This window comes from Phocicoccus pinnipedialis (assembly GCF_903994035.1).
In the GTDB taxonomy this organism is placed as follows: Bacteria; Bacillota; Bacilli; order Staphylococcales; family Salinicoccaceae; genus Phocicoccus; species Phocicoccus pinnipedialis.
Map to the genome: position 1 here is coordinate 115343 of NZ_CAJEWB010000010.1, position 57671 is coordinate 173013.

At 37.1% G+C, this 57671-nt stretch carries 50 protein-coding genes, 1 tRNA gene, 1 riboswitch and 1 other annotated feature (2 of these 53 running past the window's edge); of the genes, 43 read left to right on the forward strand and 8 right to left on the reverse strand.

Annotation, left to right across the window (positions count from 1 at the left end; all coding sequences use genetic code 11):
• The 21 genes from H9D55_RS04830 to H9D55_RS04930 form a co-directional block, all read left to right on the forward strand.
• Window positions 1–871 carry the 3' portion of a M42 family metallopeptidase gene (locus tag H9D55_RS04830; RefSeq protein ID WP_186077370.1) on the forward strand. The gene continues 203 nt to the left of window position 1, outside the view, so 871 of the gene's 1074 nt are visible here — the last part of the coding sequence; its start codon lies off the left edge, out of view; the stop codon is at window positions 869–871.
• Window positions 865–1590: a TrmH family RNA methyltransferase gene (locus H9D55_RS04835; RefSeq protein WP_186077371.1), complete on the forward strand. Its 726-nt coding sequence runs from the start codon at window positions 865–867 to the stop codon at window positions 1588–1590. Before H9D55_RS04830 ends, H9D55_RS04835 begins: the two co-directional genes overlap by 7 nt.
• Before the next feature lie 280 nt (window positions 1591–1870).
• Window positions 1871–2932, forward strand: coding sequence for a phenylalanine--tRNA ligase subunit alpha (gene pheS / locus H9D55_RS04840; RefSeq protein ID WP_186077372.1), 1062 nt, complete (start codon window positions 1871–1873; stop codon window positions 2930–2932).
• Entirely contained in the window at window positions 2919–5321 is a 2403-nt protein-coding gene (gene pheT, locus H9D55_RS04845) for a phenylalanine--tRNA ligase subunit beta (RefSeq protein WP_186077374.1), read from the forward strand. The genes pheS and pheT overlap by 14 nt, the downstream gene beginning before the upstream one ends.
• A gap of 162 nt (window positions 5322–5483) precedes the next feature.
• Window positions 5484–6011, forward strand: coding sequence for a CvpA family protein (locus H9D55_RS04850; protein ID WP_186077376.1), 528 nt, complete (start codon window positions 5484–5486; stop codon window positions 6009–6011).
• Window positions 6012–6058: 47 nt separating this feature from the next.
• Window positions 6059–7756 (forward strand): DNA polymerase/3'-5' exonuclease PolX, encoded by a 1698-nt coding sequence (gene polX, locus H9D55_RS04855; RefSeq protein ID WP_186078179.1) that lies wholly within the window; start codon window positions 6059–6061, stop codon window positions 7754–7756.
• A gap of 5 nt (window positions 7757–7761) precedes the next feature.
• Entirely contained in the window at window positions 7762–10089 is a 2328-nt protein-coding gene (locus H9D55_RS04860) for an endonuclease MutS2 (protein WP_186077378.1), read from the forward strand.
• A gap of 177 nt (window positions 10090–10266) precedes the next feature.
• Window positions 10267–10581 carry a thioredoxin gene (gene trxA, locus H9D55_RS04865; protein WP_186077380.1) on the forward strand — a complete coding sequence of 105 codons (315 nt, stop codon included), beginning with the start codon at window positions 10267–10269 and terminating at the stop codon, window positions 10579–10581.
• A gap of 52 nt (window positions 10582–10633) precedes the next feature.
• Window positions 10634–12406: an excinuclease ABC subunit UvrC gene (uvrC, locus tag H9D55_RS04870; protein ID WP_186077382.1), complete on the forward strand. Its 1773-nt coding sequence runs from the start codon at window positions 10634–10636 to the stop codon at window positions 12404–12406.
• A gap of 95 nt (window positions 12407–12501) precedes the next feature.
• Window positions 12502–13113, forward strand: a complete 612-nt coding sequence (locus H9D55_RS04875) for a succinate dehydrogenase cytochrome b558 subunit (RefSeq protein ID WP_186077385.1) — start codon at window positions 12502–12504, stop codon at window positions 13111–13113.
• 14 nt (window positions 13114–13127) lie between these two features.
• The gene (gene sdhA / locus H9D55_RS04880; protein WP_186077387.1) at window positions 13128–14873 is read left to right on the forward strand and encodes a succinate dehydrogenase flavoprotein subunit; all 1746 of its coding nucleotides are present in this window, start codon (window positions 13128–13130) and stop codon (window positions 14871–14873) included.
• Between the two features lie 22 nt (window positions 14874–14895).
• The gene (gene sdhB, locus H9D55_RS04885; RefSeq protein WP_186077389.1) at window positions 14896–15657 is read left to right on the forward strand and encodes a succinate dehydrogenase iron-sulfur subunit; all 762 of its coding nucleotides are present in this window, start codon (window positions 14896–14898) and stop codon (window positions 15655–15657) included.
• 107 nt (window positions 15658–15764) lie between these two features.
• Entirely contained in the window at window positions 15765–16208 is a 444-nt protein-coding gene (locus H9D55_RS04890; RefSeq protein ID WP_186077391.1) for a MarR family winged helix-turn-helix transcriptional regulator, read from the forward strand.
• The gene (gene racE, locus H9D55_RS04895; RefSeq protein ID WP_186077393.1) at window positions 16201–16995 is read left to right on the forward strand and encodes a glutamate racemase; all 795 of its coding nucleotides are present in this window, start codon (window positions 16201–16203) and stop codon (window positions 16993–16995) included. The genes H9D55_RS04890 and racE overlap by 8 nt, the downstream gene beginning before the upstream one ends.
• An 8-nt stretch (window positions 16996–17003) precedes the next feature.
• Entirely contained in the window at window positions 17004–17594 is a 591-nt protein-coding gene (gene rdgB, locus H9D55_RS04900) for an RdgB/HAM1 family non-canonical purine NTP pyrophosphatase (protein ID WP_186077395.1), read from the forward strand.
• An 8-nt stretch (window positions 17595–17602) separates the two neighbouring features.
• Window positions 17603–18085: a YfcE family phosphodiesterase gene (locus H9D55_RS04905; protein ID WP_186077397.1), complete on the forward strand. Its 483-nt coding sequence runs from the start codon at window positions 17603–17605 to the stop codon at window positions 18083–18085.
• A complete protein-coding gene (locus H9D55_RS04910; RefSeq protein WP_208454734.1) occupies window positions 18085–18639 on the forward strand; it encodes a GNAT family N-acetyltransferase in 555 nt (184 codons plus the stop codon). The genes H9D55_RS04905 and H9D55_RS04910 overlap by 1 nt, the downstream gene beginning before the upstream one ends.
• A gap of 102 nt (window positions 18640–18741) precedes the next feature.
• A tRNA-Arg gene (locus tag H9D55_RS04915) sits at window positions 18742–18815 on the forward strand.
• Window positions 18816–19124: 309 nt separating this feature from the next.
• On the forward strand, window positions 19125–19754 hold the full coding sequence (locus tag H9D55_RS04920) for a nucleoside/nucleotide kinase family protein (RefSeq protein ID WP_186077399.1): 630 nt from the start codon (window positions 19125–19127) through the stop codon (window positions 19752–19754).
• A 144-nt stretch (window positions 19755–19898) separates the two neighbouring features.
• Window positions 19899–20765, forward strand: a complete 867-nt coding sequence (locus tag H9D55_RS04925; RefSeq protein ID WP_186077400.1) for an ABC transporter ATP-binding protein — start codon at window positions 19899–19901, stop codon at window positions 20763–20765.
• Entirely contained in the window at window positions 20766–21545 is a 780-nt protein-coding gene (locus H9D55_RS04930; RefSeq protein WP_186077401.1) for a hypothetical protein, read from the forward strand.
• Between the two features lie 40 nt (window positions 21546–21585).
• Here the strand turns inward: H9D55_RS04930 and H9D55_RS04935 are convergent, their stop codons facing one another.
• On the reverse strand, window positions 21586–22053 hold the full coding sequence (locus H9D55_RS04935) for a QueT transporter family protein (protein WP_235963114.1): 468 nt from the start codon (window positions 22051–22053) through the stop codon (window positions 21586–21588).
• A 5-nt stretch (window positions 22054–22058) separates the two neighbouring features.
• Window positions 22059–22103: riboswitch (PreQ1 riboswitch) on the reverse strand.
• 112 nt (window positions 22104–22215) lie between these two features.
• Here H9D55_RS04935 and H9D55_RS04940 point away from each other — a divergent pair.
• The 13 genes from H9D55_RS04940 to H9D55_RS05000 all read left to right on the forward strand — a co-directional run bounded on the left by H9D55_RS04940 (window position 22216) and on the right by H9D55_RS05000 (window position 38047).
• Window positions 22216–22827, forward strand: coding sequence for an NUDIX domain-containing protein (locus H9D55_RS04940; RefSeq protein WP_186077402.1), 612 nt, complete (start codon window positions 22216–22218; stop codon window positions 22825–22827).
• Window positions 22820–23797 (forward strand): hypothetical protein, encoded by a 978-nt coding sequence (locus H9D55_RS04945; protein WP_186077403.1) that lies wholly within the window; start codon window positions 22820–22822, stop codon window positions 23795–23797. Before H9D55_RS04940 ends, H9D55_RS04945 begins: the two co-directional genes overlap by 8 nt.
• A gap of 89 nt (window positions 23798–23886) precedes the next feature.
• Window positions 23887–25176 carry a trigger factor gene (tig, locus tag H9D55_RS04950; protein ID WP_186077405.1) on the forward strand — a complete coding sequence of 430 codons (1290 nt, stop codon included), beginning with the start codon at window positions 23887–23889 and terminating at the stop codon, window positions 25174–25176.
• A 130-nt stretch (window positions 25177–25306) separates the two neighbouring features.
• On the forward strand, window positions 25307–26566 hold the full coding sequence (clpX, locus tag H9D55_RS04955; protein ID WP_186077406.1) for an ATP-dependent Clp protease ATP-binding subunit ClpX: 1260 nt from the start codon (window positions 25307–25309) through the stop codon (window positions 26564–26566).
• Window positions 26567–26616: 50 nt separating this feature from the next.
• Complete coding sequence (gene yihA, locus H9D55_RS04960) at window positions 26617–27204, forward strand: ribosome biogenesis GTP-binding protein YihA/YsxC (protein ID WP_186077408.1); 588 nt, start codon at window positions 26617–26619, stop codon at window positions 27202–27204.
• Between the two features lie 94 nt (window positions 27205–27298).
• A complete protein-coding gene (hemA, locus tag H9D55_RS04965; RefSeq protein ID WP_186077410.1) occupies window positions 27299–28642 on the forward strand; it encodes a glutamyl-tRNA reductase in 1344 nt (447 codons plus the stop codon).
• A 60-nt stretch (window positions 28643–28702) separates the two neighbouring features.
• Window positions 28703–29626 carry a hydroxymethylbilane synthase gene (hemC, locus tag H9D55_RS04970; RefSeq protein ID WP_186077412.1) on the forward strand — a complete coding sequence of 308 codons (924 nt, stop codon included), beginning with the start codon at window positions 28703–28705 and terminating at the stop codon, window positions 29624–29626.
• On the forward strand, window positions 29613–30308 hold the full coding sequence (locus tag H9D55_RS04975; protein WP_186077414.1) for a uroporphyrinogen-III synthase: 696 nt from the start codon (window positions 29613–29615) through the stop codon (window positions 30306–30308). The genes hemC and H9D55_RS04975 overlap by 14 nt, the downstream gene beginning before the upstream one ends.
• Window positions 30305–31288, forward strand: coding sequence for a porphobilinogen synthase (hemB, locus tag H9D55_RS04980; RefSeq protein ID WP_186077416.1), 984 nt, complete (start codon window positions 30305–30307; stop codon window positions 31286–31288). The genes H9D55_RS04975 and hemB overlap by 4 nt, the downstream gene beginning before the upstream one ends.
• Entirely contained in the window at window positions 31288–32577 is a 1290-nt protein-coding gene (hemL, locus tag H9D55_RS04985) for a glutamate-1-semialdehyde 2,1-aminomutase (RefSeq protein WP_186077418.1), read from the forward strand. Before hemB ends, hemL begins: the two co-directional genes overlap by 1 nt.
• Window positions 32578–32806: 229 nt before the next feature.
• On the forward strand, window positions 32807–33859 hold the full coding sequence (locus H9D55_RS04990; RefSeq protein WP_186077420.1) for an AbrB family transcriptional regulator: 1053 nt from the start codon (window positions 32807–32809) through the stop codon (window positions 33857–33859).
• A 39-nt stretch (window positions 33860–33898) separates the two neighbouring features.
• Window positions 33899–34105: a binding site (T-box leader), on the forward strand.
• A 45-nt stretch (window positions 34106–34150) separates the two neighbouring features.
• A complete protein-coding gene (locus tag H9D55_RS04995) occupies window positions 34151–36781 on the forward strand; it encodes a valine--tRNA ligase (RefSeq protein WP_235963115.1) in 2631 nt (876 codons plus the stop codon).
• Window positions 36782–38047 (forward strand): bifunctional folylpolyglutamate synthase/dihydrofolate synthase, encoded by a 1266-nt coding sequence (locus H9D55_RS05000; protein WP_186077422.1) that lies wholly within the window; start codon window positions 36782–36784, stop codon window positions 38045–38047.
• 33 nt (window positions 38048–38080) lie between these two features.
• Here H9D55_RS05000 and mscL read toward each other — a convergent pair whose 3' ends face one another.
• Complete coding sequence (gene mscL, locus H9D55_RS05005) at window positions 38081–38458, reverse strand: large conductance mechanosensitive channel protein MscL (protein WP_186077424.1); 378 nt, start codon at window positions 38456–38458, stop codon at window positions 38081–38083.
• A gap of 225 nt (window positions 38459–38683) precedes the next feature.
• On the opposite strand from mscL, the gene acnA reads away from it, so the two are divergent.
• On the forward strand, window positions 38684–41377 hold the full coding sequence (gene acnA, locus H9D55_RS05010; protein ID WP_186077426.1) for an aconitate hydratase AcnA: 2694 nt from the start codon (window positions 38684–38686) through the stop codon (window positions 41375–41377).
• A 214-nt stretch (window positions 41378–41591) separates the two neighbouring features.
• Here the strand turns inward: acnA and plsY are convergent, their stop codons facing one another.
• Complete coding sequence (gene plsY / locus H9D55_RS05015; protein ID WP_235963116.1) at window positions 41592–42200, reverse strand: glycerol-3-phosphate 1-O-acyltransferase PlsY; 609 nt, start codon at window positions 42198–42200, stop codon at window positions 41592–41594.
• A gap of 144 nt (window positions 42201–42344) precedes the next feature.
• Here plsY and parE point away from each other — a divergent pair, with 144 nt between their 5' ends.
• Window positions 42345–44369 (forward strand): DNA topoisomerase IV subunit B, encoded by a 2025-nt coding sequence (gene parE / locus H9D55_RS05020; RefSeq protein ID WP_186077430.1) that lies wholly within the window; start codon window positions 42345–42347, stop codon window positions 44367–44369.
• Window positions 44362–46782 carry a DNA topoisomerase IV subunit A gene (parC, locus tag H9D55_RS05025; protein ID WP_186078185.1) on the forward strand — a complete coding sequence of 807 codons (2421 nt, stop codon included), beginning with the start codon at window positions 44362–44364 and terminating at the stop codon, window positions 46780–46782. The genes parE and parC overlap by 8 nt, the downstream gene beginning before the upstream one ends.
• A gap of 46 nt (window positions 46783–46828) precedes the next feature.
• Here parC and H9D55_RS05030 read toward each other — a convergent pair whose 3' ends face one another.
• The gene (locus H9D55_RS05030) at window positions 46829–47806 is read right to left on the reverse strand and encodes a DUF1002 domain-containing protein (protein ID WP_186077431.1); all 978 of its coding nucleotides are present in this window, start codon (window positions 47804–47806) and stop codon (window positions 46829–46831) included.
• Window positions 47807–47951: 145 nt separating this feature from the next.
• On the opposite strand from H9D55_RS05030, the gene H9D55_RS05035 reads away from it, so the two are divergent.
• The 4 genes from H9D55_RS05035 (at window position 47952) to H9D55_RS05050 (ending at window position 53173) form a co-directional block, all read left to right on the forward strand.
• Window positions 47952–49214 carry a Y-family DNA polymerase gene (locus H9D55_RS05035; RefSeq protein ID WP_186077433.1) on the forward strand — a complete coding sequence of 421 codons (1263 nt, stop codon included), beginning with the start codon at window positions 47952–47954 and terminating at the stop codon, window positions 49212–49214.
• A gap of 122 nt (window positions 49215–49336) precedes the next feature.
• Window positions 49337–50575, forward strand: a complete 1239-nt coding sequence (locus tag H9D55_RS05040; protein ID WP_186077435.1) for an aminoacyltransferase — start codon at window positions 49337–49339, stop codon at window positions 50573–50575.
• Window positions 50576–50590: 15 nt separating this feature from the next.
• Window positions 50591–51868, forward strand: a complete 1278-nt coding sequence (locus H9D55_RS05045; protein ID WP_186077436.1) for an aminoacyltransferase — start codon at window positions 50591–50593, stop codon at window positions 51866–51868.
• Between the two features lie 57 nt (window positions 51869–51925).
• A complete protein-coding gene (locus tag H9D55_RS05050) occupies window positions 51926–53173 on the forward strand; it encodes a peptidoglycan bridge formation glycyltransferase FemA/FemB family protein (RefSeq protein WP_186077438.1) in 1248 nt (415 codons plus the stop codon).
• A gap of 175 nt (window positions 53174–53348) precedes the next feature.
• Here H9D55_RS05050 and rarD read toward each other — a convergent pair whose 3' ends face one another.
• The 3 genes from rarD to H9D55_RS05065 all read right to left on the reverse strand — a co-directional run bounded on the left by rarD (window position 53349) and on the right by H9D55_RS05065 (window position 55092).
• Window positions 53349–54254 (reverse strand): EamA family transporter RarD, encoded by a 906-nt coding sequence (rarD, locus tag H9D55_RS05055; protein ID WP_186077440.1) that lies wholly within the window; start codon window positions 54252–54254, stop codon window positions 53349–53351.
• A 65-nt stretch (window positions 54255–54319) separates the two neighbouring features.
• Window positions 54320–54496, reverse strand: coding sequence for a hypothetical protein (locus H9D55_RS05060; RefSeq protein ID WP_186077441.1), 177 nt, complete (start codon window positions 54494–54496; stop codon window positions 54320–54322).
• A 35-nt stretch (window positions 54497–54531) separates the two neighbouring features.
• Window positions 54532–55092: a DNA-3-methyladenine glycosylase I gene (locus H9D55_RS05065; protein WP_186077442.1), complete on the reverse strand. Its 561-nt coding sequence runs from the start codon at window positions 55090–55092 to the stop codon at window positions 54532–54534.
• Window positions 55093–55214: 122 nt separating this feature from the next.
• Here H9D55_RS05065 and pepF point away from each other — a divergent pair, with 122 nt between their 5' ends.
• Window positions 55215–57017, forward strand: a complete 1803-nt coding sequence (gene pepF, locus H9D55_RS05070) for an oligoendopeptidase F (protein WP_186077443.1) — start codon at window positions 55215–55217, stop codon at window positions 57015–57017.
• 53 nt (window positions 57018–57070) lie between these two features.
• A complete protein-coding gene (locus H9D55_RS05075) occupies window positions 57071–57514 on the forward strand; it encodes an SACOL1771 family peroxiredoxin (RefSeq protein ID WP_377275239.1) in 444 nt (147 codons plus the stop codon).
• 56 nt (window positions 57515–57570) lie between these two features.
• On the opposite strand, the gene H9D55_RS05080 is transcribed toward H9D55_RS05075, so the two are convergent.
• Window positions 57571–57671: the end of an ABC transporter ATP-binding protein gene (locus tag H9D55_RS05080; RefSeq protein WP_186077445.1), read on the reverse strand. Its footprint extends 1726 nt past the window's final position; 101 of the gene's 1827 nt are visible here — the last part of the coding sequence; its start codon lies off the right edge, out of view; its stop codon occupies window positions 57571–57573.

The window sequence follows — 57671 nt, forward strand, 5'->3', positions numbered from 1 at the left end:
AATCGGCTTTATGATCACTGAAATTGATGAAAAAGGGTACTTAAAATTCACTCCAATCGGTGGATGGTGGAACCAAGTGTTACTTTCACAGCGTATGACTGTTGTGACTGAAAAAGGTAACTTAGTGGGTGTTGTGGGTTCAAAACCACCACACGTGTTAAGTCCAGAAGAGAGAAAAAAACCAGTTGACCTTAAAGACATGTTCATCGATATCGGTGTTGCAAGCAAAGAAGAAGCTGAAGCGGTTGGCGTTCAACTTGGTGACATCATTGTGCCATACACTGAATTCACACAAATGGCGAACAAAGATTATCTACTTGCGAAAGCTTTCGACAACCGCTATGGTTGTGCACTTGCTGTCGAAGTATTAGAAAAACTTAAAGATGTAGATACAAACATCAACGTAGTATCCGGAGCAACTGTTCAAGAAGAAGTGGGACTTCGTGGCGCAAAAACTGCTGCTTACAAAGTGAAGCCGGACCTTGCAATCGCAGTGGACGTTGGTCTTGCAACGGATTCACCTGGAATGGATTCAAGAAATGGTAAAGGGAACTTAGGAGAAGGTCCATTATTACTCTTACTCGACGGATCTAACATCGGTCACGTGGGTTTCAGACGTCATATCCAAAAGGTTGCTAAGGATAAAAATATTAATGTGCAACTTCAGGCAATCCCAGGAGGCGGTACGGATGCGGGTAGCTTCCATACAAGTCACGAAGGGGTACCTTCAGTGGCAATCGGCGTACCACTTCGTTATATGCATTCAAATGTTTCTATCATGCATAGACAAGATTTTAAAGATGCAGTAGATTTAGTCGTAGAAATCATCAAATCTTTAGATGACGAGACAGTTGATTCAATCAAATGGTAATCACTTCGAAAGATAATGCGCGTATTAAAGAAGTGCGCAAACTTCAAAAGAAAAAAACGAGAGACAAAGAACGGCAGTTTTTAATTGAAGGGGAGCATTTAATAGACGTTGCAATTGAAAACAACGCAGATATTAAAGAAGTCTTCATCCTTGAAAACAAAACGTTCGATCTGAACATAGATTCTTTAAAAGTCACTATTGTAAATGATGTTGTCATGAAGTCGATCTCCACACTTGTGACACCACCAGGCATACTCGCTATAGTGGGAGAATCTGAGTGTATTGAAAACAGTCAGCGTGTGTTGATTATTGATAGTGTACAAGATCCAGGTAACTTAGGTACGTTGATTCGTACAGCTGACGCGTTCAATTTTAAGCAAATTGTGATGAGTCATGACACAGTAGATGCTTATAATGAAAAAGTACTTAGAAGCGCTCAAGGGTCTCACTTCCACGTGTCATTAATACGTACAGATTTAAACGAGTTTTTAGATGGTTTTGAAGGTGTCGTCCTAACGACTTCACTTGAAGGCAGTACAGATTTCACGATTGATGAATCAAACAATGTTGCCCTTATTCTCGGGAACGAAGGTCGAGGCGTCAGTACTGAGTTAATTGAAAGAAGTGACAAACTATTTAAGATTGATATGACGGGTCATGCTGAAAGTTTAAATGTAGCAGTTGCTGGTGGAATCTTGATGCATCAGTTCAGAATTTGAAAAATTAAGAGAATCAATGTATAATTTATATATTAATAAAACATATATATTTCAGATGAAATAGGCATAAATGACAAGGCTTGTTATACAGAGAGAAGTGGATGGGTGAGAACACTTCAAATGAGCGTCAGGGTTCACCTAATGATGAAATAGAGCGTCATTCACTTACGGATGATAAGTGCCTGGAATAGCCAGGAATTTAGGTGGTACCACGGAACTCCGTCCTATAGTATGGACGGGGTTCTTTTTGTTTTATTTTAAAAAATTATGAGGTGAAATCATGGTAAATTTCGAAGAGATTAAACAGTCATTTCTAAGTGCTTTAGACGCAGCAACAGATATGAAACAACTTCAAGATGTACGCGTTAAGTTCTTAGGAAAAAAAGGACACGTTTCTACACTCATGCAACATATGAGAGAAATTCCAAATGAAGAAAAAAAAGCATATGGTCAAAAAGTTAACGCACTACGTACAGAGGTTACTGAGCAGTTAGAAACAGCAATCAAAGAACTAGAAGAAAGACTACTTCAAGAAAAACTAGAAAAAGAAACCCTCGATGTTTCCTTACCAGGACGTATGTTTACTCAAGGGGGGCTTCACCCAATCGATCGCATCATCACAGATATTGAAGATTTCTTCTTAGGTCTTGGATACGAAGTGAGAGAAGGGTATGAAGTTGAGACAGACTACTTCAACTTTGAAGCATTAAACTTACCAAAAACTCACCCAGCACGTGACATGCAAGACAGTTTCTATATCTCTGATGAGACATTACTCAGAACACATACGTCCCCTGTTCAAGCGCGTGTACTAAACCAAGCGGATGGTAAAGGACCAATTAAGATTATCTGTCCAGGTAAAGTGTACCGTCGTGATAGTGACGATGCGACACATTCACATCAATTTACACAAATTGAAGGTCTGGTTGTCGATAAAAACATCCATCTCTCAGACTTAAAGGGAACCTTAGAACTCCTCGCTAAAGCGCTTTTCGGTGATGAACGTGAAATTCGTTTACGTCCAAGCTATTTCCCATTCACTGAACCAAGTGTCGAAGTAGACGTGTCTTGCTTCAAGTGCGGGGGAGCAGGCTGTAACGTGTGTAAACAATCCGGTTGGATAGAAATTTTAGGTGCCGGAATGGTACATCCGAATGTACTTGAAATGGCAGGATTCGATTCAAAAGAATACTCAGGCTTCGCATTTGGTCTTGGGCCAGACCGTATCGCAATGCTGACTTACGGTATTGAAGACATCAGACATTTATATACAAATGATTTACGTTTCTTAGAGCAATTTAAATATTCAGAAGATAGAGGTGTCGTACATGAGAGTCTCTAAAGAGTGGTTAGAAACATTTATTTCAGTTGACGCAGATACTGAAACCCTTGCTGAAACAATTACAAGAGGTGGTATCGAGGTAGATGACATTATCGACTACACAAAAGATATCAAAAATCTTGTTATTGGGTATGTGGCGCATGTTAAGCAACACCCTGAAGCAAATAAACTTAAGCTATGCCAAGTGAATACAGGGGACGAAACAGTACAAATCGTATGTGGTGCACCAAATGTGAAAGCAGATAGCTACGTAATCGTTTCCAAAGTAGGAGGCAGGCTCCCAGGCGGCATCAAGATTAAAAAAGCCAAGCTACGTGGGGAAGAATCATACGGCATGATCTGTAGTCTAGAAGAGATTGGTATTTCTGAAGATTTTATTCCAGAAGAATTTAAAGATGGGATCTTTATTTTTAACGAAGAACAAACGCCAGGAACGAATGCACTAGAAGCATTATATCTCGACGACCAAGTGTTAGAGTTCGACCTAACACCAAACCGTAAGGACGCACTATCAATGATCGGTACAGCATACGAAGTACGCGCATTATTTGGTGGTGAAGTAATTGAACCAAAACGCGATATGACAGAAACAGATGATATTTCAGGTATCTCGGTTAAAAACGAAGACAGTGAAGCAGTGCCGTTTTATGCTTTACGTAAAGTAAACAATGTAAAGATTATGCCATCACCCGTATGGATGCAACATCGTCTATTAAAAGCAGGTATCCGTCCAATTAATAACGTCGTAGATATTTCTAACTACGTGTTACTCGAATTTGGCCAGCCGCTTCATATCTTTGATTACGACAACCTCGGTTCGAAGGAAATCGTTACACGCCGTGCAAAGAAAGATGAAAAGATGACTACTCTAGATGGTAAAGAACGCACGTTATTAGAGTCTGATATTGTAATTACAAACGGTAAAGAACCTGTAGCATTAGCAGGGGTCATGGGTGGAGATTTCTCTGAAGTTACTGACAATACAACAAACGTGGTAATCGAGTCTGCATTATTTGAACCTGTGTCAATTCGTAAGACATCTGGTCGTTTGAACTTAAGAAGTGAAGCATCCAGTCGTTTTGAAAAGGGTGTATCACATGAGTTTGTATTAAAAGCACTTGACCGAACTGCTTATTTACTCGAAACACTTGCAGGTGGAACAGTCGAAAAAGGCATCGTTTCTGACGGTGCACTTGACTTAACGCCAACAGAAATCGACACTTCAGTAAGCTTCATCAATAACCGTTTAGGATTAGACTTAAATGCGGATGAAATCACAGAAACGCTAGATAAACTTGGTATTGATGTAAAACTTGACGGAGACAACATCCATGCAATTATCCCGTCACGTCGTGATGATCTTAAGATTCCTGAAGACATCACGGAAGAAGTTGCGCGAATTTACGGTTATGATAACTTGCCATCGACATTACCTGTGTATTCAGAAATTACGCCAGGTCGTTTAACAGATAACCAAGTAAAGACTAGGGTCATCAAAAAGCAACTATCATCACTTGGACTTTCAGGCGCAATCAACTATGCACTTACTGAGGAATCACGCGTAAAAGAATTTACGAATGCGTCTGAAGGACTGAAGCTCAAAATGCCGATGAGTGAGATTCACTCAACGCTAAGAACGAGTCTTATCCCTCACTTAGTTGATAATGTTACTTATAACATGAACAGACAACGTAAATCAGTGTCACTATATGAAATGGGTAAAGTGTTCGAGACTCATGGACAAGATAAACTACCAACAGAAATTACGAAGCTCGCTGCTGTAATTTCTGGACCTCAATATCATGTGGAATGGTTAGGCGCATCACTATCTCCTGATTTCTATACATTAAAAGGTATTTTAGAGAGTGTGTTTACAAGACTTTCTCTTAAGCCGCATGTGACTTATGAACGTACAACGGAATATGCCGAACTTCATCCTGGACGTACGGCACATGTGTTATTAAAAGGTAAAGTCATCGGTTTAATTGGTGAACTACATCCGAAGTATGCGAAGGATCATGACTTAAACCAAACAACTGTATTTGAAGTTAACTTAGATGAGATGTACAAAGAAACGGAAGGTACGATTCGCTATGAACAGTTACCTAAGTATCCACAAATCACTCGTGATATTGCATTAGAAGTGAATAGCGAAGTGACAGTTCAAGACATCATCGACCTAATTTATAAACAGAACGTGAAACACCTAATCAATGTTGAACCATTTGATGTATATGAAGGAGAACACATTGAAGCGGGTAAAAAGTCTGTTGCACTGCATCTTACTTACTTGAATAAAGAAGAAACGCTCACTGATGAAATAGTTGAAACACTACATGCACCAATTGTTGATGCGCTTCTAGCAGAAGGGTTTAAAATCAGAGCGTAGACTAAAGCCGTCCTTACATTATAAGGACGGTATTTTTATCTGAATAATAATTGCACTTACTTGTTAATAAAAACCGTTATCGCTATAATAAATAGCATATCAAGTTAAGTTCCAGAGTATAATAAAGTAATACTAGAACAGATTGAGAAAAAGGGTTAGCATATGACATTACTTATATTACTATTAATAATGATTGGCATGATTGTTGGATTCAGACGTGGTGGATTATTATCAATAATCCACTTATTTGGTACAATCTCTGCAATTATAATTGCTCGAATCAATTATAAGGCGCTTGGTAACAGGCTGGATCTCATCATGCCTTATCCATCAAGCGCTATAGAAATGGATAGCGCAATTTTAAAACAAATTGCGAACCTAGAAGAAGCTTATTACTATATGGCTGCATTCTTCTTTATATTCGTGATTGCTAAACTTGTTATTCAACTATTCATTAGTACGTTTGACTACTTGCAACAGGTTCAATTTCACTTTATTGCATCATCAGTAGCAGGCGTTATATTTGGTTTGATTGAAATGATTTTTGTTCTTGTTGTTGTATTAGCATTTGCTGCGACAATTCCAATGGATGCACTTCAAAATGCGATTAATGGGTCTGGTTTGGCAAAATTTATTTTAAATCACACACTAATATTATCTGAACGCATGATGAGTTGGATGCAAATATAGGACCTTATCTTTGGGTCCTATTTTTTATGGAGGTACGTATGTCAGAAATTACTAAAAAAGATATTATTCATATGTTAGAAGAAATCGCGATATACTTAGAGTTAAACCTTGAGAACAATTTTAGAGTATCCGCGTATAGAAGAGCAGCGAACGCGCTCGAATCTGATAACAGAAGTCTAAGTGAGATGGACTCATTTAAAGGTATTAAAGGTATAGGTAAAGGTACTGAAGCGTTAATTAATACGTACCTTGAGACAGGAAAGTCTGAACTTTTAGAAGAATTAAAAGCACACACGCCAGGTGGACTTGTCCAAATGACAAAGATTCCAGGGCTAGGAGCGAAGCGTGTTGCGAAGATTTATGAAGCAACAGGTATCGTGACGATTGATGAATTGAAATCACTATGTGAAAATAATGAACTTCAAAAATTACCAGGGTTTGGTAAAAAGACAGAAGAGAATATTTTAAATGGTATTACAGAATTGTTAACGAAACCAGATCGTTATCCAATCGATCAGATTCTGAAATTTAGACGGCTTGTTGAAGATAAAATTAATGAATTCGAATTTGTTGAAAAATACGACGTTGCGGGAAGTGCAAGACGTTTTAAAGAGACAAGTGGAGATTTAGACTATATCGTGAAAACGAGTGATGTGTCTGCCTTTATCAGCAACATGAAAGAGAGCAACTTCTTCAAGTCTGTAATCGCTGAAGGCGAGAAGAAGTTTTCAATTGTAATTAAAGATGATTTTAATGAAATCAATACAGACTTTAGATTTATTCAAGGAGATGAGTACTACTCGACGTTACAACACTTCACAGGATCTAAAGACCACAATGTACGAATGAGGCAGATTGCAAAGACGCGCGGTGAGAGTATCAGTGAGTATGGTGTAAAATGTGAAGACGGTCGTATACTAACTTTTGATAGCGAAGCAGCATTTTACAAATATTTTGATGTACCATTTATTCCACCTTCGATGCGTGAGACCGGCCAAGAAATCGATATGGATATTTCTAACATTGTGACTCTTGACGATATTAGAGGAGATATTCATATGCACACAACGTATAGTGACGGTGCAATGAATATTGAAGAGATGGTCGAAGCATGTATTGAACGGGGTTATGAGTACATGGTCATCACGGATCACTCTAAAAGTCTTGTAGTAGCAAATGGTCTAAATGAAACACGTCTTTATAAACAGATTGAAGAAATCAAAAAGCTAAATGATAAATACACGGAGATCGATATTTACGCAGGAACTGAGATGGATATCCTTGCAGATGGGACTCTCGACTTTAGTGACGATACGCTACAAGCGCTTGATTATGTGATTGCTGCGATTCATTCAAGTTTCAGTCAGAGTGAAGCGGAAATTATGGAGCGACTAAAGAATGCGTGTTACAATCCATATGTTAGACACATTGCACATCCAACAGGAAGAATCATTGGCGCAAGAAATGGATATCGTGTAAATATGGATGAGCTCATTATGATGGCTAAAGAAACGCACACTGTTCTTGAAGTTAATGCAAATCCAAAGAGACTTGATTTATCTGCAGATGTCATTAAACATAAAGATTTAATGTTGACTGTGAATACAGATGCGCACCATACGCGTCATCTTGATTTTATGAAATATGGAATCGCAACGCTCCAAAAAGGTCTGATTAGAAAAGACCAAGTGGTGAATACAATGAGCCGCGAAGCATTTAAACAATTTATAAAAAATGGTAAGTGATAATAATGAATGAAAGAACATTAAGAGCATTAGAATTTAATGAGATACTGACACGCTTAAAAGAATATGCGATCAGTGATAAGACAAAACAACAGATTAATATAGAAATGTTCCAGACACTTGAAGCGGATGTTATTAAAACATTAAATGAAGTGGATGATGCACTAACTATGTTGAGATACCGTCCAGTGGAAATGGCCGGCATTCAAGATATTACAGCTTACGTGAAACGTGCCAAAATTGGTAGTGTTTTAACAGTAAATGAACTACTTGCAATTAAACAAATGTTGAATCGCAAAGACACACTTATTGGTGTGTTCAACGAGTTCTATGACAAAGAGATTGAGCTTGAAACGCTATCACACTATGAGCGTGCACTACCAACTGAACGTAGTCTTTATAACAGGATTGTAGAAACAGTAGATGAAACAGGTGTGCTCGATCATGCATCGTCTACTTTGCTATCTATTCGTAAAAAGATATCAAGAGAAGAAGCAGGAATCAGAACACGCTTAAACGATATTATGAGAAAGCATTCTAAAAAGCTTTCAGATAGTCTAGTGACGATGCGTAATAATAGATATGTGTTACCTGTTAAAGCAGACGCTCAGGGTGAAATTAAAGGTATTATTCATGATGTATCTACGTCGGGACTTACTGTATATATAGAACCTATGGCAATAGTCGAAATCAGTAACAAAATCCAACATTTACGTGAAGATGAAAAGAATGAAGTCAGTAAGATCTTAGCTGAACTGACTGGACTTGTTGCAGAGCATGAGTATGATCTACTGCAGATCGACGAAGTGCTTCATATCTTTGACCTCATATTTGCAAAAGCTAAATACGGTATGAGTTATAAGGGAACGATACCTGCGATTGGTGAAGACGAGCGCATTCATCTTGTAAATGCATTCCACCCATTGATTGATATCAATCAAGTTGTAAAGAATGATATCTTTGTAGATCGTGATACAAAAGGTGTCATTATCACCGGGCCGAACACGGGTGGTAAGACAGTGACTATTAAGACAATCGGTTTGTCTGTCATGATGGCGCAATGTGGAATTCCGATTCCGGCTCTAGACGGATCTAGACTTAGACTCTTTGAAAGTATCTATGCGGATATCGGTGATGAGCAGTCGATCGAACAATCACTCTCTACATTCTCCAGTCACTTAACGAATATTGCAGATATCTTAAATAGAGTAGATGAGAAGAGTTTAGTGATACTCGATGAGCTGGGGGCCGGTACAGACCCTGAAGAAGGTGCGGCACTTGCAATCAGTATTTTAGAGTTCTTATTAGATAGACATGTGACAGTGATTTCGACAACACACTATCCGGAACTTAAATCATTCTCATATGGACGTACAAATACAATTAACGCATCTATGGAGTTTGACCTGACCACTTTATCTCCAACATATCGATTACTTATGGGGATACCCGGTAAGTCGAATGCATTTGAGATTTCAGAGAAGCTTGGTTTAAATCGGGGTGTCATCGACCGTGCACGTGCATTGTCTGGAAGAGATAACTATGAAATTAACGAAATGATTGGTGCGTTAGAAAGACATACAACTCTTGCCCGGGACAACGAACTTGAAACTGAGCGCCTCTTAAAGAACGTTGAAATTCTAAAGCAAGAGCTAGAAGATTATAAAGAGAAGTTTGAACGTGAAAAGAACGCGATGATTGAAGCGGCTGAAGAAAAAGCGAATGAAATTATTAAAGAATCAGAACAAAAAGCAAAAGATATCATAGACGAGCTAGAACTCATGAAGACGCTTGGTGCAGACTCGATCGAACAGCACAAGTTAATCGAAGCTAAGAAGTCATTATCAGATAGTTATTATCACAAAGATATCAAGAAAGATGTCAAAAATGTTGTTGAGGAAACGCTCAATGTTGGAGACGAAGTTGACGTATTAACATATGGACAAAAAGGGGTTGTCATTGATATCGAAGGCAATGACATCTCTGTACAGATGGGTATTATCAAGATGAAAGTGAAAAAAGATGAACTCAAAAAACGTAAACAAGAGAAGAAAAAAGCACCAACATTGAAGCGGGTATCAAGAATGAACGTGTCAAATTCTCTCGACTTACGTGGAGAGAGATATGAAGATGCAATGATTAGACTCGACCGCTATCTCGATCAAGTGGTACTATCAAACTTAACTGAAGTAGAAATAATTCATGGTAAAGGTACAGGCGCATTACAAAAAGGTGTGCAGCAACATTTAAAGAGACATTCAAAAGTCGCGAAGTTTAGAGGTGGCTTACCAAGTGAAGGTGGCTTTGGTGTAACCATCGTCACAATGAAGTAGGTGGATTAGATGGGATTTGATATGTATAAACTGGCGACTGTCGTGATCGTCTTTGCGGCAATCATGTTTATCGCAGGAATCATGTATTTAGCATTTTTTGTATAAGCAATTAAATTGTGTATAGAAATAGTCTATATTATAATAAAATCAGTATTTAATTAGTGGAGGTATTTTGAAATGGCAATTATTGATGTAAATGATGCAACATTTAAAGAAACAATTGGAGAAGGCGTTAAACTCGTTGACTTCTGGGCACCTTGGTGTGGTCCGTGTAAGATGATCGCTCCAGTATTAGAAGAGGTTTCTGCAGAGCTCGATGGTAAAGCAGATATCGTAAAACTTAATGTGGATGAAAACCAAGCAACTGCTGCTGAGTTCGGAGTAATGTCAATTCCAACTCTAATTCTTTTCAAAGATGGCGAAGAAGTTGACAAAGTTGTTGGATTCCAACCAAAAGAGCAATTAACTGCACTGATTGAAAAACATCTATAATCAACACTATTTAAAGCCGCTGATGCGGCTTTTTTTGTTAGAGGGATAAAAAATGAAAGAGTTAAAATTAAAGTTATCAGTACTGCCAACTGAACCTGGGTGTTATTTGATGAAGAATAAAGATGATGAAATCATCTATGTAGGTAAGGCAAAGAATTTACGCAATCGTGTGCGTTCATATTTCAGTGGTGCACATGATGAAAAAACGATGCGTTTAGTACAAGATATTGTAGACTTTGATTACGTGATTACGAATAGTGAAGTAGAATCACTACTTCTAGAAAATACACTCATCAAAAAACATATGCCGAGATACAATATACTTTTAAAAGATGATAAAAGTTATCCTTTTATTAAAATCACTAAAGAAAAACATCCGAGACTGGTTGTCACACGTAATGTAAAAAAAGGAACGGGTACATACTTTGGACCTTATCCTAACGCGTTTAGTGCTTATGAGACTAAAAAATTACTAGACCGAATTTATCCGCTACGTAAATGTGATAATATGCCAGAAAAACTTTGTCTTTATTATCATATCGGCCAATGTTTAGGACCGTGTGTGTTCCACGTATCTCAAGATACAAATCGAGAAATGATCAATGGTATTACGAGATTTTTAAATGGTGAGACAAAAGAAATTGTCTCTGATCTTGAAGACAAAATGATGAAAGCATCAGAAGATCTCGAGTTTGAACGTGCGAAGGAGTACCGTGATTTAATCGGCCACATCGATCAGACGATGATGAAACAAAACATGTTGACAGCAGATATGACTGCCCGCGACTGTTTTGGATTTGCACTCTATAAGGGGTGGATGGCAGTGAGTGTACTGCTTATACGAAACGGCAAACTCATCGAGAAAAAAGCAGAGATGTTTCCTGTGAATGACGACATAGAGGAAGAGTTCAACAGATTTGTACTCCATTTCTATGATATAAACTCTAACCTATTACCAAAAGAAGTGCATATCCCGAGAGAAATTAATAAAAGTATCTTGGAAGAAGCGTTGCCTGTAAAGGTTCATGCGCCACATAGAGGGAGTAAGAAAGAAATGGTTGATCTTGCAGCTAAGAACGCAGAGAATGCTGTTGAGAGTAAGTTCTTAATTATTGCACGTGATGAGGAAAGGACGATTAAAGCAGTAGAAACACTTGGAGAAGTGTTGAACATTGAAACACCGAGACGTATTGAAGCGTTCGACAACTCGCATATTCAAGGTGTGGATTCAGTAAGTGCGATGGTCACGTTCATTGATGGTAAACCGTCAAAAAAAGATTACAGAAAATATAAGATTAAAACAGTCGAAGGACCTGATGACTATGCGTCGATGGCAGAAGTCGTACGCAGACGCTATACGAGAGTATTGAGAGAGTCATTACCATTACCTGACCTTATCATCGTCGATGGCGGAATCGGTCATATGAACACTGTTAGAAACGTGCTTGAAGACGAGTTAAGTCTAGACATACCCATCGCTGGGCTTAGAAAAGACGATAAGCACGAAACAGCTGAGTTATTGTATGGTGAGTCAGCAGATATCGTACCTCTAGACAAAAAGTCGCAAAGTTTTTATCTATTACAAAGAATTCAAGATGAAGTACACAGATTTGCAATTAGTTTCCATCGGAACATGAGAAGGAAGACAATGTTCCAATCTACACTAGATAATATCGAGGGAGTAGGGCCAAAACGTAAAGAACAACTCCTAAAAACGTTTCGATCAATAAATAATATGAAAACTAAAACAGAAGATGATTTTATCCAAATCGGTATCCCGCAAAATGTTGCACGTAATATCGTGAAAAAATTAACTGATAACTAATGGAAAACGTTTTATTTCTCATCTTGATTTAACGCGGTATTATGCGTAAAATATAGATAACAATATGATTTTTTGATTATTGAGGGGGGACACTAGTGTCTAAACAGGATTCAAGCTTTTTTATTAGGAGACTCCATTCCCTTTTAGGAGTCATTCCACTCGGCGTATTCTTACTTCAACACCTCATTGTAAATAACTTTGCAACAAGGGGTCCTGAAGCATTTAACATTGCTGCTGGAATTATGGGAAATTTACCGTTTGTTCTCGTCTTAGAAACATTTGTTATTTATTTACCAATTCTTTTCCATGGTATTTATGGTATCTATATTGCTTTCACTGCGAAAAACAACGTGGGTCGCTACAGTACATATCGTAACTGGATGTTCGTCATCCAAAGAATTACTGGAGTGATTGCTTTTATCTTCATCGCTATTCACGTGTATCAAACACGTTTCCAAGTTGCACTTGGTCATGAGGTTAACTTTGATATGATGGCTGACATCTTAGGAAACCCGTTCTGGTTAGTTTTCTATATTGTTAGTATTCTTTCAATCGTGTTCCATTTTGCGAATGGTCTATGGTCATTCATGATTACTTGGGGTATTACACAATCTCCAAAATCACAACAGGTAATGAGCTACGTAGCGTTAGCAATTTTCGTCATTGTAAGTTTTATCGGAATACAAACTGTATTCGCATTTATTTAAAGGAGTGTAACTAAATGGCAAACAATAAAATTATCGTTGTTGGGGGCGGACTTGCGGGTCTGATGGCAACGATAAAAGCAGCCGAGGGTGGCGCACAAGTAGAGCTTTTCTCGATCGTACCTGTGAAACGTTCTCACTCAGTGTGTGCGCAAGGTGGTATTAATGGTGCAGTGAACACGAAAGGTGAAGGAGACTCACCGATGATTCACTTTGACGACACAGTGTATGGTGGAGACTTCTTAGCGAACCAACCACCTGTTAAAGCAATGTGTGAAGCAGCACCAAAAATCATTCATTTACTTGATCGTATGGGTGTTATGTTTAACAGAACGCCAGAAGGCTTACTGGACTTCCGTCGTTTCGGTGGTACATTACACCACAGAACAGCATTCGCTGGTGCAACGACGGGTCAACAATTAATTTATGCACTTGATGAGCAAGTGCGTAAATATGAAGTTGAAGGTCTTGTTACAAAGTATGAAGGTTGGGAATTCGTCGGAATTGTTAAAGATGATGAAGGCGCAGCACGTGGTGTTGTTGCACAAAATATTGTAACGAGTGAAATTAAATCATTCGGTTCTGATGCCGTTATTATGGCAAGTGGTGGTCCAGGGATTATCTTTGGTAAATCAACGAACTCAATGATCAATACAGGTTCGGCAGCAGCTGCTGTTTATCAGCAAGGTGCGGTATACGCGAACGGTGAATTTATTCAAATTCACCCAACAGCAATTCCTGGAGATGACAAACTACGTCTGATGAGTGAATCAGCTCGTGGTGAAGGTGGCCGTGTTTGGACTTATAAAGACGGTAAACCTTGGTATTTCCTAGAAGAAAAATATCCTAACTACGGTAACTTAGTACCACGTGATGTAGCCACACGTGAAATCTTTGATGTGTGTGTGAATCAGAAACTCGGTATCAATGGAGAAAACATGGTTTACCTTGACCTGTCTCACAAAGATCCACATGAATTAGATGTTAAACTTGGTGGTATTATTGAAATCTATGAGAAATTTACTGGAGATGATCCACGAAAAGTGCCAATGAAGATCTTCCCAGCTGTTCACTACTCAATGGGTGGTTTATACGTTGACTATGATCAAATGACAAACATTCCTGGATTATTTGCTGCGGGTGAGTGTGATTACTCTCAACATGGTGCGAACCGTTTAGGAGCAAACTCATTATTATCAGCAATTTATGGTGGAATGGTTGCAGGACCAAACGCTGTTGAATATGTTAACAAGCTCGAAAAATCATTTGAAGATCTGAACGACGATGTGTTTAAACGTGCGGAACAAGCTGAGCAAGAGAAATGGGATAACATTCTGAATCTTAAAGGTACAGAGAACGCATATAAAATTCACCGTGAACTCGGTGAACTCATGACAGCGAACGTAACAGTTGTAAGACACAATGACAGACTAATTGAAACAGACAAAAAGATTGTTGAGTTAATGGAAAGATATCAAAACATCAACATTGATGATACAAAACAGTGGAGTAACCAAGCGGCGTTCTTCATTCGTCAACTTTGGAACATGTTAGTCCTTGCTCGTGTGATTACAATCGGTGCATTAAACCGTAACGAATCACGTGGCGCACACTATAAACCTGAATTCCCAGAGAGAAACGACGAAGAGTGGCTTAAAACGACAAAGGCATACTTTGAAGGACCATTTGAAGCGCCTAAGTTTGAATATGAAGACGTAGATGTGAGTTTAATCCCACCACGTGTACGCGATTATTCGAAGTAATCTGAAAGGAGAATACAAAAAAATGGCAGAAACAATTAAGTTATCAATTAAACGCCAGGAAAGCCCAGATGCATCCAGCTACTGGGAAGACTTTGAAATTCCTTACAGACCAAATATGAACGTCATAAGCGCGCTCATGGAGATTCAAAGAAATCCTGTAAATAGTAAAGGCGAAAAAACAACACCTGTAACATGGGACATGAGCTGTCTAGAAGAGGTTTGTGGTGCATGTTCAATGGTAATAAACGGGAATGCAAGACAATCATGTACTGCATTAATTGATCAATATGAACAACCAATTAAACTTGAACCAATGAGCACTTTCCCAATCGTACGCGATTTACAGGTGGACCGCTCAAGAATGTTCGACAGCTTAAAACGTGTTAAGGCATGGGTACCAATCGATGGTACTTATGATCTTGGTGAAGGACCAAGAATGCCTGAGAAAAAACGTCAGGTTGCTTATGAGTTATCAAAATGTATGACATGTGGTGTATGCTTAGAAGTTTGTCCAAACGTGAACTCAAAATCTGAGTTCATGGGTGCAGCACCTATTTCACAAGTTCGTCTATTTAACTTACATCCTACTGGAAGTATGAACAAGAACGAAAGATTAGACGCTCTAATGGGTAAAGGCGGTATCGCAGAATGTGGTATGGCTCAGAACTGTGTGAAAGCATGTCCGAAAGGAATTCCTTTAACAACTTCAATTGCGGCTATGCAAAGAGAAACAACATTCCATATGTTTAAATCATTCTTTGGTAGTGATCATGAAGTAGAATAAATTTGTTGTGCATACATCTTAAACGATGTATGCACTTTTTTATGCGATTTTAGTGTATGGTTAGTGTATAATAAACTTTTTAAGTTAAACAAATAGGAGCGTTATGGATGACAGATAAAGAAATCATTATGTCAGTGGAGAAGTCGATCAGATACATTTCTGGACATGTGCGTGCGCATGGAAGAGAGATATTAAAAGAATACGATATTTCACCGCTGCAATTCGTCGCACTGCAATGGGTTAACGACAAGTCTGGAATAACGATCGGTCAAGTTGCAAATAAGTTGTACCTTGCACATTCAACAACGACAGATATTATAGATAAGTTAGAGCAAAATAATTTTGTAAGACGTGAACGTTCTGCAGAAGATAAAAGACTCGTCCTCGTTAAGATAGAAGACAAAGGACTCGAAATTATCAACAGAGTGATTGAAAAACGAGTAGACTTCATATCTAAAATTACAAATAATCTATCTGAAAATGAGAAGGCATTACTTCCAGTAGCTTTAGAGAAGTTACTACACGAGAGTGAGAGTCTATTCAATGAATAAAGCAATCGGTGTAATGGACTCGGGAGTCGGTGGACTTACTGTCATTAAAGAGTTAATGCGCCAACTTCCAAATGAAAAAATTATTTATTTTGCTGATGAAAGAAGATGTCCCTACGGAGATAAATCACAAAATCAGGTGAGAGAGTTTACCGAAGAGATAGCTTGTTTTTTATCAGCTTTTGATATCAAGTTACTTGTCTTAGCATGTAATACAGCAACTGCTGCATCGATGCCTGAACTGAGAGAAAAACTCGACATTCCAGTGATGGGTGTGATTCAACCGGGTTCAAGAAGTGCGATTCAAAGGACGAATAACCAAAAGGTCATCGTACTTTCTACAAAAGGGACAACAGAATCCCATGCATATGGACGTAAAATTACTCGAATTAATAGAGATGTCGAGGTCACAGAGTTCGCATGTGCTCCGTTTGTGCCACTTGTAGAATCAGGACGCTATCATGACGAAGATGAGGTAGACAAATGTGTGAATGAAGTACTTGCAACACTCAAGGAGCATGAGGCAGACACTGTAATTCTAGGATGCACTCATTATCCATTAATTAGTCATTCTATTTCAAAGTTTTTCGATTATAATAAGCATATCGTTGACTCTGGCTACGAGACAGCACGTGAAGTGAGTACATTTCTTGACTTCCATGATATGCTAAATACAGAAAAACCAGAGAAACATAAATTTTACATTAACGGTGATTATCACCGTTTTGAAGAAACATTAAATAAATGGATACCAAATATGAGGTATACCATTGAATCTGTCGATTTGTAGGTGAAGATATGAAGAAAATAGTTATTGCAAGCGGAAATAAAGGAAAAATAGAAGACTTTAAAGCAATCTTCAAAGATTTTGAAGTTATTGGTATTAAAGAACTTGTACCAGAATTTGACCCTGACGAAACTGGGACAACGTTCTTAGAAAATGCGATCATTAAATCAGAAACAGGTACAAAACTGACTGGGCTGCCCGTTGTGAGTGATGACTCGGGACTATCTGTAGAAGTTCTAGATGGTGCACCTGGCGTTTATTCAGCAAGATACTCTGGTGAAAATGCAACAGACGACAAAAATAATGCTCTTCTTTTAAAAAACATGGAAGGTAAAGAGAACCGTGCGGCATATTTCACTTGTGTGATTGCAGTTTCGATACCAGGTGAAGAGACAGTGACTTATACAGGAACGCTTTCGGGGGAAATTATGGAAAAACCTGTTGGAGAACATGGCTTTGGCTATGATCCATTATTTAAGACACTTGATGGCACACCACTCGCGTACTTAAACCCTGAAGAAAAAGGCGAGATCTCACATAGAGGAAACGCGATTAGAAAGATGTTACAAGATGAAGCTTTATTTAATAAACTGTTAAAGTAGGTGTATGTATGAAGGTTTTAATTGTAAGTGATAATCATAGAGAAAAAAACATCATAGAAAAGCTTAGCAAGACGATCCCGGCAGATTATTATATACATCTTGGGGACAGCGAGTTTATCAGCAATGATGTAGAACTTAAATCATATTTAACCGTACTTGGAAATGTTGATTTTGATAGAACTTATCAGAGACATGGTCAGCTTGAAAACATATTTTACACACATGGACACATGTTTGGTATTAAGCATGACCGCTCCACTTTAGCTGAAAAAGCTCAAGGAGTAGGAGCAAAGTATGCACTTTATGGCCATAGTCATGTTGCAAAAGTAGAAAAAATCAATGATGTTTATTGTATTAACCCTGGCTCAATCAGTTTTTCACGCAATGAATATCCGGAGAGCTATGCAATTTTAAATACAGACACGGATGTGGTGGAGTATTATAATCGAAAGAACGAATTAATGGACTCAATTCAACTTGGTAAATTATAATGCCCTACAAGATTGAAGTGAGAGAGGATCTTACTATGAGAGAAATAGAAGTTCACGAATATAAGACCTTGCATAATCTTGTCACTATCAACAAAGCATATTTGGCGGAATTTTTGCCGTGGGCAAATTTTGAAACAGAACCACAGGACTATATAGAAACACTAGAAGAGTGGAAAAGATCTAACGGCGAATCATCGATGATGACGCTTGGCATTTACTATGAAGATCATCTTGTCGGACTATGTGGATTTAACACGATAAACCGCATGAATAAGAGTGCGGATATCGGATACTGGCTTGCTGAATCACATACAGGAAAAGGAATCATGACAGACTGCGTGAAATCCCTTATAAAGTACGGATATCACGTTCTAGGGTTAAACAGAATTGCAATTATCGTAGATGTAGAAAACACTGCGAGTATAAAAATACCAGAACGATTAGGATTTGTCCGTGAAGTAAAAATGAAAGAATATTTTTATCGAAATAAAGGATTTTATGATGGATTTATGTATCGAATGACGCGATTAGAATGGGACGCGTTAAAGAAATAAAGTCTTTCTCATAAATATGTAAATATTATAAAAAACTATGCTAAATCTTGTTGACATATGTAGTCTGGATTGGATATAATAATACTTGTGTTCAAGAAAGATGTCTTGGTAGCTCAGCAGGATAGAGCAACGGCCTTCTAAGCCGTCGGTCGGGGGTTCGAATCCCTCCCAGGACGCTAATTACATTCTTGTCATTTCTTGATAAGCCTAGAAATGTTGATTTAACAACTTTTTTCCTTCTTACACAGTCTTGTGTAGTCGAGAAAGAAAAGGCACAGAAAGGGCACAGATTTATTAAAACCTCTAGTCGTTTTATTACGATTAGAGGTTTTAATATTTTAAGCAGATTTATATATGAAAGTAAATAAGAAGTATGTGTGTCATAATGCATGTGTTGTGAAAACTTGTATACTTGAATTTCTAATAACTCCTTTAATTAAAGGTTAACATTTAAAATTATATCTTTATTATTAGGAGGATGTGGTATGGATCTTTTTATTCAAGAATTAAAAGAAAAAATCAATTCGACCGATGAAGCGATATTTATAGCTATTTCAGGACATGGAGCAGCAGGTAAGACTTCATTTGCAAAAAAATTATGTGAAGAATTGAATACATCCTACAATTATTTGAATACGGACTCTTATATAGTAGAAGGAAAGTATCTCCACAATACATTTGCTAGCTATGAAGTGGATAATCAGAAAGCACAGTACAAAATTACTGCTTGTATGCCTATACGCCATGAGCTATCGAGCTTGGCAAGAGATTTACAAATTCTTAGAAGTGGTGGAGATTTATTAACGATCGATAAACCATGGGATCCTCAAAGAGTGCTAAAAGGAACAAAAAAGGTAACGATTGTAGAAGGAATGTCAGTTGCTTTTTTAGAACCATTTGATTTTGATTTATCAATATATATATATACTGATTCTAATACTGAGCTTAAGCGCAGAGAAGTTAGAGATATAAATGAACGTGGTAGAGAATTAGAAATGCTTATAGGAGCCCACAAACATAGACGATATCAATATGATTTGTTTATGCACCCATTAAAAGATAAGTTTCAAAATATTATAGACTACTCTGATGATATCTTTAAAATTGTAAAATAATAAATAAAAAAGAAAAAGAAATCTAAGTAATAATTCATCTGAGACATTGTCTCAGATTTTTTTATTTATCTTTATAAAATTTATTGACTTCTAAAAGCAATAACTGTATTATTTCAATTAATACAGATGGTGGAGGGGCACATTATGGAATTATTAAACGTATCAAAAAAATACGGCAGTAACTATGTATTAAAGAACGCTTCTTTCGATCTCAAACCAGGAGTGACTGGATTGATTGGAAGAAACGGTGCGGGTAAGACAACGGTAATGAAAATAATTTGTGAAATTATTCAAAAGCATGAAGGACAAGTCCACCGTGGTCAGGATTTTACGGTAGGCTACTTAATTGAAGAACCAAAGTTATACCGTTCTAAATCAGGGTGGTATAACATCAAGTATTTTTCTAATGTGTACAAATCATCAACAGACAAAGCATATATTGATTATCTAGTTGATGCATTAGATATGCGCGGCTATTTAAAACGTAAAGTAAGCAAATACTCGATGGGTATGAGGCAGAAATTAGGTTTAGTGATTGCGATGTTAAATAAGCCTAAGTATTTAATTTTAGATGAACCCACTAATGGCATGGACCCAGACGGATCTATTGATGTATTACACATTATTCAAGAGTTTTCTAAAAAGTTCGATATTTCCGTATTAATTTCGAGCCATAAACTGGAAGATATTGAAATGATTGCAGATGATATTCTCTTCATTGAAAAGGGGCGTTTATCTGAGAAAGTGTTTATTAATGAACTGAAGTCAGGTACATATATTGAATTGATATTCGATGGAGATAAAGCTCAACGCGCTTATGAGATTTTAAGTGAAACAGTTAAAGGTTTAGAGCAAAAAGAAAATGTTTTACGCATTCCTCATAACGGTGACCTCTCTAAGTATCTAGAACGGATTGCACAAAGTGGATTATTCCCAATAGATTTTAATAAGAAGACAACGTCACTGAAGGATTACTACTTCAGAATGATTGACCAAGGAGAGGTGAGATAGATGAATTTATTTAAAGTTGTGGGATATGATATCAGGGATTTCTTTACGAGTTGGTTAACATATCTATTTCTATTCCTATCTGCAGCACCGGCCGTTGGTATAATCATAGCTTCAAAATTAGTTGACAACGTCTCATCAAATGGTTATTTTATAGCTTATGCCTTCGCTTCATTTGCAATCATATTTGTGGTCGTATCGGCTGTACGTGTATTTTCTAAGGATATCTCAGAAAAAACAAATGTGCTATTTATGAACAGTAAATATAACCGTTCGATCTATGCGATTGCTAAAACAGTAAGCATGGCAGTGATTGGATTTATCTATGGACTCATTCTAGTTATCATTTTACTTATAGGGAAAGCATTTGGTGCAGACTTATTAGAACCAGTAACATTTCTAACACCAGCAGCTCATGAAAATGTCGGTCATCTTCTCGGTGAAGCACTACTGGGATATGCGGTAATCGCTACTGTGTTTGGTACAATTTATTTCTTCTTTAGTTTATTCATTAGAAGATCAGTATTCATATTCGTAATAGCAGTGATCTTTACATTGTTTTACCCAATAGTAGAGTCACTTGGTAGTTTAGCATTTAGCGCATTATTCAAAAAAGACGCGAATATATTTTTAGAATTCCTGCAAACCTACTTTCCATTTAGTGCAGCAACAAATGGACTTTCGGGTATTTCTATTACGAATCCACAATTCTTAATGCTCGGTATATATTTTATAGTATTCTTTATTTTAACAATCATCAAAATTAGAAAAGCAGATTATTAAAAGAAAAATCCTGGTAACTTTTGTTACCAGGATTTTTCTTTTATTCTATACTGCTTGTTAGCATCATTCGATCTCCAAATTTAGATAATAAAAAGGTGCCTATGAATGTCACAATTAAGTTTGAAATAAATATTGCTAAGAATGTTGGCCAGTATGGTACTCCTAATACTTGCCATAACATTAGAGGTACAATAATTGCACATAATACAGAGTATTGGAATGCGTTGAACCATACGTTTTTCACAAAGTAACTAATTGTGTAGGCGATGATTGAAATCGATAATCCGACAACAACATCAATTGGACCTAGTGATGAGAACATGTTTGCAATAAACATACCGACTAATATTCCGGGAATATACTGTCTATTGAAAAAAGGTACCATTGCGAGCATTTCACTCACACGTAGTTGGATTGCTCCAGTCCCAATAGGGTTAATAGTCGTAAAGACAACATACAGTGCTGCTAAAATCGCATTAATTGTTAAATCGCGCGTCGACATTTTCATATTTTCTCTCCTTAGTTTTTTATACAGGGATGGTTACGAACCTGTTTATTTTAAACCTATAATAGTATACCAAATTGTCTAATATTATTCTATGAGCTTCAGTTTTGAAATGATCGGTTTTAGTGTATCCTTATTATATAAAATAATTTTAGGAGTATATGTATGAGTAAATTTGACGAACAAATTTTAGTAGTAAACACAGATGTATTACTAGATAATAAACAGAATGCTTTTAACGGATTTATTGACAACAAAGATTCGAAATTCAAAGCAATTGTTAGCACGCTACCACAGTTTGAAGTTAAACGACGTGGTGACATGGAGGAAGATCCCACATATAAGCAGCTCATCAGCTATGCAATCATCGCCTCTGGCGATGAAACTCTCGTATATAAGAGACTAAAGGGTGGTGGTGAGTCACGTCTACATGGTCTCTTATCGATTGGAGTAGGAGGTCATATGAACGACATTGAAGAAGTGACAGATATCAAAGAAAAGATGATGGTGAACGCTGCTAGAGAACTTGAAGAAGAGGTCGGAATTACTGAAGACAAATTAAAATCATTTGAGATTGTTGGACTCATTAACGATGACACGAATGAAGTAGGCCAAGTGCACATCGGATTAGTGTTTAAAGTGGAAGTCGACAAAACGGATATCTTCAGCAATGAGGAAGATACTATTGAGCTTATCTGGACAAAAGATAGTGATTTAAAATCATTATCTCCATACGAATCATGGAGTGAACTCATCATTCGTGATGCGTATGCGTAAAAAGCTTACGAGTCATCCACGTTTCTTAACGAAATTAAAAAGGGATTTGAAGGATGCATTTTATGATGAGGATTACCATACCTTCATCAATAAATTTCAAGCGCTACAGGAACTTGATTTTCCGGAAACTGAACTTACTGAAATGTTTTATGAATCGCTCTTTAACACTGGTCAAAATGAAGCAGCGTTATTATTCGGTGAAACGTATATCCAGATGTTAGAAAGTAATCATGAAGATAATCTGATGCACATGTTAATGATTGTTAAAGCCTTAAAGAATCTTGGACGTTCTGATGAAATAGCTAAGTGGATTGCTGCAATTGCAACAAGCCCACATATAGAGAATCTTGATTCTGCAGTATTAGAAGAACTTGAAAAGATTAGTACGAATACTGTAGTGATCGAGGAAGATACTCAATTGAAGCCAGAATTTAGTGGCGATATCGAAACTGCATTAATTGAAGGTTCAATCGATTCAAGGATGCAAGCGATTGATCATTTAATTGATACTGAAGACGAGACATACGTAGAACTTATTAGTCGTTTATATAAAACAGAAGAGATACGAGTAATCCAAAGCATGATGATTTCGTATTTAAAACAAGTGGATTATAATGAAGAGCCGATTGTGTTAAATAAATTCGGAGAGAGTTTTAAAAAATATACTTCTGAGTTTAAAGTGTTTGAACAAGAAGCGAAATTGGAAAAGACAATCGAATGGATTATTGAGATAGGACGCGAAAAATTTAATGGTAATCAAGAGAGAATCGAGCAATCGATTGAAATGTTTATCAATATCTCTATGTTGTGGTATCCTTACCATGTGTCGTTTCCGCCCCAGAAACTCGCGAATATGTTTATTAATTATGTGAGAGTACTTCATAATGAACTTGACGCGAAAAACTTTCATGGGGAGCTGGCAGACTGGATCTTTAAAATTGAAGATGAGATGGTCAAGCTAAACCAATAACAAAAATTTGAACACTTACATGTTTATTGCTATAATATATAGGTTAAATAAACAAGTGAAATCATGTATTACAACGGAGGAAATTATTTATGTCTCAAACACAAACTTGGGAAAAACTAGAAGGTAACGAAGGTACATTAACAATTAATGTACCTGCAAAAGAATTTGACAAGGCTTTAGACGAAGCTTTCAAGAAAGTGTCTAAGGATGTTCAAGTTCCAGGATTTAGAAAAGGTAAATTACCACGTCAAATGTTCGAACAACGTTTTGGTGTAGAATCACTTTACCAAGACGCACTTGATGTAATCTTACCACACGCATATGGTAAAGCAGTTGAAGAAACGGGAATTAACCCAGTAGATCAACCAGAAGTAGAAGTAGAAAAAATCGAAAAAGGCGAAGATCTTGTTCTTAAAATGACTGTAACTGTAGAACCAGAAGTTAAACTTGGTGACTATAAAGGATTAGAAGCTGAGAAGGTTGACACTGATGTCACTGACGCTGACGTTGATGAACAAATTGAAGCAATGGTTGCACAGTACGCTGACTTAGTTGTTAAAGAGGAAGGCGAAGTTGTTGAAGGCGACATCGTTAACTTAGACTTCGAAGGACTCTTAAACGATGAGCCATTCGAGGGTGGAAAAGCTGAAGGTCATGAACTTGAAATTGGTTCGGGTCAATTCATCCCAGGATTTGAAGAGCAATTAATTGGTCTTAAAACTGGAGACGAAAAAGACTTAGATATTACTTTCCCAGAAGAATACCACGCTGAAGAGCTTGCTGGTAAACCAGTCGTATTTAAAGTCAAAATCAACGAGATTAAACAAAAAGAAACTCCGGAATTTAACGATGCGTTCGTTAAAGAAGAATTAGAAGGCTTCGACGCTGACACAGCTGAAGGTGTTAGAGAATCAATCAAGAAAGACTTAGAAGCTGAGAAAAAAGAAGAAGCAGACTTTAAAATGAAAGAATCATTAGTATCACAAGCAGCCGACAACGCTGAAATCGATGTTCCTGAAGCAATGGTTAGTACCGAACAAGACAGAATGCTTCAAGAATTCGAACAACGTTTATCTCAACAAGGTCTAAATCTTGAGTTATATGAGCAATTAACTGGTCAAGGCGCTGACGCAATGCGTGAACAAATGAAGGAAGACGCACTTAAGCGTGTACGTACTGGCCTTACATTAAGTGCAATTGCTGAAGCAGAAGGCATCACAGTTGATGAAAGCGACGTTGACAACGAAATCAATAAACTCGCTGAACAGTTCAATATGCCTACTGAAGACATCAAGAAAGTACTTGGTGACTTATCGGTTCTTAAAGCAGATGTTATGAACCAAAAAGCAATTGATTTCTTAGTAGAAAACCAAAAATAATTGAATTAATAATTCTAAAGAATAAGCTCTACACAGAAGTGTAGAGCTTATTCACTTGTTCTAATCAGTTTAATTGAATTAGTGAGTATTCTGTTGTAAGATACTTAAGAATGAAAGGTCGGTGCAATACATGTTTAAGTTTAATGAAGATGAGTCAAATCTCACATGTAGTTTCTGTGGTAAAAACCAAGACCAAGTACAGAAATTAATTGCAGGTAGTGGTGTTTATATTTGTAACGAATGTATCGAGCTCTGCTACGAAATTATTGAAGAAGAATTAAAAGATACAGAAACAGAATTTTTAACTGAAATTCCAAAACCAAGAGAAATTCTCGAAGCACTTGATGAATACGTTATCGGGCAAGAACAAGCTAAGCGTGCATTAAGTGTTGCGGTCTATAACCACTATAAACGTATTAATCAACGCATGAATGAAGACGAAGTAGAATTATCTAAGAGTAACATTGCTTTAATTGGACCAACTGGTTCAGGTAAAACTTTACTTGCGCAAACATTGGCACGCACACTACACGTACCGTTTGCTATTGCAGATGCAACAAGTCTGACTGAAGCAGGGTATGTTGGTGATGACGTTGAAAATATTCTATTACGCTTAATTCAAGCAGCAGATTATGATGTTGAGCGTGCCGAACAAGGTATTATCTACATCGATGAGATCGATAAGATTGCTAGAAAAGGCGAAAATACTTCAATTACAAGAGACGTTTCTGGTGAAGGCGTACAACAAGCGCTTCTTAAAATTTTAGAAGGTACAGTTGCGAGCGTACCGCCTCAAGGTGGTAGAAAGCATCCAAACCAAGAATCTATTCAAATCAATACGAAAAATATTTTATTTATTCTAGGCGGCGCATTCGCTGGAATGGAAGAAATTATTAAACGTAGAATCGGTCACAAGGTGATCGGATTTGGTGGTCAGACTGAACCTGCTGAAACAAATGAAGAGTTAATGGCGTTAGTTCGTCCAGAAGACTTGCAAAGCTATGGTCTAATTCCAGAATTTATCGGTCGTGTGCCAATCATTGCTAACTTAGAAGAGTTAGATGTAGACGCATTAAAAGCGATTCTGACTGAACCTAAAAATGCATTAGTAAAACAATATACACGTATGTTAGAACTTGATGATGTTGAATTAGAGTTCGATGAAGATGCACTAGACGCGGTAGCAGAGCTTGCTATTGAGAGAAAAACTGGTGCACGTGGACTCCGTTCAATTATTGAAGAACGCATGGTAGATATCATGTTTGACGTACCATCTAATGATGACATTAAGAAGGTGTTAATCACTCGTGATACAATCATGAATGAAACAGAACCACAAGTTTTTGATAAAGATGGCAATGAGCTAGATTTAAACAAAAAAAGTGCATAAATTATAAATAACGGCTGTCGATTCGACAGCCTTTTTTTGAAGGTGATTATATGAAAATAAACCCAAATCAGGTCGATATCATTATTTCGGCAGTATCAAAAGAGCAATACCCAGAAACAGGTCTCAGCGAAATTTCACTTGCAGGACGATCAAACGTTGGTAAATCAAGTTTTATCAACGCTGTATGTGGAAGAAAAGGCGTAGCGAGAATTTCAAGTAAGCCAGGTAAGACGATTACATTGAACTTTTATGATGTAGATAATCAGTTTGTGTTTGTAGATGTTCCGGGGTATGGGTATGCTAAACAGTCAAAAAAAGAGCGTGAAAAATGGGGGGAAATGATCGAGAGTTATCTTACAGGTCGAAAAGAAATGAAGGCTTGTATTCAACTCATCGATCTAAGACATCCACCAACAAATGATGATATCCAAATGTATGATTTCTTAAAATACTACGAAATCCCTGTAATTGTCATCGCAACGAAGAGTGATAAAATCGCAAAAAGCCGAATTGAAAAACATGTTGGTGTAATTCGCAGAGAATTAAGATTAGAACCAGAAGATGTAATTATACCTTTTTCAAGTGTTAGTAAACAAAATTTAGACCGAGTATACGAGGAAATAGCTGGTAGAATCTAAACAATTTGTGACAGTTATGTCATTATCCACATTTAGAAAAAACTCTCTGTTATTATAAGTAACATATGAAGAGTGTTTTTAAGGGGGCACACACATGCATGTAGTTGCACTCAGTCTAAACTATAGAAATCTTGATGTAGAAGATCGTGAAAAAGTGACATTTGAAAATGAGGAACTTAAAAATGCGTTGCATAAATTACGCGGACAAAAAAGTATCTTAGAAAGTGTCCTAATATCGACTTGTAATAGAACAGAAATTTATGTGGTGAGTGATCAGGTACACACGGGTATATATTACACACAAAAATTTTTAGCAGATTATTTTGGTTTAGATTTTGAAGATGTAAAAAGTATAACTGAGACACGAGAAGGTGACGATGCTATTTACCATTTATATCGGGTCACAGCTGGTCTCGATTCAATGGTTGTAGGTGAAACACAAATTCTCGGACAGATGAGAGAGGCGTTTCTTGAAGCACAAGAAGAACATACGACAGGCAAATTGCTTAATCGCTTGTTCCAAGATGCAATGTCTGTAGCAAAGCGCGGACATACAGAAACAGATATATCAAAAAATGCAGTAAGCATTTCTTATGCAGCAGTAGAGCTTGCAAAAAATGTATTTAAAAATATTAAAGAAAAACGTGTTTTAGTTGTTGGTGCAGGAGAAATGGCAGAAGAGTCACTTCTTAACTTAACATCAAACGGTATCACTGATGTCACTGTTATAAATAGAAGTGAACCAAGTGGTAGAAAGTTAGCAGAAAAATACGGTGGTCAATATAGACCAATGAATGAATTATCAAATTGGCTAATCGAAACAGATATCGTGATATCATCTACAAGAGCGACTGATTTTGTTATTACGGCAGATATGGTAAATAAAGCAATGCAAAGTCGTCCAGATAAGTCGTTATTATTGATTGATATCGCGTTACCACGAGATATTGAGCCGGAAGTTGAAAATATTCCAAATGTGTATACGTATAACGTAGATGATTTAAATGGACTAGTAGATTCAAACTTAGCGTCTCGTTTAAAAGAAGCAGAAAAAATAGAACAAATGATAGATGAATCTGTGGATGCATTTAATGGTTGGTTAGATATGCAAGGCGTACGTCCAGTCATTCAAGCAATGAGAATGAAAGCGCTCGATATCCATGAGACAACTTTCCAAAGTGTCTTAAATAAGATGCCAAACTTATCTAAACGTGAACAAACTGTCATTTCAAAACATATGAAGAGTATTATCAACCAGATACTAAGAGATCCAATCACTTACACTAAAGAACTTGCTGGAGATAAAGCAGGGGGTATTCAGTTAACAGAGCTTGAAAAACTTTTTGGTATTGAAGATATCGTCGAAGACATCTCAGAAAAAGAAGCAGCTGAAATGCTCAAAAAGAATCAATTAATAAAAGAAAAACAGTTGAATTAACCTTTCCTTGCCTAGCATTGAAAGGTTTCTCTTTAAATATAAACATAGGTGAGGTAAACAATGAAAATAGTTAAAGTCGGAACGAGACGAAGTGGGCTCGCAAAAACTCAAACCATGCAATTGATTAATGAGTTAGAAAAAAGGAATCCGGACGTCAAATTTGAAACAGTTGAGATCGTAACGAAAGGTGACCAAATCGTTAACGTTCAACTTTCTAAAGTAGGCGGTAAAGGGTTATTTGTTAAAGAAATCGAAGAAGCTCTAAAAAATGGTGAAATCGATATGGCTGTACACTCACTTAAAGACGTACCAAGTGAATTGCCACCTGGGTTCGAACTTGCAGCTGTACCTGTACGTGAAGACATGAGAGATGCGTTTTTATCTAACAATAAAGTTGCATTTAAAGATTTACCATCTGGAAGTATCGTAGGAACTTCAAGTTTAAGACGCTCTGCACAACTTAAGGAATTGCGTGACGACATCACAGTGAACTGGGTACGCGGTAATATTGATACGAGAATTAAGAAAATGGAATCTGGTGAATATGACGCGATTATCTTAGCTGCAGCTGGCTTGAAACGAATGGGATGGAGCGATACTATCGTAACTGAATACTTTGATCCAGTTGAGTTCATTCCAGCAATTGCACAAGGTGCATTAGGTGTTGAAATCCGCGAAGGTGATATTGAAATGAGAAATATTTTAAGTACGATTCACGACGATGAGACGTCTACAACAACATCTGCAGAACGTGCATTCCTAAAACGCATGGACGGAAGTTGCCAGGTGCCTATCGGTGGGTATGCAGAGTATGTTGATGGTGAGTTGTACTTAACAGGTCTTATCATGAATGAAGAAGGCACTGAGAAGTTCTTAGTTAGAAAATCAGCGGATGATCCGATTGAGCTTGGTAACTTAGTTGCAGATGAGATGGAAAAAATCGGCGCTAAAGAAATAATTGACCGAATCAATGAAAACAAATAAGAAACTTAAAAAAGTTATTGTCACACAGAGTCACTTTAACCATAAAGAAGCTGATTTGGATATATTACATTTCCCAATCATTTCGTTTGAACAACTAGATTTTGACAAAAATAAACTTAACAGGACGTTTGATTGGGTAGTAATCACCAGTAAAAACACTGTGACATTTTTTAAAGACTATCTTGACCAAATCAACTACAAGAATATTGCTTCGATCGGAAAAACGACAACAAAAGCGCTCGTGGAAGCAGGGTTCAAAGTCGATTTTGAACCGAGTACATATACTCAAGAAGGATTTATGCAAGAATTTAATGTCGACAAAGACATGTGCATTCTCTATCCTGCGAGCAATGAGAAACGTCCATTGATGAGAAATTTCATGGTAAAACATGACGCTGAAGTAGTAGAGATTGATTTATATCATCCTATAGGAAATAAATTATCTCTTGAGGGGATACGAAACAATCTTTATGAAATCGATGCAATAACGTTTTCCAGTCCTTCTGGTGTTCATGTTTTTATGCAGCACTTTGATAAACAAGATTTAGAAGGTATTACAGTCGCAACAATTGGTCACGTAACACGTAGTGCGCTAGAGGCTTACGGTGTTTTATCGATTATGCCTGAGCAAGCAACATTGAATTCGATGATAGAGATGTTAGAAAAGGAGTTAAACGAATGAAATTTGATAGACACCGTAGACTGAGAAGTTCTCAGTTTATGAGAGATATTGTGAGAGAGAATTCATTATCTAAAAATGATTTAATTTACCCAATCTTTGTGGTGGAGGCACCAGACATTAAAAAAGAAGTTTCATCAATGAAAGGTGTTTACCAGATTTCATTGAACAGATTAGAAGAAGAACTTCATGAAGTAGTGAAACTCGGAATCAAATCTGTCATTTTCTTTGGTGTACCGAATGAAAAAGATGCAGTTGGTACAGGAGCCTATGACGAAAATGGTATTGTTCAAGAAGCATGCAAGCTCTCGAAAAAGCTTTACCCAGAATTACTCGTTATTTTAGATACATGTATGTGTGAATACACAGATCACGGCCACTGTGGAGTAATCAATGAAGAAACACAAGATGTAGATAACGATAAATCTTTACCATTACTTGTTAAAACAGCCATTTCACAGGCAAAAGCAGGTGCAGATATCATTGCACCTTCAAATATGATGGACGGATTTGTAAGTGAAATTCGTAAAGGTTTAGATAAGAATGGCTTCGAACATATTCCGATCATGAGTTATGGCATTAAGTATGCGTCTAAATTTTACGGTCCGTTTAGAGATGCAGCAGAAAGTACACCTTCATTTGGTGACCGACGAACGTATCAAATGGATCCAGCAAACAGACTAGATGCACTTCGTGAGCTTGAAAGTGATGAGCGTGAAGGTGCGGATATGATGATCGTTAAACCTGCATTATCATATTTAGATATCATTCGTGATGTGAGAAATAACTCAAATCTTCCGGTTGTTGCATACAACGTGAGCGGGGAATATTCCATGACAAGAAATGCAGTAGATCTCGGTCTATTAGACGAGGAAGTAATCATGGAACAAATGCTTTCGATGAAGCGTGCTGGTGCAGATTTAATTATCACATATTTCGCAAAAGATTTATGTAGAATGATTGATGAAGGAGAAGGAAATTGATGAATTTTGAAACTTCAAAAACGTTATTCAAAGATGCTGTAGAACTCATGCCTGGTGGAGTAAGCTCACCTGTTAGAGCATTTAAATCAGTGAAGATGAACCCAATATTTGTTGAAAGTGCCACAGGTGTCATGGTTAAAGATGTTGATGGTAACGAATATATCGACTACGTATTAAGTTGGGGACCACTTATCTTAGGTCACAGCAATGATCAAGTAGTTAAGCGTATTCAAGAACAAGCGGTTAAAGGAACATCATTTGGTGCGCCGACGGAACTTGAAAACAAACTCGCTGAAATCGTAATTGACCGTGTACCATCAATCGAAATGGTACGATTCGTTTCATCCGGGACTGAAGCAACTCTTTCTGCTTTAAGACTTGCACGTGGATATACGGATCGTAACAAAATATTAAAATTTGAAGGTTGCTATCACGGACACTCTGATTCACTGTTAATTAAAGCAGGTAGTGGAGTTGCCACACTCGGACTTCCAGATTCACCCGGAGTACCTGAAGGAGTAGCAAGCAATACAATAACAGTTCCATACAACGATAAAGAATCACTTAAAGAAGCATTTGATAAATTCGGTGATGACATTGCAGCTGTTATCATGGAGCCAGTAGCTGGAAACATGGGGGTTGTTCCTCCAGTGAATGATTTCCTACATTTTGTACGTGATATCACTGAACAAAATGGTACCTTACTTATCTTTGATGAAGTTATGACAGGATTTCGTGTATCATATCATTCTGCCCAAGGCTATTACGGTGTGACACCAGACCTTACTTGTTTAGGTAAAGTAATCGGTGGTGGATTACCAGTAGGAGCTTATGGAGGTAAGCGTGAAATCATGGAGCATGTTGCACCAGTTGGAACCATTTACCAAGCAGGTACACTCTCAGGAAATCCATTAGCAATGACTGCAGGAATCGAAACATTATCTCAACTTACTGAGGAATCATATGATCACTTCAATATGCTTGGAGATATTATTGAGGAAGAATTACCTAAAATCTTTGAAAAGTACAGTGAGAAAATTACAATCAACCGAGCAGGTTCTATGATTGGATTTTTCTTAACTGAAGGTCCTGTAAAAAACTTTGATGATGCAAATCGCTCTGATTTAGACCTGTTTGCAAGACTCTTCCAAGAGTTATTAAAAGAAGGTGTTTATTTACCACCTTCACAATTTGAAGGAATGTTTTTATCGACTGCTCATACGAAAGAGCATATCGAAACGACTTTAAAAGCGTTTGATAATGCACTTAGACGTATCAAAAGTAAATAAGTGTTGATTTTACTCGCCAAATCTTCCATAATTTAAGGTAGATAAATAAAAAGGGGTCGAGACTCTTGGCAATTATTAAAAAGAAAAAAGATCCGGCAAATATCCTTTATTGGTTAATGCCTACAATTGTGGTACTACTAATGTTACCACTACTAATATTCCACCTATAAAAAGATAAGCGCACACATGTGCGCTTTTTTTTCGTATAAAAGGGGAGGGAGTGGAAGAGATGCGTTACTTAAAAACGATATTACTTTTTGTTTATTGTAGTGTACTCTCAATACTGATTGGATTAACGCATCTACCACTAGCTTGGTTATTTGGTAGCTTGATTGGTACGTTAATTTTTATTCGATATTATGGAACAAAATTTTGGTATCCGAAATGGTTTGGCGATTCAGGGGTTTTTGTCATGGGATTCCAGATCGGATCGTCACTCACGGCAGTTGCGCTTGTAGCAATGATGGCTGATTTACTCAATATTGTTATAATTACCTTTCTTGTTTTACTCATGAGTTTATCTTTATCACGCATGTTTATGAAATTAACTCGATCAAGTTTAGAAACATCAATACTTGCAAGTGTTCCTGGAGCATTATCTCAGATGCTGATCATGGCTGAAGAAAACAAGAATGCCGACATCATGCTAGTGTCATTGACACAAATGTCTCGAATCGTGTTGATTGTATTAATCGTACCGTTTATTGCGCAGTTTTTTCCGGCTGATGGAGAGATTGGCTCAGTCGAAGTTGTCCCATATTTAACTGAAGTTTTAACACCATTAATGATTTTGATACCATTTGGTGGAATGGTGATGTACCAACTTTTAAAAAAAATCAAGTTTCCGGCAGCGATTATGCTCGGACCGGTGATTGTGATGATTATATGGAACTTAACTACAGGGATCACATTTACATTAGATACCTCTTTAATTAACTTTGCGCAGATTTTATTTGGCATTAGAATTGGACTTCAAATCTCAACTTTAATGTCGCAATTAGCGAAACGATTAATTTTTATCATTTTGATGCAAAATATCTTGTTGATTGCAGGAACTTTACTGATTGTCATATTCTATCAATTTTTCACCACGCATAGTTTTAATACGCTATTCTTAGCAGCTGCACCTGGTGGTCTTGCTCAGATTATTGTAATTGCATTAGAAACGGGTGGAGATATTTCAATTATTTCAAGCTATCACATCTTTAGAATATTCTTTATCATACTATTCATTGTTCCGCTCGTCGATTTTTACTTGCGTAAACGAGCTTCAAAAGCTTGACATAACAATGCTTTTAGAGTAATCTATTATCATGTAAATAACGAGTTTAGAAGTAGTAACACAAGTTCAAATTTCTTTAGAGAGCGTGTGTCAGGTGAAATCACGTGAAATACTTGTGCGAAGTAGTCTAAGTAATTTAACTTGAAAAGAGTAGAGTTAGACGTTTGATGAGCGTTAATCATAATTAAGTGTAGTGTATTCAAGTACGCTAAATTTAGGTGGTACCACGGAACTTCCGTCCTATTCTGGGATGGGAGTTTTTTGTTTTTTAATAGTTAAGGAGATGGTTTTATGAAGGAAATGTCGACGAAATATAATCCACAAGAAGTAGAAAGAGGGAAATACAACGAATGGGTAGAAAAGGGATACTTTGAAGCAGAAGTTAATTCTAATAAACCACCATTCTCAATTGTAATTCCACCACCAAACGTAACAGGCAAACTTCATTTAGGGCATGCTTGGGACACAACACTGCAAGATATTATTACGCGTATGAAACGCATGCAAGGATATGATGTGCTTTACTTACCAGGCATGGATCACGCGGGTATCGCAACTCAAGCACGTGTTGCTGGACGTTTACGTGAAGAAGGTATTAAATTATCAGATTTAACGCGTGAAGAATTCTTAGACCACGCTTGGAATTGGAAGGAAGAATATGCAAGCCACATCCGCGATCAGTGGGCTAAAGTGGGTCTCGGATTAGATTATAGTCGCGAACGATTCACTCTTGATAAAGGACTTTCAAAAGCAGTAAGAAAAGTGTTTGTTGACCTATATAACAAAGGATTAATCTACCGTGGTGAATATATCATCAACTGGGACCCTGAAACTAAAACAGCGTTAAGTGACATAGAGGTTATTCACAAAGAGATTGAAGGAAATTTCTATCATATTAAGTATGAACTTGAAGATAGTTCAGAATTTCTTGAGATCGCAACGACACGTCCGGAAACAATGTTAGGGGACACTGCTGTTGTCGTTAACCCAAATGATGAGAGATACAAGCATTTAATCGGTAAAAATGTAATTCTTCCAATCGTTGGACGTAAACTTCCAATTATTTCGGACGAATATGTAGATATGGAGTTTGGAACTGGTGCCATGAAAGTAACCCCTGCACATGATCCAAACGACTTTGATTTAGGTAACACACACGATTTAGAGCGCATCAATGTATTAAACGAAGATGGCTCAATTAATGAACTCGGTGGAAAATATGTCGGTATGGATAGATTCGAGTGTCGTAAAGTACTCGTTGAAGATTTAAAAGAAGAAGGTTTCTTAATCGATATTAAGAAGCATATACATTCAGTTGGACACTCTGAACGTTCTAATGCAATTGTGGAACCATTCCTATCGACCCAGTGGTTCGTTAAGATGGAACCTCTTGCAAAAATGACACTCGACAATCAAAAAACAGACAACAGGGTAAATTTCGTGCCAAACCGTTTCGAAGGTACGTTTAACAGATGGATGGAAAACATTCATGATTGGGTAATTTCTAGACAATTATGGTGGGGCCACCAAATTCCAGCTTGGTATCATAACGAGACTGGTGAAATGTATGTAGGTATGGAAGCACCAGAAGATAAAGAAAACTGGACTCAGGATGCTGACGTATTAGACACTTGGTTCTCAAGTGCTTTGTGGCCATTCTCTACAATGGGTTGGCCAGAAGACACTAAAGAGTTAGAGAAATTTTATCCAACGAGCGTACTTGTTACGGGTTATGATATTATCTTCTTCTGGGTCGCACGTATGATCTTCTCGGGACTTGAGCATACAGGCAAGCATCCATTTAGCGATGTTCTACTTCACGGACTTGTGCGTGATGAACAGAACAGAAAGATGTCTAAGTCACTTGATAATGGTGTTGATCCAATGGATGTGATTGACTCATATGGTGCAGACGCAATGCGTTACTTCTTATCAACAGGTACAACTCCAGGTCAAGACTTGAGATACAGCGATAAGAAAGTGGAATCTGTTTGGAACTTCATTAATAAAATTTGGAACGCATCAAGATTCGCACTGATGAACATCGGGCCAGAATTTAAGATGGCAAACATCGATTTAACACAAGAAAAATCACTTGCGGATAAATGGATTCTGACACGTCTAAATGAAACGATTACTGAAGTGACGCGTCTGTCAGAAATTTATGAGTTCGGTGAAGTTGGTAGAATTTTATATCATTTCATCTGGGATGATTTCTGCGACTGGTACATTGAAATGGCGAAGTTACCGATGACTGAAGGAACAGCTGAGCAGAAAGCAATGACACGTTCAGTACTACTCTACACGCTCGACAAGATTCTAAAGATGTTACATCCATTCATGCCATTTGTTACAGAAGAAATTTACCAAACAATAGAAGGTGACCGTTCAATTGTTGTAAGTGAGTGGCCAACAGTTAAAGAAGAACTCACGGATAACGATAGTAAAGAAACAATGGCACTGCTTGTTGATATCATCAAATCTGTACGTCAAACTAGAAATGAAGTAAACACGCCACTATCTAAGCCAATCGATATTAAAATCGAAGTTAAGAATGAATTGAAGCGTAATTTAATTGAAGAAAACAAACACTACATTGAACGATTCACAAATCCTAAATCGTTAGAAATTAACGAGACAGTTGCCGCTGACGACGATTCTAAGACTAGTGTTGTAAGTGGGGCGAAAGTTGTACTACCTTTGTCAGGGCTTATCAACATTAAAGACGAAATTGCAAGACTTGAAAAAGAACAGAATCGTTTAACAGGTGAGCTTAAGCGTGTAAACGGAAAACTTTCTAACGAAAAATTCGTTGCAAATGCGCCAGATGCTGTTGTAGCAGCAGAAAAAGAAAAACAAGCATCATATCAAGCACAATATGATGACGTCACAGCGCGTTTGGAAGAACTAAGAGGTAAATAAATGGACTACAAAGAAACATTAGATTGGATTCATAACAGAGGAAAGTTTGGTATTAAGCCAGGCGTACGACGTATGACTTGGATGTTAAATGAACTTGGAAATCCACAAGATAATATCCGTGGTGTACACGTAGTTGGAACGAACGGAAAAGGATCTACGGTCGCATATATGAGAAGTTCGTTAAACAACAACGATTATACGGTGGGAACGTTTACCTCACCTTACATTGTTGTGTTCAACGAACGAATTTCCATTGATGGTAATCCGATTAGTGATGAAGATCTCGCATATGTAGCAAACATTGTGCGTCCAATTTCAGAGCGAATGATTGAAGAAACAGATCTCGGTCAAGCAACAGAGTTTGAAATTATAACGATGATCATGTTCGTTTACTTTGGAAGTATTCACCCCGTTGACTTTGTACTCGTTGAAGCAGGGCTTGGTGCAACACATGATTCTACGAATGTGTTCAAACCAATCATGACTATTATGACAAGCATTGGCCTCGATCATACAGATATTCTTGGTGATACGATTTTAGATATAACAAAGGACAAATCCGGGGTAATAAAGCCAGGAGTTCCACTTGTCTTCAGTGTGGATAACGAAGACTGTAAGAATTATATTTATCAAGTGCTAGAAGCAAATCGCTCTAAAGGAATCGAACTAGGCAGAGACATTTTACTCTTAGCTAAGGATGGAGAATTTGCATTTCAGTATGGTAACTATGATTTCCAAGATATAAAATTGAGAATGCTCGGCCATCATCAAAAGCAAAATGCATCGCTCGCGATGGCAGCACTTGTTGAGATGAATGATTTAGGTCTTGTTGACCTAGATATGAACAAGATGGTATCTGGTGTTGAAAATGCAACATGGGTAGGGCGTATCGAAGTTTTAAGCGAGAATCCTACAGTTATTATTGATGGTGCGCATAATAGAGAAGCAGTAGATGTATTAGTAAATACGATGGAACAAAACTTTAAAGGTCGTGAAATCACAATTCTTTTCTCATGTGTTTCAGGTAAGCCGATTGAAAACATGGTCAGAAAGTTAGAATCAATTGCAAGTGAGTTTAATATCACTGAATTTGATTTCTATCGTGCGCGTAAAATACAAGATATTAAAAGTGCAGTTGAGCACCCGAATAGTCATGTGATTGAAGATTATATCAGTTATATCGATAATTTTGACGGGGACATTTTATTGGTCACTGGCAGTTTGTATTTTATTAGCAATGTAAAACAACATTTTAATAATAAATAAAGAGATCATCCTTAAGGATGATCTCTTTTTGAATTAAATCTCTCTGTTATTTTGGAGTTTTAATTGGTCGCGAATTTCTTTTAGTGTATCTAAAGCTTCATCAATTTCTTCTTCTTCTTCTTCAACAAACGCACCACGACTTACTTTGTTTACAATTTTAACAAACATAAATACAGCAAAACCAATAATTACAAAGTCGATAATCGATTGAATGAATACACCATACGTAATGCCTTTATATGCCCAATTACTAGCGAAGTCCGTATCGCCAAAAATCAGTGCAATCGAAGGCATGATAATGTTCGCAACTAAACTATCTACGATTTTACCAAATGCAGCACCAATAACTACTGCAACTGCTAGGTCAAGAACGTTTCCACGCATCAAAAATTCCTTAAATTCTTTAATCATGATATTTCCTCCCTTCATAAAGTTACTTAGATTATACTACTTCAATTACAATTTTAATACAACTAGCATTTATTTATCACTTAAATAACTTATTTTTATCATAATTAGATTAAAGGTTAAGGATTACTTATGTTTATCTATATATAGATTGTATGGCTTGATATGTTTAAATATCTCGTAAAAACGTATACAATAAAGCTAAGAGATATATGGGGGGAAAACGAATTGGCTAAAAATTTACAGAAAGTATCTGAAGCTACATTAGAACTAAATGGCAGTAAAAAGAAATTTTACAGCTTAAAATCTTTAGAAGACAAAGGATATAGTAAGACTGAAAACTTACCATATTCAATCCGTGTATTATTAGAATCAGTACTACGTCAATACGACGGACATGCAATTCAAGATAGCCACATTGAGGCATTAGCAAATTGGGACAAAGGCAATTACGCAGGTCAAGAGGTTCCATTTAAACCATCACGCGTTATCTTACAAGACTTTACTGGTGTTCCAGCAGTAGTTGATTTAGCATCACTACGTAAAGCGATGGACGAACAAAACGGTGACGTTCAAAAAATTAACCCAGAAGTACCAGTGGACTTAGTTATCGACCACTCAGTACAAGTAGATGCATATGGTAACCACGCAGCACTACAAAAAAACATGGACCTAGAGTTTCAGCGTAACAACGAGCGTTACGAATTCTTAAGATGGGCAACAAAAGCTTTCGATAACTATCAAGCAGTACCACCAGCAACTGGTATCGTTCACCAAGTGAACTTAGAGTACCTTGCTAGCGTAGTACATGATAGAGATGACATTCTTTTCCCAGACTCATTAGTAGGTACAGACTCACATACTACAATGATCAACGGTTTAGGCGTACTTGGTTGGGGAGTGGGTGGAATTGAAGCTGAAGCAGGAATGCTTGGACAACCTTCATATTTCCCAGTACCGGACGTTATCGGTGTGAGATTAAAAAATTCACTTCCTGAAGGTGCAACAGCAACTGACCTTGCTCTACGAGTAACTGAAATGTTACGTTCACACGGAGTAGTTGGTAAATTTGTTGAATTCTTCGGAAAAGGTGTACCGGACTTACCACTTGCAGATAGAGCAACTATCGCAAATATGGCGCCAGAATACGGTGCAACGTGTGGTTTCTTCCCAGTAGATGAGGAAACATTATCATACATGACATTAACGGGTAGAAGTGAAGAACACGTTAACCGTGTTAGAGAATATCTAAAAGCGAACGACATGTTCTTTGATCCAGAACACGAACCAACATACACAGAAGTTCTAGAGTTAGACTTATCAACAGTAGAACCTTCACTTGCTGGTCCTAAGCGTCCACAAGACTTAATTACGTTATCTAACATGAAAGAAGAATACCGTGCTTCAATTACTCGCGAGAGCGGAAACCACGGTCACGGATTAGATGCTTCTGAGGCGGATAAAAAGATTGAGATTGAGTATAATGACGGCAAAAAAGGCGAACTAAAAACGGGTGACCTTGTAATTGCTGCAATCACATCTTGTACGAACACATCTAACCCATATGTAATGTTAGGTGCTGGACTTGTCGCTAAAAAAGCAGTTGAAAAAGGACTTACAGTTCCTGAGTATGTGAAAACGTCACTTGCTCCAGGTTCTAAAGTAGTAACAGGTTACTTAAAAGAATCTGGCCTTCAAAAGTACTTAGATGAACTTGGTTTCAACTTAGTAGGTTACGGCTGTACAACTTGCATTGGTAACTCAGGTCCATTAAGAGAAGAAGTGACTAAAGCAATCGTTGATAACGACATGCTCGTATCAAGCGTACTCTCAGGTAACCGTAACTTCGAAGGACGTATCCATCCATTAGTTAAAGCGAACTATCTGGCATCACCACAACTCGTTGTTGCATATGCGCTTGCTGGAACTGTGGATATTGATCTTAAGACTGAACCACTTGGTAAAGATAAAGACGGCAACGATGTTTACATGAAAGACATCTGGCCTTCAATTCAAGAGGTACGTGACGCTGTACATGATACAGTTACTCCTGAGTTATTTAGAAAAGAATACGAAACAGTATTCGATTCTAACGAAACTTGGAATAACATTAAAGTGACAGATGCACCACTTTACGATTTTGACCCAAAATCAACGTACATCCAAAACCCAACATTCTTCGAAAACTTATCTAAAGAAGTTGACGATGTAGAGCCATTAAATGGACTTAAAGTGTTAGGTAAGTTTGGAGACTCAGTAACAACAGACCATATCTCACCAGCAGGTGCGATTGGTAAAGATACACCAGCAGGTAAATGGTTAATCGAACAAGGCGTAAATCCACGTGATTTTAACTCATACGGTTCACGTCGGGGTAACCATGAAGTAATGGTCCGCGGTACATTCGCAAACATTCGTATCCGTAACCAAGTAGCTCCAGGAACTGAGGGGGGCTATACAACATATTGGCCAACTGGCGAAGTAATGAGCATTTATGATGCTGCTATGAAATATAAAGAAGACAACACTGGACTTGTTATCCTTGCAGGCGACGACTACGGAATGGGATCGAGCCGTGACTGGGCAGCTAAAGGTACAAACCTATTAGGTGTTAAAGCAGTTATCGCAGCTTCTTACGAAAGAATTCACCGTTCAAACCTAGTTATGATGGGTGTATTACCACTACAATTTGTTGAAGGTAAGAACGCAGATGACTATGGACTAGATGGAACGGAATCATTCGACATCCCTGTAAATTCCAAAGTTAAACCAGGTAGCGTTGTTAAAGTAACAGCTACTAAAGAAGACGGTTCAACTGTAGAGTTTGATGCGAAAGTACGCTTCGACTCAGGGGTTGAAATTGACTACTACAGAAACGGTGGTATCTTACAAATGGTACTCCGCGGTAAATTAGCAAACTAAATTGAAGTTTCAAACCTTTCAAAACGTGAGTTTTGGAAGGTTTTTTTATCCATTTAGTTATAGAGGGGAATTTGTGAAGTTTAATTTTTCTGTTCAAATATTGTAATTAAAGTTTTTGTTTTTTCAAAAGATCTGCACAAAAAGCTCATTCCTATATCACATAATAAGCCTTCATCGGTTAAAGCAAGAGAGAGTAAAAAAGAAGCTAAGTATCTTACTTAGCTTCTCGTTTCTTCGTTAGGAAACTGACTTTTGGCTCAGTGCCTTCTTTTATGCGTTTCATGTTTGATATGTGCTTAACTATGATAACCACAGCTAATACAACAGCTACAACAATCAATGGTATGTCTTTCGTAAATAATGATACGATTAAAAAAACGATGGATGCGGATACTGATGCGAGACTTACGTATTTTGATATATACAATATGATCAGGAATGTTGCGAGCAAGATGATAAATACAATTGGAGCATATGCGAGTATTGCACCGCCGCCTGTTGCAACTGCTTTTCCACCCTTAAATTTAATAAATATTGAACATACGTGTCCAAGTGCCGCGACTAATCCGAAAAAGAGGACTGTGATGTCTGAACCTGCGAGTAGGGCAACCCAAACAGGGATGGCTCCTTTGAATAGGTCACAGATTAAAACAATAATTCCTGCTTTTTTCCCAAGTATTCTAAAAGTATTTGACGTACCGACGTTGCCGCTACCATGCTCACGAATATCTGTATTATAAAACAATTTTCCAATTAAAAGAGCAAATGGTATGGAACCAATTAAGTAAGCAAACGCAAAAAGTATTATATTTGTTATTAACATGAGACACCTCATTTAGTAGTAGGTACTAATATTTTAACATATATTTCCGGTTTGTCATTTAATTTATTATTGTTTACTGTAAATTAATTATGTAAACTAATTACAGTTTGCATTTTCTTGAGATTTCTATAAAATATATAAGAGATGAATAAAAACGAACGTACGTTTGTAGGAGGAACCCTTTTGACAAAAAAAGTAGAAGGCTATTCTGATGATTCGATTCAAATTCTAGAAGGATTAGATGCAGTTAGAAAAAGACCCGGTATGTATATCGGATCTACAGATTCTCGTGGGCTTCATCATTTGGTTTATGAGATCACGGATAATGCTGTGGATGAGATCATCAATGGATATGGTAATGAAATCAATATAACAATCAATAAAGATGAAAGTTTAACAATACGAGATAACGGTCGCGGTCTGCCAACGGGTATGCATAAGAGTGGTAAGCCAACACCTGAAATTATCTTCACTATTTTACATGCAGGGGGTAAGTTTGGTGCGGGAGGTTATAAGACTTCTGGGGGTCTCCATGGTGTGGGTGCTTCTGTCGTAAACGCGTTGTCTGAATGGTTAAAGGTAACAATTTACAGAGATGGTAAAAAGTTAGAGATATCATTTAAGGACGGCGGTAAACTCGACCAGCCACTTAAAGTTGTAGGCAATACAAACCAGTCAGGTACTGAAGTGACATTCAAGCCAGATCCTAAGATATTTAAAACGGGGACATTCTTCAACTTTGAAACGATTGCCGAGCGCATGCGTGAATCTGCATTCTTAGAAAAAGTTCTCAAAGTAACGATTAATGATGACCGTACTGGTAACTCCGAAACCTTCCATTATGAAGAAGGCCTCAGCGCATTCATTAAATTCCTAAATGAAGGAAAAGATGCGATTGGTAATATCATGTCATTCTCAGGTGAATACAATGATATGAAGCTCGACGTCGCTTTCCAGTATAATGATCAGTATTCTGAGACAATAATGAGTTTCGTTAACAACGTCCGTACTAAAGACGGTGGTACGCATGAGGTTGGGTTCAAAACATCATTCACCCGTATCTTCAACGAATACGCTCGTAAAATCGGTGAATTAAAAGATAAAGACAAGAACCTCGAAGGGAACGACATTAGAGAAGGATTAACTGCGATTATCTCGGTTAAAATTCCTGAGGACCTATTACAATTCGAAGGTCAGACAAAAGGAAAACTTGGTACACCTGAAGCGAGGCAACTTTTAGACAGTGTGTTAGCAGAAAACTTACCATATATTTTAGAAGAGAACGGGGTTTTATCTTCACAGCTCGTTAAAAAAGCGTTGAAAGCACGTCAGGTAAGAGAAGCTGCACGAAAAGCACGAGAAGAAGCACGTACAGGTAAAAAGAATAAGCGAGCGAGTACGTTGCTCTCTGGTAAATTAACTCCTGCTCAAAGCAAGAATGCGAAAAAAAATGAGTTATTCCTTGTAGAAGGTGATTCTGCAGGCGGTTCAGCAAAGCTCGGACGTGACCGAAAGTTCCAAGCGATTCTGCCACTACGTGGTAAAGTAATCAACACAGAACGTGCACGTTTTGAGGATATCTTTAAAAATGAAGAGATCAACACAATCATTCATACAATTGGTGCAGGTGTTGGAAATGAATTTAAGTTAGAAGACGTCAATTACGATAAAGTCATCATTATGACAGATGCAGATACTGACGGAGCACACATCCAAGTGCTCTTGCTCACATTCTTTTTCAATTACATGCGACCTCTATTTGAGGCCGGAAAAATTTATATCGCGATGCCACCATTATTCCAGCTTAAGAAGAAACAAAACAAGAAGACGATTGTTAAATATGTTTGGACTGAAGACGAGTTAGAAGTGGAGCGCGAGAAACTGGGTAAAGGCGTTGAACTACAGCGCTATAAAGGTCTCGGGGAGATGATGGCAGACCAGCTATGGGATACAACAATGAATCCAGAAACGCGCACGCTTGTCCAAGTGTTAATTGATGACGATGCACTGTCATCTAAGCGTGTGACAACTCTCATGGGAGACAATGTAGAGATTCGCCGCAACTGGATTGAATCGAACGTAAGCTTTACATTAGAAGATGAAAAATCAATGCTAGATAGAAACATGGACGTAATTGAAGAAAGCGAGGAAGAATTACATGATGCATGATCAAATTCAACAACTGAAACTTGAAGATGTAATTGGAGATCGCTTTGGTAGATATAGTAAATACGTCATCCAAGATCGTGCGATTCCTGACGTTCGCGATGGTTTAAAGCCAGTTCAACGCAGAATTTTGTACGCAATGTATAAAGATGGAAATACTTTTGATAAGAACTTCAGAAAGTCTGCGAAGACTGTTGGTAACGTAATCGGTAACTACCATCCTCACGGTGAGTCTAGTATCTATGACGCTATGGTGCGTCTTGGACAAGACTGGAAAATGCGTGAAGAATTAATTTTAATTCATGGTAACAAAGGTTCGGTTGACGGAGACCCGGCTGCTGCAATGCGTTACACAGAAGCCAAGTTATCTAAGTTATCAGGTCTTCTGCTAGAAGATCTCAATAAAGAGACGGTTGATTTTATCAATAACTTTGACGATACGGAAGTTGAACCAACGGTTCTTCCAGCAAAATTCCCGAATTTACTCGTCAATGGCACAACAGGAATTTCAGCAGGTTATGCAACGGATATTCCACCGCATAACTTAGGTGAAGTCATTGAAGCGACACTAAAATTAATTGAAAAACCAAGCGTATCTCTAGATGAACTTCTAGAAGTCATGCCTGGACCAGACTTTCCAACAGGTGGTATCATCCAGGGTAAGAAAGAGCTTAAAAAAGCATATGAAACAGGAAAGGGACGTATTATCGTGCGTTCCAGAATGCGCGTTGAAGAAGCGAGAGGCAACAAGAAACTAATCATCATCGACGAAATTCCGTTTGAAGTAAATAAAGCGAACCTCGTCAAGAAAATTGATGAGATTATCTTCGACAAAAAAGTAGATGGTATGATCGAAGTCCGCGACGAGACGGATAGAGATGGTATGCGTGTCGTAATCGAAGTGCGTAAAGACGCGAATATCGATGCCATAAAGTCGTACTTACTCATGAAGACAGATCTTCAAGTGTCATACAACTTTAACATGGTTGCGATTGACCAACGTGCGCCAAAGCTTCTAGGTCTTAAAGCTATACTAAATGCATATATTGCACATCAAAAAGATGTGGTGGCACGTCGTTCTAGATACATGTTAAATCACGCAGAAAAACGCATACACATCATCGAAGGGTTGATTCGTGCGTTATCTGTACTCGATGAAGTAATTCGCATCATCAGAGAATCACAAAACAAAAAAGATGCAAAAGAAAACTTAATCGCTGCATTTGACTTCACTGAAACTCAAGCTGAAGCGATTGTTATGCTCCAACTTTATCGTTTAACAAATACGGATATCGTTGAGTTAGAGACTGAGCATAATGAGCTCGAATACGAGATCAATCAGTTAAAAGAGATTCTTTCAAATGACAAAAAACTCATGTCTGTAATCAAGCGTGAATTAAAAGATGTTAAAAAAGAATTCACGACAGCACGTCGTACGGATATCGAAGACAAGATTGAGTCATTAGACGTTTCTAAAGAGATGTTGATTGCGAAAGAAGATACGGTGGTATCATTAACGCGTGACGGCTACATTAAACGTACGTCGCCGAGAAGTTATAATGCGAGTCCGTTCGATGAACTTGGTATGAAAGAAGATGATCATTTGTTATTCATGCATGAAGGTCATACATTAGAGACGCTCATCGTATTTACCTCTAAAGGGAATTACATGATCATACCTGTTCACGAGCTTCCAGATATTAGATGGAAAGATAATGGCGTGCATCTGTCCTCTAAGTACAACCTTAAGAGCAACGAAGTTCCGGTGTTCGCATTAGAAATTGAATCGTTTGATGAGGCGAAATCTATCATCATCACTACAGCAAATGGACAAGTGAAGCGCACCACGTTGGATTTATTCGAGATGACGCGCATCAGCCGTCCAATCGCATCAATATCGCTTAAAAAAGAAGACAGCGTCGTGTCAGTTGATCTCGTAGAAAATCCAGACGACGAGATGTTATTTGTAACTACGAATGGTTTAACACTTAGATATGGTGTCAGCGAAATAAACTCAACAGGTTTACGTACACAAGGTGTGCGTGCCATGAACCTTAAAGATAAAGACAGAATCGTCTATGGCGGTCTCATAAAAGATAATAAAGTGCTCATCACCGCATCACAGCGTGGTGCACTGAAACGGACGCCAATTGACGAGTTTAAGAGTGGGGCAAGGGCACAAGTCGGCTCTATGCTTCTAAAAGATATTAAATCTAAGCCGCACCGCATTGTTGGAGCGACACTTTCAAAAGAAAACATCAATGTCATTCTTCACAGCGAAAAAGAAATGGAAACATTTAATTCCAAAGAAGTAAGACAGAGTGGCAGATACGCGAATGGATCATTTGTAGTAGATGAAGATTCGTTCGGCCAAGTAGTATCTGTAGATTTTGAATACTATACTAAAGACGAATAAAAAAATTCCCGGTAGTGCAAATTCAAATACACTACCGGGAATTTTTTTATTTAAATAGACCTACAATTGCATCAACAAGTTTTTGAAAGAATGATTTAATCGAGTTCCAAATGCCTTCTCCTTCTTCAGAAGTTGCATAGTCTTTAATATCTTTACCAAGTTCTTTGGCTTTTTCTTTAGCGTCTTTATAAGCATCGCTTGAAGTGATATCGCCTATGAATGATTTACCACTGTCTATAATCTTCTGTGCAGTTTCTCCATTAAATACGCCAGAGTCCTTGATGTTTAAGATTAATACAATGATTCTTTCTCTTTGATCTTCAGTAACAACATCTTGTAGTCCGTTTTCTGCTAGCTTTTCATCAACGATTCTGCGTACATCATCTTCAGTGATATCTGTACCTTCGTTGATGATGTTGATTACCGTAATCTTAATTTCTGTGATTGCTTTGTTTAACTGCTCTTGTGAGTAGCCTTCTTTATTTTCGTTCTCTTCAGTAATATCCGTGATGGTGTTTAGTTCATCTTGTGCGTTTTGTGTTCTATCTTCAGGAATTGGTTGTCCTTGAACTTCATATGCTTTATAGATTCCAGTCAATGCAGATTCACCAGTTACGTCATGTGGTGCTGCGATTGTCACGTCTGCATCTGTGATCCCTGCAGTTAGAAGTGCGTTTTGGTAAGTCTCTTTAGATATTTGTGTGATTCTACCTTGTGATTCATTGATATCAATGTTGAGGCCACCACTTGTTTTTTCGATAATTCTAATACTTGAGAATAGGATGCTATCATCGTATCTCATGCCGATGTATCTCTCTGTATCATTTCCATATACATAATCTGTTTTGTCTTTATCTGTAGCATTTAAAAGTTCGGATACTGTGTTTCTCGTTTGGCCATCATACTCTAGTCCGGCACCGTAAATCGTTACAGCTTCGTCCCATACTTTCGCCGCTTCAGTCTTAGTATTCACAAAGAGTGATAGCGTAAATACTGCTGCAAGTACATATAATATTTTTTTCATAAGTGTTATTCCTTTCTCTCTTATGTGTCATTAGCTTACTACATATTTTTTTTGTTTACAAAAGAAAAGAGAATACTTAAATAGAAAACACAATGAATTTATGTTAATATTAATACGAACAAATGTTCGTATCGGAGGGATGAATATGTATAATTATCATCTTTGTCCACAGCGTGATATTTTTTGTGTGGACCAAAAAAGTTTCTTTGCAAGTGTGTCTTGCATCTTGAATCACTGGGATCCAAAAACAACATTGCTTGCTGTAGTGGGGGACGTGGACTCTCCGGGCTCAGTTGTGCTTGCAGCAACTCCTGAGTTAAAAAAGCTTGGTATTAAGACCGGATCACGATTATTTGAAATACCAAAGAGACCGGATATAAAAATTGTTAACCCAACTATGAAAACGTACCTTGATTACTCTAAACGAATAACAGAAATTGCGCTCAGATATATTGCACCTGAGGATTTTCATCAGTATTCAATTGACGAGTTTTTCATGGATGTCACAGAGAGTTATCATCTTTACGCATCGACGCCATATGAACTTGCTGAAATCATCAAGATGGAAATTTATAGAGAGACGCAAATCGAGTGTACAGTTGGCTTAGGGGATAACATGCTTTTAAGTAAATTGTCCCTAGATATTGAAGCAAAGAAGATGCCAAAAGGTATCGCAGAGTGGCGTTATCATGATGTCCCTAAAAAGATGTGGCGCATTTCGCCACTGAGCAAATTTTGGGGCATTAATAAGAGAAGTGAGAAGAAATTAAATCAACGCGGTATATTTACGATTGGCGATCTTGCACATTATCCTGTAGAGTATTTGAAGCGAGACTTCGGTGTGATTGGTATCGATTGGCACTTACATGCCAACGGGATTGACTTCAGCAAAATTCGCGACAGACACTACGTGCATAATCCTTCTATTGGTAAGAGTCAAATATTAATGAGAGATTATAGATTCGAAGAGATCTATGTAGTGATATTAGAACACGTGGATGAGGTAGTTCATCGTTTACGTATGATGAATAAGCTTGCGCGTACTGTTCAGTTCGCAATAGGTACTAAGGATGGGCATACGTATCGTAAGCAGTTTACGATAGATGGGGGCACACATAACGAAAACACAGTCATGGAAGGAATTTGGACACGTCTCGTAGAAATCGCAAACCCAGATGAACTATATAGAACAATCAGTGTAGGACTCACGAACTTTATCCCAGACACGATGCGACAATACGCTCTCTTTGATAACTATGAACAAATGGAAAAAGAAGAATCATTGATGCGCACAATTGACCATTTGAAAGTGAAATATGGCATGCTTAGCGTGATGAGAGCACTGAGTATGACAGAAGCTTCCACCCTTAAACTTCGCGAAGGATTGATTGCTGGTCATAAAAGATAATTAGCTCAGACATGAAAGCTAAAGATAAAAATGGTATAATACAATAATGGAATTGTATAATTGGGTAAATATTGCGTACCCATCAATAAGTAATCAGTGAAAAGAAAAGGATTGAGACCTGAATGGAGTTTGTGCAACTAACTGAAGAAGAGTTTTACGACTATACACACAAGCATTTTAGTCATTTTACTCAAACACTTGAAAACTATAGATTAAAAGTGGATGAAGGAACTGAAACATATTTAGTCGGTGTGAAGGATAACGCGGAAGTTAAAGCAGCGTGCTTACTTACACTCGGACGTGTGATGCGTGTCTTTAAAGTCGCTTATACAAATCGTGGTCCAGTGATGGATTATAACGATCAAGCAGTCGTACAAGCATTCTTTAAAGGTTTAGAATACTTCCTTAAAGGAAAGAAAGTATTATACATTAGAATAGATCCTTATGAAGTTTTAAACGTGAGAGACCATGATGGTAATATCATTGAAGAGACAGGCAACAAATCTCTAATCGACATGTTTGAAGATATGGGATATATTCATGACGGCTATACAACAGGATTTAGCCCAGATACTCAGATTAGATGGCACTCAACGCTTGATTTAAAAGATAAAACAGAAGATGAACTCTTTAAATCATTTGATAGCTTGAGAAAGAGAAACATTAAACGTGCTGACAAAGATGGAATCAAAGTAAAATATCTTGGTTTAGAAGACATTGGAATTTTCACAGACTTTATGGAAGACACGAGTGAAATGAAAGAGTTCTTCGACCGCGGTGCGCCGTTCTATAAATCAAGAAAAGAATACTTTAAAGACAAAGTAATGATACCACTTGCGTATGTAGATCTTGAAGAATACGTAGAAGCAATTGAAAAAGATAAAAATAAGCTCGAACGTGAAATAGAAAAAGCAGAAAAGCAATTAGAGCGTGACAAAGAGAATCAAAAAGCTAAGAACAAGATTGAAAACCTATCTGTTCAATTACAAAACATTAAAAAGAAATATGATGAAGGTAAAGCACTGAACAAACAATATGGTAAAGAATTATCTGTTGCAGCGAGCTACTATATCAATACGAATCATGAAGTTGCATATCTTGCAGGTGGAACAGCAAACGAATTTAGACACTTTGCTGGTAGCTACGCAATCCAATGGGAAATGATCAAATACGCATTAGAACAAAACGTAGATATTTATAATTTCTACGGAATCAGTGGTAAGTTCACTGAAGACGCTGAAGACTACGGCGTAATTCAATTTAAAAAGGGCTTTAATGCGACAGTAAATGAATATATCGGTGACTTTGTAAAACCAGTAAATAAAATCGCGTATAACGCATACCAATTACTAAAGAAATAGAGAGTGATGGAAACTATGAAATTTACAGAATTAACAGATTCTGAATATGAACAATTTATAGAGACGAGTGGGGAAGAAAGTGCCTTCTTCCAAATGATTGGAAACAAGAAAAACCGAGAGCTACATGGCGAGTGGGAAGTTGAACTACTCGGCTTAAAAGAAAATGATGGTACAGTGAGAGCCGCGGGGTTATTTACAAAACAACCTACAGTTCTTGGTAAATACTTTTACTACAGCAATAGAGGTCCAGTATTAAACTACGATGATCTCGAGCTCGTACGTGCATACTTCAGTGGACTCACTGAGTATTTAAAAGAAAACAACTGTTCATACGTTAAAGTGGATCCAAACTGGATTTACAAAAAATATAACAAAGATGTAGAAGAATATACAGATTATGAACCAAGAAAAGAAGTAATCGATCTATTAGAATCTATGGGCTATGTACACCAAGGATTCACTAGAGGATATTCAAAAACTTCACAAGCACGTTGGATGAGTGTGTTAGACGTGAGTCAGTTTAAAGATGAAAAAGACCTCGTTAGATCATTCGATAGCTTGCGTCGTAGAAATATTAAAAAAGCACAGAGATTTGGTGTTAAGGTACGTTTCTTAGAAATTGATGAAATGGATATTTTTGTTGATTTATTCTTAGAAACAGCTGAGAGACAAAATTTCTTTATTACCGTAGATCCACATCAATACTTCAGAGACTTTAAAGAAACTTATGGTGATAAAGTTCTTGTGCCACTTGCATATGTTGAACTTGATCCATTTATTTCATCTACAGAAAAAGAACTTAAAAAATTAACTAAACAACTTGAGCAGCAAGAAAGTAAAGAAAATCAAAATCAAAAGACAATGAACAGAATTGCAGAACTTAAGAGAAATATTCAAGGTACTGAAGATGATTTAAACCAGGCAAAAACATTTAGAGAAAAATATGGAAATGTTCTAAATCTAGGTGCTGGTGTGTACTTCGAAACACCATATGAACTTGTATATAACTCAGGTGCCTCATCTGAAGAGTTTAACATGTTTGTAGGTCCGTACTTAATGCACTTAGAGATGATGAAGTATGCGATGGAACATGGTATTGCTCGTTATAACTTCTACGGTGTATCTGGTGATTTTACACCAGAAGGAGAAGACTACGGTGTATTCAGATTTAAGCGTGGATTTAATGCTGAAATCGAAGAGCTTGTGGGAGACTTCGTAAAAGTTATCAACCCATTCGTACACAACGTATTTAAAGTGAAAGTTAAGGCAGAACAAAAGCTCGGAAGAAGATAAAAGAAGAATGGATCTAACTCTGCCGGGTTAGGTCCTTTTTTCACAGGAGGTAAGAATGTGTTAGTTAAACAGATAACAGAACAAGAATTTTATGATTATATGGAAAGCTATGAGGGACTCTATCATTTTATTCATGATGAAATTTATTATGATTATGTGAAAACAAAACTTGAAACATTTTTACTCGGGTTTTATAAAGACGAAAAGCTGTCTGGAGTTGCATTCCTAAGTGCATATCCGATGATGCGTAAGTATAGAGGTTTCTCGACGCATTTTGGTCCATTATTAACAGACTTTAATAACGAAGATTATGCGTTTTTCTTAAGAGAAATTGATCAGTTCATTAGAAACAATAAAGGCCTAGAAGTAACGATTGCGCCGAACCAAATCTATCAAGTACGTGATAGAGACGGAAATGTCATTGAAGAAGACCCACGAAACAACAGAGAAATCATGGACGTCTTTGAAAGAGTAGGGTTTAAGCATCATGGATTTACGAAGCAACTTGTCTTCAGCGAGCACCTTAGATACCAATCAGTTGTGGATATCAGTGGTACTTTAAATGACGTGTATGACAGAATGGAAACAAAGATGCGCTCAAATATAAGACGTGCTTTAAAACACCCAATTAAGATTAGGCATCTATCACCAGATGAGTACGATGAGTTCTTATATATTTATAAAGATACAGAAGAACGACTTGGTTTTGACAAGGTTCCATCTGAACGTATACTAGACCAGCTTCGAATTCTAGACAAAAAGATCTATGTTGTACTAGCAGAACTTGATTTAGATGACTTAATTCAAACATTAAATGAAGAAAAGACAGAACTACAAGATGAAATAGATCGACTTGAAAAAGAACACGACCTCGAGAAAGCTTCACGTAAAGTTAGAAATGTATATAAAGATACAAAAACAAAAATTGATCAAGTCCAAGCTCAAATTGAAGATGCAGAGGCGCGCATTAAAAAATATGGCGAGGTCATTCCTTTATCAACTGCAATGTATTATTTCAATAACAACGAGATGGTGTATCTATATAGTGGTAGCTTAAGAGAACATAGCAAATATTTAGCAACAAACTTTGTGACAATTAAGATGATTGAAGATGCACAGAAAAAAGGGTTAAAACGATTCAATATGTACGGAATTACAGGTAACTTTGACGAAGACGCTGTAGATTACGGCGTGTTCCAATTCAAGCGTGGATTTGGTGCAGAAATTGAAGAATTACCAGGAACATTCAGTAAAATATATCACCCAATGATCTATAAGATTGGTAAAGCATTAAAGAGAATTTAAACACTCTAAAGTAATCAAATAATAAGAAGAAAACCACAAGACTTTTAATATCATATCTCTTGTGGTTTATTTTTTACATAACTTGAGGTCTTATTCATTTAATAAACTTTTCATAGTATTAGTTTACATAACATATATTATAGGAAGTTATGTATATAGGAATGAGAGAGCTATGTTACACATTAGCTGCTCTCTTCTTCTTCGAATCTCTATATTTTGAAGTGCTATATAATATAACTCCAATCCATATAAATATGAACGTAATGACTTGTGCCTTCTCAAATGGTTCATTAAACACGTATACACCAAGTAAGAATTGTATTGTTGGATTGATATAGATTAAGAACCCCATCAATGATACGGGTATATATTTAGCGCCTTTAGAAAACAATATTAATGGTACGGCTGTAATGGCTCCTGCAAATAGCAACCAAAATGACGATGTGTTTATCCCAACGTCTGATTGGTCTGTAAAGAAAAGAAAAACCGCATAAATGATTGCTATTGGTGTGATTATAATTGTCTCAAATGAAATACTGCTGGTAGCATCTATAATCAGATGCTTTTTAATAAGTCCATAGAATCCAAATGAAAATGCTAATAGTAATGCGATTATTGGTACCTCACCTATTCTAATAATCATATAAGCAATCCCTATAAATGACATTAGAATGGCTATCCATTCGATCTTATTAAACGTTTCTTTTTCAAATATTAATGCAAGCATAATGCTGACAAGTGGCATAATATAGTATCCAAGGCTCGATTGTAGTACATACCCGTTGTTTACACCCCATATGAATGTACCCCAATTAATCGTGATTAGAACACTACATGCAAGTACCATAAGAAGTCGCTTTGAGTCAGACTTAATATAATACCAATCTCTTCTTAATGCAGTTCTATTCTTTAGAATAGGGACTAATACTGCCATAAAAATTAAAGAATAAATTATGCGATACGCGAGTATTTCAAATGCATCGATGTCGTTGATAAGTGCCCAATATAGTGGAGAAACGCCCCACATGACGTAACATCCAAGTGCTAATAGTATTCCTTCTTTAGTCTTGTTTTCTTCCATAATTAACACCCATACTTATTTGATAATTATTTCTAATCTTACACAAATATTCTGTAATAATTATCTCATGAATTCGTTTTAGAAATAATTAAAATTTGCGGTGTTTCTTGTTCTGTAAGTTTTACAACTTGTACAAACGTATTTCCTTTTTGTTCTTCTTTGTTAATTGCTTCAATGACCTGTTGTGTTAAAGAATTTTGTTTCATATTTGGTTTAATATTAATCAGTGAATACTGTAACATGTTCATCATCCTTTCACACATAGTTATATCACAATTTAACAACCACCTAACTTATTTTGCTCATGCAAAATACGGTCATCGATTACCCCCACTGCTTGCAAGTAAGAATATATAATGACAGGGCCTACAAATTTAAAGCCACGCTTCTTTAAATCTTTGCTGATTAACACAGACAGATCGTTTTGAACTGGAATATCTGTTTCGTAATCATAATTTGTAACTACTGGTTTGCGACCTACAAATGACCATAGATAATTAGAAAAACTTCCGAACTCTTCTTGTACAGTTTTGTATTGAGCAGCATTTTTAATTGCACAAGAAATTTTCAACTTATTTCTTATCATATCCTCAGTACTCAAAATTCTCTCAATGTCTTCATCATCAAACTTTGCGATCTTTTCATAATCAAAATCTAAAAAAGCCTCTTTAAATGCTTCGCGCTTCTTTAGGATTGTTAGCCAGGATAGACCAGCTTGAAATCCTTCTAAAATAAGCATCTCAAATAAGTGTCTATCATCATTAGACGGCTTCCCCCACTCATTTTCGTAATATGCTTCAAGTAAAGGATGACTTTTTGCCCATGTTGGTTTTATCATAATAGATACCTCCCACTTATATTATATAAGCTAACAGTACAGATTTGCTTTTTTTATATAAAGAATTCAGAATATAGTGTATAATGACGATATACTTCGGAAACCGAAAGGGAGAGACAGACATGGCATTATTATCAAGAAAAGATGTAGATGTAAATTACACTTGGGATTTAACAAGTTTAGCAAGTGACGATCAAGATGCAATCAAACGTGCTGAACAATTGACAGAGGATGTTAAGTCGTTCAATGACGCATATGAAGGTAAATTAGACTCACCAGAAGTTGCGATTGAAGGTATTAACAGCTTAAAGAAATTAACAGAAGCGCTCGTACTCATTAGTACATACGCAAGCTTGAGACTTTCAAGTGACCAAAGTGAAGCTGAAGCACAGAAATTATCAGCAGTTCTCGGTAATACGAGAACAAATTTCGCATCAAATGTAAGCTTCTTTGAAGGTGAACTTTTAGAAAAAGATGAAGCTTTTTTAAATGAAATTAAAGAAAAAGCAGCAGAATATAAAGGTTTTGTTGATGAGTTACTTAGAAATAAACCGTACCAACTTGATCCTAAAGTTGAAAAAGTACTAGCAAATTTTAGTAACGTTTTTAACGCTCCATATAACTTATATAACATTACTAAACTACTCGATTTAGACTTCGGTTCAATCGAGGTCGATGGAGAAGAGATACCAGTATCTTACCTTGCATTTGAAGGGGGTCTTGAGTCTAATCCAAACACTGAAATTCGTCATAAAGCGTATAAGAGGTTTTACGATACTCTCAGAAAATACGAAAATACTACAGCAGCAACATATGACATACAGTTAAAACAAGAGAAGACAGAGTCTGACTTAAGAGGATTCGATTCAGTAATCGATTACTTACTACACAGACAAGATGTGGACCGTGAACTATATGATCGTCAAATTGACACGATAATGAAAGATCTTGCGCCACATATGAGACGCTATGCAAAACTCTTACAAAAAGCAAACGGTTTAGAGACTATGAAATATGAAGACTTAAAGATTCCTTTAGATCCTTCAAGTGAGCCTGAAATAACTGTTGAGGAGTCTAGAAAATACATTGTTGATGCCCTATCTATCTTAGGTGAAGACTATGTAGATATGATCAACCGTGCATATGACGAGCGTTGGATTGACTTCGTTTCAAATAAAGGAAAATCAACAGGTGCATTCTGTTCTAGTCCATACGGAGACCACCCATATATTTTAATTACATGGAGCAGCTTAATGGAGGAAGTATTCGTACTAGCGCATGAACTCGGACACGCAGGTCATTTCTACAATGCAAATGCGAACAACAATATCTTTGATACAAGACCTTCAATGTACTTTATTGAAGCACCATCTACAATGAATGAAATGTTAATGGCCAATCATCTACTCAAGAACTCAGAAGATCCTAAGTTCAAACGCTGGGTAATCAGCTCAATCATTTCAAGAACTTACTACCACAACTTTGTAACGCATCTATTAGAAGCAGCTTACCAACGTGAAGTTTACAAAATGGTAGACAATTATGAGACTGTATCAGCATCTGACTTAAACAAATTAAAACGTCAAGTAATTGAAGCGTTTTGGGGAGATGATGTTGAAATCACTGAAGGTGCAGAACTTACTTGGATGAGACAACCACATTACTACATGGGACTTTATCCATACACATACAGTGCAGGTCTGACAATTGCAACACAGATGGCAAACCGTGTATTAGATGAAGGACAAGTTGCAGTTGATGAGTGGTTAGCAGTGTTACGTGAAGGTGGAAAGAAAGATGCTGTTGGCTTATCTAAGATGGTGGGCATTGATATTACTACAGATAAACCTTTAAAAGACACAATTCAATACATCGGATCTCTAGTTGATGAGTTAGAGAAATTAACAGAAGAAATTGATGGTTAAATGATAAGAGTCTCTGGCATACTTATGTCAGAGACTTTTTTTGGAGGATGACTATGGAACATGACTTTAAAGTAAAGACACATTGGTCAGGTGGACGTAATGAAAAAGGAATATTTGAAGCGGATCACTTAAAAGGAGAAATATCAATTCCGAGTGAACTTGGAGGAATGGGTGACGCATCAAATCCTGATGAATTACTTGTTTCAGCAGCAGGCAGTTGCTACATTATAAGTCTAGCTGCAGCACTTGAGCGCTCACGATTCACTGATGTTGTTATCGAACAAGAATCAGTTGGAACAGCGAGTCTTAAAGAAGGTAAATTTAAAATGGTGAAAATTACACATCATCCTAAAATTACGGTGAATGAAGCGGAGTATACAAAATTAGAAAAACAATTAGAAAGAATTACTGAAATTGCTGATGGTAACTGTATGATATCAAACTCGATACGAGGCAATGTTGAAATAGAGATTGATGCCGAGATTGATGTGAAATAGAAATAAAACGCACTATTCCCATTATGGGTCTAGTGCGTTTTTAACTTATAAAATGATTAACTCGCTTCTTCAAATTGGCTGTTATATAGATTTGTATAGAAGCCATTCATTGCGATAAGTTCGTCATGTGTCCCCTGCTCTACAATATCTCCGTTAT

Coding starts and splice junctions, on each gene's coding strand:
- H9D55_RS04835 (WP_186077371.1), top strand. CDS start 865: ATGGTAATCACTTCGAAAGATAATGCGCGTATTAAAGAAGTGCGCAAA.
- pheS (WP_186077372.1), top strand. CDS start 1,871: ATGGTAAATTTCGAAGAGATTAAACAGTCATTTCTAAGTGCTTTAGAC.
- pheT (WP_186077374.1), top strand. CDS start 2,919: ATGAGAGTCTCTAAAGAGTGGTTAGAAACATTTATTTCAGTTGACGCA.
- H9D55_RS04850 (WP_186077376.1), top strand. CDS start 5,484: ATGACATTACTTATATTACTATTAATAATGATTGGCATGATTGTTGGA.
- H9D55_RS04860 (WP_186077378.1), top strand. CDS start 7,762: ATGAATGAAAGAACATTAAGAGCATTAGAATTTAATGAGATACTGACA.
- trxA (WP_186077380.1), top strand. CDS start 10,267: ATGGCAATTATTGATGTAAATGATGCAACATTTAAAGAAACAATTGGA.
- uvrC (WP_186077382.1), top strand. CDS start 10,634: ATGAAAGAGTTAAAATTAAAGTTATCAGTACTGCCAACTGAACCTGGG.
- sdhA (WP_186077387.1), top strand. CDS start 13,128: ATGGCAAACAATAAAATTATCGTTGTTGGGGGCGGACTTGCGGGTCTG.
- sdhB (WP_186077389.1), top strand. CDS start 14,896: ATGGCAGAAACAATTAAGTTATCAATTAAACGCCAGGAAAGCCCAGAT.
- H9D55_RS04890 (WP_186077391.1), top strand. CDS start 15,765: ATGACAGATAAAGAAATCATTATGTCAGTGGAGAAGTCGATCAGATAC.
- racE (WP_186077393.1), top strand. CDS start 16,201: ATGAATAAAGCAATCGGTGTAATGGACTCGGGAGTCGGTGGACTTACT.
- rdgB (WP_186077395.1), top strand. CDS start 17,004: ATGAAGAAAATAGTTATTGCAAGCGGAAATAAAGGAAAAATAGAAGAC.
- H9D55_RS04905 (WP_186077397.1), top strand. CDS start 17,603: ATGAAGGTTTTAATTGTAAGTGATAATCATAGAGAAAAAAACATCATA.
- H9D55_RS04910 (WP_208454734.1), top strand. CDS start 18,085: ATGCCCTACAAGATTGAAGTGAGAGAGGATCTTACTATGAGAGAAATA.
- H9D55_RS04920 (WP_186077399.1), top strand. CDS start 19,125: ATGGATCTTTTTATTCAAGAATTAAAAGAAAAAATCAATTCGACCGAT.
- H9D55_RS04925 (WP_186077400.1), top strand. CDS start 19,899: ATGGAATTATTAAACGTATCAAAAAAATACGGCAGTAACTATGTATTA.
- H9D55_RS04930 (WP_186077401.1), top strand. CDS start 20,766: ATGAATTTATTTAAAGTTGTGGGATATGATATCAGGGATTTCTTTACG.
- H9D55_RS04935 (WP_235963114.1), bottom strand. CDS start 22,053: ATGAAAATGTCGACGCGCGATTTAACAATTAATGCGATTTTAGCAGCA.
- H9D55_RS04940 (WP_186077402.1), top strand. CDS start 22,216: ATGAGTAAATTTGACGAACAAATTTTAGTAGTAAACACAGATGTATTA.
- H9D55_RS04945 (WP_186077403.1), top strand. CDS start 22,820: ATGCGTAAAAAGCTTACGAGTCATCCACGTTTCTTAACGAAATTAAAA.
- tig (WP_186077405.1), top strand. CDS start 23,887: ATGTCTCAAACACAAACTTGGGAAAAACTAGAAGGTAACGAAGGTACA.
- clpX (WP_186077406.1), top strand. CDS start 25,307: ATGTTTAAGTTTAATGAAGATGAGTCAAATCTCACATGTAGTTTCTGT.
- yihA (WP_186077408.1), top strand. CDS start 26,617: ATGAAAATAAACCCAAATCAGGTCGATATCATTATTTCGGCAGTATCA.
- hemA (WP_186077410.1), top strand. CDS start 27,299: ATGCATGTAGTTGCACTCAGTCTAAACTATAGAAATCTTGATGTAGAA.
- hemC (WP_186077412.1), top strand. CDS start 28,703: ATGAAAATAGTTAAAGTCGGAACGAGACGAAGTGGGCTCGCAAAAACT.
- H9D55_RS04975 (WP_186077414.1), top strand. CDS start 29,613: ATGAAAACAAATAAGAAACTTAAAAAAGTTATTGTCACACAGAGTCAC.
- hemB (WP_186077416.1), top strand. CDS start 30,305: ATGAAATTTGATAGACACCGTAGACTGAGAAGTTCTCAGTTTATGAGA.
- hemL (WP_186077418.1), top strand. CDS start 31,288: ATGAATTTTGAAACTTCAAAAACGTTATTCAAAGATGCTGTAGAACTC.
- H9D55_RS04990 (WP_186077420.1), top strand. CDS start 32,807: ATGCGTTACTTAAAAACGATATTACTTTTTGTTTATTGTAGTGTACTC.
- H9D55_RS04995 (WP_235963115.1), top strand. CDS start 34,151: ATGAAGGAAATGTCGACGAAATATAATCCACAAGAAGTAGAAAGAGGG.
- H9D55_RS05000 (WP_186077422.1), top strand. CDS start 36,782: ATGGACTACAAAGAAACATTAGATTGGATTCATAACAGAGGAAAGTTT.
- mscL (WP_186077424.1), bottom strand. CDS start 38,458: ATGATTAAAGAATTTAAGGAATTTTTGATGCGTGGAAACGTTCTTGAC.
- plsY (WP_235963116.1), bottom strand. CDS start 42,200: ATGTTAATAACAAATATAATACTTTTTGCGTTTGCTTACTTAATTGGT.
- parE (WP_186077430.1), top strand. CDS start 42,345: ATGAATAAAAACGAACGTACGTTTGTAGGAGGAACCCTTTTGACAAAA.
- parC (WP_186078185.1), top strand. CDS start 44,362: ATGCATGATCAAATTCAACAACTGAAACTTGAAGATGTAATTGGAGAT.
- H9D55_RS05030 (WP_186077431.1), bottom strand. CDS start 47,806: ATGAAAAAAATATTATATGTACTTGCAGCAGTATTTACGCTATCACTC.
- H9D55_RS05035 (WP_186077433.1), top strand. CDS start 47,952: ATGTATAATTATCATCTTTGTCCACAGCGTGATATTTTTTGTGTGGAC.
- H9D55_RS05040 (WP_186077435.1), top strand. CDS start 49,337: ATGGAGTTTGTGCAACTAACTGAAGAAGAGTTTTACGACTATACACAC.
- H9D55_RS05045 (WP_186077436.1), top strand. CDS start 50,591: ATGAAATTTACAGAATTAACAGATTCTGAATATGAACAATTTATAGAG.
- rarD (WP_186077440.1), bottom strand. CDS start 54,254: ATGGAAGAAAACAAGACTAAAGAAGGAATACTATTAGCACTTGGATGT.
- H9D55_RS05060 (WP_186077441.1), bottom strand. CDS start 54,496: ATGTTACAGTATTCACTGATTAATATTAAACCAAATATGAAACAAAAT.
- H9D55_RS05065 (WP_186077442.1), bottom strand. CDS start 55,092: ATGATAAAACCAACATGGGCAAAAAGTCATCCTTTACTTGAAGCATAT.
- pepF (WP_186077443.1), top strand. CDS start 55,215: ATGGCATTATTATCAAGAAAAGATGTAGATGTAAATTACACTTGGGAT.
- H9D55_RS05075 (WP_377275239.1), top strand. CDS start 57,071: ATGGAACATGACTTTAAAGTAAAGACACATTGGTCAGGTGGACGTAAT.